General features: G+C 36.3%; 51 protein-coding genes and 2 riboswitches. Of the genes, 20 read left to right on the forward strand and 31 right to left on the reverse strand.

Going from position 1 to position 57,056, the window contains the following annotated elements; translation table 11 throughout:
- On the forward strand, window positions 1-1,487 hold a 1,487-nt coding region (locus tag DWB61_RS16095; protein ID WP_125031954.1), incomplete at its 5' end, for a cadherin domain-containing protein.
- A gap of 74 nt (window positions 1,488-1,561) precedes the next feature.
- On the opposite strand, the gene thiC is transcribed toward DWB61_RS16095, so the two are convergent.
- The 7 genes from thiC to DWB61_RS16130 form a co-directional block, all read right to left on the reverse strand.
- Window positions 1,562-3,226, reverse strand: a complete 1,665-nt coding sequence (gene thiC, locus DWB61_RS16100; RefSeq protein ID WP_125031955.1) for a phosphomethylpyrimidine synthase ThiC — start codon at window positions 3,224-3,226, stop codon at window positions 1,562-1,564.
- Between the two features lie 145 nt (window positions 3,227-3,371).
- Window positions 3,372-4,109, reverse strand: a complete 738-nt coding sequence (locus DWB61_RS16105; RefSeq protein ID WP_125031956.1) for a HesA/MoeB/ThiF family protein — start codon at window positions 4,107-4,109, stop codon at window positions 3,372-3,374.
- A gap of 143 nt (window positions 4,110-4,252) precedes the next feature.
- Complete coding sequence (thiH, locus tag DWB61_RS16110) at window positions 4,253-5,359, reverse strand: 2-iminoacetate synthase ThiH (protein WP_125031957.1); 1,107 nt, start codon at window positions 5,357-5,359, stop codon at window positions 4,253-4,255.
- A 2-nt stretch (window positions 5,360-5,361) separates the two neighbouring features.
- Window positions 5,362-6,132, reverse strand: a complete 771-nt coding sequence (locus tag DWB61_RS16115) for a thiazole synthase (RefSeq protein WP_125031958.1) — start codon at window positions 6,130-6,132, stop codon at window positions 5,362-5,364.
- Window positions 6,120-7,382, reverse strand: a complete 1,263-nt coding sequence (locus DWB61_RS16120) for a thiamine phosphate synthase (protein ID WP_125031959.1) — start codon at window positions 7,380-7,382, stop codon at window positions 6,120-6,122. Before DWB61_RS16120 ends, DWB61_RS16115 begins: the two co-directional genes overlap by 13 nt.
- Window positions 7,383-7,713: 331 nt before the next feature.
- On the reverse strand, window positions 7,714-7,914 hold the full coding sequence (thiS, locus tag DWB61_RS16125) for a sulfur carrier protein ThiS (protein ID WP_125031960.1): 201 nt from the start codon (window positions 7,912-7,914) through the stop codon (window positions 7,714-7,716).
- Between the two features lie 33 nt (window positions 7,915-7,947).
- A riboswitch (TPP riboswitch) is annotated at window positions 7,948-8,038 on the reverse strand.
- Window positions 8,039-8,085: 47 nt separating this feature from the next.
- Window positions 8,086-8,182: riboswitch (TPP riboswitch) on the reverse strand.
- 55 nt (window positions 8,183-8,237) lie between these two features.
- Entirely contained in the window at window positions 8,238-8,480 is a 243-nt protein-coding gene (locus DWB61_RS16130) for a hypothetical protein (RefSeq protein WP_125031961.1), read from the reverse strand.
- Window positions 8,481-8,700: 220 nt separating this feature from the next.
- Between DWB61_RS16130 and DWB61_RS16135 the strand changes: the two genes are divergently transcribed.
- Both DWB61_RS16135 and DWB61_RS16140 read left to right on the forward strand, forming a co-directional pair.
- Complete coding sequence (locus DWB61_RS16135) at window positions 8,701-9,237, forward strand: hypothetical protein (RefSeq protein WP_125031963.1); 537 nt, start codon at window positions 8,701-8,703, stop codon at window positions 9,235-9,237.
- Between the two features lie 40 nt (window positions 9,238-9,277).
- On the forward strand, window positions 9,278-9,763 hold the full coding sequence (locus DWB61_RS16140; RefSeq protein ID WP_158614452.1) for a PepSY-associated TM helix domain-containing protein: 486 nt from the start codon (window positions 9,278-9,280) through the stop codon (window positions 9,761-9,763).
- A gap of 77 nt (window positions 9,764-9,840) precedes the next feature.
- Here DWB61_RS16140 and DWB61_RS16145 read toward each other — a convergent pair whose 3' ends face one another.
- From DWB61_RS16145 to recG, 10 genes are all read right to left on the reverse strand, one after another.
- Window positions 9,841-10,485, reverse strand: coding sequence for a tetratricopeptide repeat protein (locus DWB61_RS16145; protein ID WP_125031966.1), 645 nt, complete (start codon window positions 10,483-10,485; stop codon window positions 9,841-9,843).
- A 247-nt stretch (window positions 10,486-10,732) separates the two neighbouring features.
- Window positions 10,733-11,305 carry an electron transport complex subunit RsxA gene (rsxA, locus tag DWB61_RS16150; protein WP_125031968.1) on the reverse strand — a complete coding sequence of 191 codons (573 nt, stop codon included), beginning with the start codon at window positions 11,303-11,305 and terminating at the stop codon, window positions 10,733-10,735.
- Between the two features lie 12 nt (window positions 11,306-11,317).
- Window positions 11,318-11,893 carry an RnfABCDGE type electron transport complex subunit E gene (locus tag DWB61_RS16155; RefSeq protein ID WP_225423410.1) on the reverse strand — a complete coding sequence of 192 codons (576 nt, stop codon included), beginning with the start codon at window positions 11,891-11,893 and terminating at the stop codon, window positions 11,318-11,320.
- A 5-nt stretch (window positions 11,894-11,898) separates the two neighbouring features.
- Window positions 11,899-12,657 carry an RnfABCDGE type electron transport complex subunit G gene (locus tag DWB61_RS16160; RefSeq protein ID WP_125031971.1) on the reverse strand — a complete coding sequence of 253 codons (759 nt, stop codon included), beginning with the start codon at window positions 12,655-12,657 and terminating at the stop codon, window positions 11,899-11,901.
- Between the two features lie 2 nt (window positions 12,658-12,659).
- Window positions 12,660-13,655 (reverse strand): RnfABCDGE type electron transport complex subunit D, encoded by a 996-nt coding sequence (locus tag DWB61_RS16165; protein ID WP_125031972.1) that lies wholly within the window; start codon window positions 13,653-13,655, stop codon window positions 12,660-12,662.
- A gap of 107 nt (window positions 13,656-13,762) precedes the next feature.
- A complete protein-coding gene (rsxC, locus tag DWB61_RS16170) occupies window positions 13,763-15,091 on the reverse strand; it encodes an electron transport complex subunit RsxC (RefSeq protein ID WP_125031974.1) in 1,329 nt (442 codons plus the stop codon).
- Between the two features lie 129 nt (window positions 15,092-15,220).
- On the reverse strand, window positions 15,221-16,180 hold the full coding sequence (locus tag DWB61_RS16175; protein WP_125031975.1) for a Fe-S cluster domain-containing protein: 960 nt from the start codon (window positions 16,178-16,180) through the stop codon (window positions 15,221-15,223).
- A gap of 5 nt (window positions 16,181-16,185) precedes the next feature.
- Window positions 16,186-16,611 (reverse strand): SoxR reducing system RseC family protein, encoded by a 426-nt coding sequence (locus DWB61_RS16180; RefSeq protein WP_125031976.1) that lies wholly within the window; start codon window positions 16,609-16,611, stop codon window positions 16,186-16,188.
- Window positions 16,612-17,158: 547 nt separating this feature from the next.
- Window positions 17,159-18,544 (reverse strand): hypothetical protein, encoded by a 1,386-nt coding sequence (locus DWB61_RS16185; protein WP_125031977.1) that lies wholly within the window; start codon window positions 18,542-18,544, stop codon window positions 17,159-17,161.
- 123 nt (window positions 18,545-18,667) lie between these two features.
- The gene (recG, locus tag DWB61_RS16190; RefSeq protein WP_125031979.1) at window positions 18,668-20,773 is read right to left on the reverse strand and encodes an ATP-dependent DNA helicase RecG; all 2,106 of its coding nucleotides are present in this window, start codon (window positions 20,771-20,773) and stop codon (window positions 18,668-18,670) included.
- A gap of 217 nt (window positions 20,774-20,990) precedes the next feature.
- Between recG and DWB61_RS16195 the strand changes: the two genes are divergently transcribed.
- From DWB61_RS16195 to DWB61_RS16205, 3 genes are all read left to right on the forward strand, one after another.
- Window positions 20,991-21,755 carry a hypothetical protein gene (locus DWB61_RS16195; protein WP_125031980.1) on the forward strand — a complete coding sequence of 255 codons (765 nt, stop codon included), beginning with the start codon at window positions 20,991-20,993 and terminating at the stop codon, window positions 21,753-21,755.
- Between the two features lie 134 nt (window positions 21,756-21,889).
- Window positions 21,890-22,450: a cob(I)yrinic acid a,c-diamide adenosyltransferase gene (locus DWB61_RS16200; protein WP_125031982.1), complete on the forward strand. Its 561-nt coding sequence runs from the start codon at window positions 21,890-21,892 to the stop codon at window positions 22,448-22,450.
- A 55-nt stretch (window positions 22,451-22,505) separates the two neighbouring features.
- Window positions 22,506-22,727 (forward strand): DUF2795 domain-containing protein, encoded by a 222-nt coding sequence (locus DWB61_RS16205; RefSeq protein WP_125031983.1) that lies wholly within the window; start codon window positions 22,506-22,508, stop codon window positions 22,725-22,727.
- A 59-nt stretch (window positions 22,728-22,786) separates the two neighbouring features.
- On the opposite strand, the gene DWB61_RS16210 is transcribed toward DWB61_RS16205, so the two are convergent.
- The 5 genes from DWB61_RS16210 to guaB all read right to left on the reverse strand — a co-directional run bounded on the left by DWB61_RS16210 (window position 22,787) and on the right by guaB (window position 29,248).
- Window positions 22,787-24,376 carry an OstA-like protein gene (locus DWB61_RS16210; RefSeq protein ID WP_125031985.1) on the reverse strand — a complete coding sequence of 530 codons (1,590 nt, stop codon included), beginning with the start codon at window positions 24,374-24,376 and terminating at the stop codon, window positions 22,787-22,789.
- 56 nt (window positions 24,377-24,432) lie between these two features.
- A complete protein-coding gene (locus DWB61_RS16215; RefSeq protein ID WP_125031986.1) occupies window positions 24,433-25,398 on the reverse strand; it encodes an AAA family ATPase in 966 nt (321 codons plus the stop codon).
- 85 nt (window positions 25,399-25,483) lie between these two features.
- Entirely contained in the window at window positions 25,484-26,836 is a 1,353-nt protein-coding gene (locus DWB61_RS16220; RefSeq protein WP_125031987.1) for a peptidylprolyl isomerase, read from the reverse strand.
- A 10-nt stretch (window positions 26,837-26,846) separates the two neighbouring features.
- Window positions 26,847-27,689, reverse strand: coding sequence for a hypothetical protein (locus DWB61_RS16225; RefSeq protein WP_125031988.1), 843 nt, complete (start codon window positions 27,687-27,689; stop codon window positions 26,847-26,849).
- Window positions 27,690-27,778: 89 nt separating this feature from the next.
- Window positions 27,779-29,248, reverse strand: a complete 1,470-nt coding sequence (gene guaB, locus DWB61_RS16230; protein WP_125031989.1) for an IMP dehydrogenase — start codon at window positions 29,246-29,248, stop codon at window positions 27,779-27,781.
- Between the two features lie 249 nt (window positions 29,249-29,497).
- On the opposite strand from guaB, the gene DWB61_RS16235 reads away from it, so the two are divergent.
- The 8 genes from DWB61_RS16235 to DWB61_RS16270 all read left to right on the forward strand — a co-directional run bounded on the left by DWB61_RS16235 (window position 29,498) and on the right by DWB61_RS16270 (window position 39,223).
- Window positions 29,498-31,396, forward strand: coding sequence for a RecQ family ATP-dependent DNA helicase (locus DWB61_RS16235; RefSeq protein WP_125031990.1), 1,899 nt, complete (start codon window positions 29,498-29,500; stop codon window positions 31,394-31,396).
- 79 nt (window positions 31,397-31,475) lie between these two features.
- Window positions 31,476-32,105 (forward strand): DUF5063 domain-containing protein, encoded by a 630-nt coding sequence (locus DWB61_RS16240; RefSeq protein ID WP_125031991.1) that lies wholly within the window; start codon window positions 31,476-31,478, stop codon window positions 32,103-32,105.
- A 63-nt stretch (window positions 32,106-32,168) separates the two neighbouring features.
- Entirely contained in the window at window positions 32,169-32,756 is a 588-nt protein-coding gene (locus tag DWB61_RS16245) for a 3'-5' exonuclease (RefSeq protein WP_125031992.1), read from the forward strand.
- An 82-nt stretch (window positions 32,757-32,838) separates the two neighbouring features.
- Window positions 32,839-34,026 carry a class I SAM-dependent rRNA methyltransferase gene (locus DWB61_RS16250; protein ID WP_125031993.1) on the forward strand — a complete coding sequence of 396 codons (1,188 nt, stop codon included), beginning with the start codon at window positions 32,839-32,841 and terminating at the stop codon, window positions 34,024-34,026.
- Between the two features lie 205 nt (window positions 34,027-34,231).
- On the forward strand, window positions 34,232-35,509 hold the full coding sequence (locus tag DWB61_RS16255; RefSeq protein WP_225423411.1) for a DEAD/DEAH box helicase: 1,278 nt from the start codon (window positions 34,232-34,234) through the stop codon (window positions 35,507-35,509).
- Between the two features lie 40 nt (window positions 35,510-35,549).
- Window positions 35,550-36,743, forward strand: a complete 1,194-nt coding sequence (locus DWB61_RS16260) for a protoporphyrinogen/coproporphyrinogen oxidase (RefSeq protein WP_125031994.1) — start codon at window positions 35,550-35,552, stop codon at window positions 36,741-36,743.
- Between the two features lie 72 nt (window positions 36,744-36,815).
- Window positions 36,816-38,942: a Tex family protein gene (locus tag DWB61_RS16265; protein WP_125031995.1), complete on the forward strand. Its 2,127-nt coding sequence runs from the start codon at window positions 36,816-36,818 to the stop codon at window positions 38,940-38,942.
- A 44-nt stretch (window positions 38,943-38,986) separates the two neighbouring features.
- Window positions 38,987-39,223 (forward strand): hypothetical protein, encoded by a 237-nt coding sequence (locus tag DWB61_RS16270; RefSeq protein ID WP_125031996.1) that lies wholly within the window; start codon window positions 38,987-38,989, stop codon window positions 39,221-39,223.
- A gap of 87 nt (window positions 39,224-39,310) precedes the next feature.
- On the opposite strand, the gene DWB61_RS16275 is transcribed toward DWB61_RS16270, so the two are convergent.
- A complete protein-coding gene (locus DWB61_RS16275) occupies window positions 39,311-40,033 on the reverse strand; it encodes a head GIN domain-containing protein (protein ID WP_125031997.1) in 723 nt (240 codons plus the stop codon).
- Between the two features lie 220 nt (window positions 40,034-40,253).
- On the opposite strand from DWB61_RS16275, the gene DWB61_RS16280 reads away from it, so the two are divergent.
- The 6 genes from DWB61_RS16280 to DWB61_RS16305 all read left to right on the forward strand — a co-directional run bounded on the left by DWB61_RS16280 (window position 40,254) and on the right by DWB61_RS16305 (window position 44,288).
- Complete coding sequence (locus DWB61_RS16280; RefSeq protein WP_125031998.1) at window positions 40,254-40,742, forward strand: RNA polymerase sigma factor; 489 nt, start codon at window positions 40,254-40,256, stop codon at window positions 40,740-40,742.
- A complete protein-coding gene (locus DWB61_RS16285; RefSeq protein WP_125031999.1) occupies window positions 40,726-41,175 on the forward strand; it encodes an anti-sigma factor family protein in 450 nt (149 codons plus the stop codon). The genes DWB61_RS16280 and DWB61_RS16285 overlap by 17 nt, the downstream gene beginning before the upstream one ends.
- Before the next feature lie 45 nt (window positions 41,176-41,220).
- The gene (locus tag DWB61_RS16290; protein WP_125032000.1) at window positions 41,221-42,495 is read left to right on the forward strand and encodes an NHL repeat-containing protein; all 1,275 of its coding nucleotides are present in this window, start codon (window positions 41,221-41,223) and stop codon (window positions 42,493-42,495) included.
- A gap of 241 nt (window positions 42,496-42,736) precedes the next feature.
- Window positions 42,737-42,991, forward strand: coding sequence for a hypothetical protein (locus DWB61_RS16295; protein ID WP_125032001.1), 255 nt, complete (start codon window positions 42,737-42,739; stop codon window positions 42,989-42,991).
- 92 nt (window positions 42,992-43,083) lie between these two features.
- On the forward strand, window positions 43,084-43,281 hold the full coding sequence (locus DWB61_RS16300) for a PspC domain-containing protein (RefSeq protein ID WP_125032002.1): 198 nt from the start codon (window positions 43,084-43,086) through the stop codon (window positions 43,279-43,281).
- A 290-nt stretch (window positions 43,282-43,571) separates the two neighbouring features.
- Window positions 43,572-44,288 (forward strand): hypothetical protein, encoded by a 717-nt coding sequence (locus DWB61_RS16305; RefSeq protein WP_125032003.1) that lies wholly within the window; start codon window positions 43,572-43,574, stop codon window positions 44,286-44,288.
- Between the two features lie 58 nt (window positions 44,289-44,346).
- Here the strand turns inward: DWB61_RS16305 and DWB61_RS16310 are convergent, their stop codons facing one another.
- The 8 genes from DWB61_RS16310 to DWB61_RS16345 all read right to left on the reverse strand — a co-directional run bounded on the left by DWB61_RS16310 (window position 44,347) and on the right by DWB61_RS16345 (window position 56,700).
- Window positions 44,347-44,937 carry a hypothetical protein gene (locus DWB61_RS16310; RefSeq protein WP_125032004.1) on the reverse strand — a complete coding sequence of 197 codons (591 nt, stop codon included), beginning with the start codon at window positions 44,935-44,937 and terminating at the stop codon, window positions 44,347-44,349.
- A 96-nt stretch (window positions 44,938-45,033) separates the two neighbouring features.
- On the reverse strand, window positions 45,034-45,609 hold the full coding sequence (gene nadD, locus DWB61_RS16315) for a nicotinate (nicotinamide) nucleotide adenylyltransferase (RefSeq protein WP_125032005.1): 576 nt from the start codon (window positions 45,607-45,609) through the stop codon (window positions 45,034-45,036).
- Window positions 45,610-45,681: 72 nt separating this feature from the next.
- Window positions 45,682-46,245, reverse strand: coding sequence for a guanylate kinase (gene gmk, locus DWB61_RS16320; RefSeq protein ID WP_125032006.1), 564 nt, complete (start codon window positions 46,243-46,245; stop codon window positions 45,682-45,684).
- 76 nt (window positions 46,246-46,321) lie between these two features.
- Window positions 46,322-47,200, reverse strand: coding sequence for a YicC/YloC family endoribonuclease (locus tag DWB61_RS16325; RefSeq protein WP_125032007.1), 879 nt, complete (start codon window positions 47,198-47,200; stop codon window positions 46,322-46,324).
- Window positions 47,201-47,310: 110 nt separating this feature from the next.
- Window positions 47,311-48,642, reverse strand: a complete 1,332-nt coding sequence (locus DWB61_RS16330; RefSeq protein ID WP_125032008.1) for an MATE family efflux transporter — start codon at window positions 48,640-48,642, stop codon at window positions 47,311-47,313.
- Between the two features lie 621 nt (window positions 48,643-49,263).
- Window positions 49,264-49,851 carry a DUF502 domain-containing protein gene (locus DWB61_RS16335; RefSeq protein ID WP_125032009.1) on the reverse strand — a complete coding sequence of 196 codons (588 nt, stop codon included), beginning with the start codon at window positions 49,849-49,851 and terminating at the stop codon, window positions 49,264-49,266.
- A 430-nt stretch (window positions 49,852-50,281) separates the two neighbouring features.
- Window positions 50,282-54,868, reverse strand: a complete 4,587-nt coding sequence (locus tag DWB61_RS16340) for a translocation/assembly module TamB (RefSeq protein ID WP_125032010.1) — start codon at window positions 54,866-54,868, stop codon at window positions 50,282-50,284.
- A 14-nt stretch (window positions 54,869-54,882) separates the two neighbouring features.
- Window positions 54,883-56,700, reverse strand: coding sequence for a BamA/OMP85 family outer membrane protein (locus DWB61_RS16345; RefSeq protein WP_125032011.1), 1,818 nt, complete (start codon window positions 56,698-56,700; stop codon window positions 54,883-54,885).
- Window positions 56,701-57,056: the final 356 nt, after the last annotated feature.

A 57,056-nucleotide genomic window follows, 5' to 3' on the forward strand; every position in this document is an offset into this window, starting at 1 on the left:
TAGCTTTTAATTTAAGTAGTTCTAATGGAGCAGAATCTGTAAGTAGTGCAAATTTACAAGTTGATTTATCGTCAGCTAGTGGATTAACAGTTGCAGTTGATTACACCGTTACAGGAACAGCAACAGGTAGCGGAACAGACTATATTTTAGCTAATGAAACATTAACTTTTGTATCGGGTAACGAAAATAAGAATATCACAATTGCCAGTATTGTTAACGATTTATTAGACGAGAATAACGAAACTGTGATTGTGACTCTTTCAAATCCGGTGAATGCGACATTGGGAGAGAATACAGTACATACCTATACAATCAATGATAATGATGCTACTCCAATGATTACATCAGGTCAAATTTTCTCTATCAATGAGGATGCTACTAACAGCACAAGTGTTGGAAATGTTTTAGTTAGTGATGCAGATGCTGGAACGGTTTACAGCAGTTGGACAATTACTGGTGGCAATGGTGATGCCATCTTTGACATCAATACAACAAGTGGTGAGATTAGTGTTAAGGATAATTCGAATTTGGACTTTGAGACCCAAACAAGTTACTCGTTAACAGTCACTGTAAGCGATGGGACAAATATCAGCGTTCCAAAGGTAATCACTGTTAATGTGAATAATATCAACGATAATATACCTTTTGTGATAGCAACTCAGAATTTCATTGTTGACGAAAATGTTGCAAATAATACTAATATCGGTAAAGTTTTAGCGACAGATGCTGATACTGGAACGACTTATATCGAATGGACAATCTTATCAGGAAATTCGGATGGCATTTTTGTACTTAATTCATCTACAGGGGAAATAGCTGTTGCTGATAATAGCAAGATTAATTTTGAGAATCAAAAAAGTTACAGTTTAGGTATTTGTGTTTCGGATGGCTTATTTACGTCAACTGTTGAAGATGTGTTGATTACAATAGGGGATGTAAATGAGAGACCAGTTGCTATTGCCGGAGAAAATCAAATTGTGCCTAATAATACGAAGGTGACACTTGATGCCTGGAATTCTTATGATCCGGATGGAGATTATTTAGACTTTGTATGGTCTTCTCCTGAAGGGATTGAGCTATCACATGTTCACGATCCTATGCCTACATTCATGTCTCCTAATGTTCATGTCTCTACTGATTTTGTTTTCAAGCTTATAGTCAATGATGGAGAGTTAAAATCAGAAGAAACTTCAGTCGTTGTGACTGTTGATAATGTGACCGGAATTGAGGATTGGGATTCTGAAGAAGTCAGTGTATCTCAATACCCAAATCCTTCGAAAGGGGCGTTTCACCTTGAGTTGAATAAGCGACCAGTTGATCCTGCTAATCTTAGTATAATAAGTTTGAGTGGTCAGGCTGTTTATAGCCAGAAACTTTATGAGAAAAAGACTTTCGTCAATTTATCTTTAAAGTCAGGAATGTATATTTTGAAGATTGAATTGGATGATAAAGTTATAATGAAGAAAATAGTCATCGACCAAGATTAATCATTTTTATAAAAAAATGCCCTGCTTATAAATTAAGCAGGGCGTTTTGATTTACTGGCAAGATGAAAAAATGTTTAGTTATAAACCTCGCCTCCTGCTTCCTGAAATTCTTTGCGTTTTTGTTCTTTTTTGGCAGCCATATCGCGAACATCTCTACTAGCTTTCATCGAGCAGAAATGCTCCCCACACATGGAGCAAAAGTGTGATTGTTTGGAGCCTTCATCAGGAAGCGTTTCGTCATGGAATTGCATTGCTGTATCAGGATCCAAGGCAATACAGAACTGATCTTTCCATCTGAATTCAAAACGAGCCTTACTCATGGCATTGTCACGAACTTGAGCTCCAACAACACCTTTAGCTAAATCGGAAACGTGAGCCGCAATTTTGTAGGTAATCACACCAATTTTAACATCATCTTTGTTTGGTAATCCCAAATGCTCTTTAGGCGTAACATAGCACAGCATAGCAGTTCCTAACCAACCAATCATGGCTCCTCCAATTGCAGATGTAATGTGATCGTAACCAGGGGCAATATCAGTGGTGATAGGGCCTAAAGTATAAAAAGGAGCATTATTGCAATACTTCTCTTGCAATTCCATATTCTCTTTGATCTTGTGCATGGGTACATGGCCGGGACCTTCAATCATAACTTGTACACCTTTATCCCAAGCGCGTTGACAAAGCTCACCTAGCGTTTCTAGTTCGGCAAATTGAGCACGGTCGTTGGCATCGGCAATAGAACCCGGGCGTAAAGCATCTCCCAATGAAATAGCGATGTCGTATTTGGCCATAATATCACAGATCTCATCAAAGTGAGTATACAAAAAGCTTTCCTGATGATGGAACATACACCACTTAGCCATAATCGCACCTCCACGTGAAACAATACCTGTTGTACGCTTAATTGTATGACGAATATGACGCCATAATAGACCTGCATGAATGGTAAAATAATCAACACCTTGTTCGGCTTGTTCAATTAGTGTTTCACGGAAAATTTCCCAGCTCAAATCTTCAGATTTACCCTTGATTTTTTCCAATGCTTGATACAAAGGAACTGTACCAACAGGTACCGGCGAATTACGAAGAATCCACTCACGAGTTTGGTGAATGTTTTCGCCAGTACTCAAATCCATAATGGTATCGGCTCCCCAACGGTAAGCCCAAACAGCCTTTTCGACTTCTTTATCGATGCTTGAGTCGACAGGAGAATTCCCAATATTGGCATTAATCTTAGTTAAGAAGTTTCGACCAATAATCATGGGCTCACTTTCTGGGTGATTTATATTGGCTGGAATGATGGCACGACCACTAGCAACTTCTTCGCGAACAAACTCAGGTGTAACCAGTTTTTCACCTTTTTGTAGTTGCTCTGCACTCAAACCTTGATTTTCACGAATAGCCACGTATTCCATTTCAGGCGTGATAATGCCTTTTCGTGCAAAGTACATTTGACTTTGATTGGTTTCACCTCTTCTATCCTCAATCCAGGTTTGTCTGATTTTTGCTAATCCTTTATTCAGATCAATATCAATCTTAGGATCGGTATATGGACCCGAAGTATCATATACTGTAAGGGGAGCATTCTCCTCAACTGTATCATCGGAATTTCGTGTTGGACTCAGCTTGATTTGACGCATGGCCACGTTGACACCCTCCATTTCACCCTTAATGTATATCTTTTCAGAATTTGGAAATGCATCCCTTGATATCAGTTTGTTAATGTCTTTTTTATTCATCTTATATTTTATTTAGTATTTATTTAAAAGTTTTAAAGTCCAAAGGTCCAAAGGTCCAAAAGTCTAACAGTTTAAAGGTCAGTTGTCGGTGCTCCTTTTTTCACTTTAACCTTAAACATCCTTTAGTCTTTATCCTTGATTACATTTAAGCTTGTTTTCCAATCTTTAGTTTCATGCAGCTTAAATCCAAAGCATTGTAGAGCAGCAATTCTCCATCCAGAATTTGACCAATTCCAGTGATTATTTTAATGACTTCTGTAGCCTGAATCATTCCAATAAGTCCTGGTACAACTGGAAGTACACCAATTTTTTTTCCATCAGAAAGGGGAACTTGTTCAGGAGCTTCGGGATACAAATCGGCGTATTGCGTTTTGGTCTTGTAATTAAATACAGAAACTTGTCCTCCGTATTCAAACACTGAGGCATAAATCCATGGCTTATCAGTTTTTTTAGCTGCACTGCAAATGATGTAACGGGTTTCAAAATTGTCACAAGCATCTATAATCAAGTCGTATCGACCAAAAAGATCAATAGCTTTGTCAGCAGTCAATCTGAAATTGAAACATTGGATGTTTATATCTGGATTTTGTTCCTTCAACTTTCTCGCGCTGACTTCAACCTTGTATTGTCCCTTGTCGCACTCATCGTACATGATTTGCCTTTGCAGATTGCTGACTTCAACCACATCACTATCCATCAAGCCTATACAACCTATACCTGTTGAACAGAGGTATTTTAGTATAGGAGATGCGAGACCACCAGCTCCGATAATTAAGACACGAGCATGCTTCAATTTGGTTTGAGCCTCTTCACCAAAACCTGGTATGATAATCTGACGCTGATAGCGGTCCAATTCTTTATGGTTTAGTTTTGTTATATCCATAGGTTTGTTTTATTAAAAAGGTCTAACAGTCTAACAGTAAGTGATAAACAGTCAATAGTCAATAGTCAATAGTCAATAGTCAAGTGGTTTCTTTTTTATCACTTTATCCTTTAACTTTGTTTCATCGTTAACCTTATTCCCTTTTACATGTAGCTGTCCCAATCTTTCCAAACAGCTTCGTATTGATTTTTTTGAAGCATAACTTTTATCTCATTTGGACTTCTTTGATCTGAGACCTCGAATTGTTCAAGAGCTTTGGTGTGGACGGCATAGCCACCTGGTTCTGTTTTAGATCCGGCACTCATAGCTGTGATTCCAAGTTTGAATACATGATCACGGAAAGTGGGCGTTTCTCTAGTTGAGAGAGAGAGTTCCACTTCTTGATTAAGAAGTCGAAAGGCACAAATAACTTGTAGGAGTTCTCGATCTGAAATTTCCATATTGGGTTGAAAACCACCTGCATTTGGCCGTAATCGGGGAAAGGAAATTGAATAACGACTTTTCCAGTAGTGCTTCTCTAAATAGGAGAGATGAAGGGCAATATGCCAGATGTCAGAACGCCAATCTTCTAAACCTAAAAGACAACCTAATCCTATTTTATGAATACCTGCTTTCCCTAGTCTATCAGGTGTTTCAAGGCGATAAGTAAAATCTGATTTCTTTCCAGCAGGGTGATAGCTCTTGTAATTCTCTTGATGATAAGTTTCCTGATAAACGTAAACGGCGTGCAAACCAACTTGCATTAATTGCTGATATTCTTCGGTGCTCATGGGCTGAACTTCAACTGATATTTGAGCAAAATGAGGTCGAAGAATTTCTATTGAACGCATCAGATAAGCAAAACCAGCTTCTTTTTGATGTTCACCTGTGACTAGAAGTAAATGATCAAAGCCCATTTCTTTTATGGCTATAGCTTCTTTCAGAATTTGCTCCTCGCTAAGTGTTACGCGTTCGATTTTGTTTTTATGGCTGAAACCACAATAAACACAGGAGTTCGAACAGGTGTTTGATAAATAAAGTGGCACATAGAGTTGTATGGTTTTACCGAAACGTTTTTGTGTCTGGAGCATACTCTTTTGAGCCATCTGTTCCAAATAAGGAGCTGCAGCAGGTGAAATTAAAGCCTTGAAATCTTCTAGATTACAGGCTTTATGGCTTAGAGCATACAAAACATCTTGTTCTGTTTTAGCATAAATATTGTCCTTTATGCTGTCCCAATCGTATTGCTTTAAAGTGTCAAAAAAGCTCATTATTATAAGTCTAGAAATGAAGTTAAAGGACTACTAGCTTCTGCCATGTTTAATTGTGCGACAAGTTTGGCTTCGAAAGCCATACGTCCGGCTTTTACTGCTAGTTTGAAAGCTTCAGCCATCATGACGGGATCATTAGAAACAGCAATAGCCGTATTGACTAAAACTGCATCGGCCCCCATTTCCATAGCTTCGGCTGCATGACTTGGAGCTCCAATGCCTGCATCAACAATAACAGGGACGTTTGCTTGCTCGATAATAATCTTAATAAATTCACGAGTAATCAGGCCTTTATTACTCCCAATTGGCGAACCCAATGGCATAACGGCGGCCGCGCCAACTTCTTCCAGCTGTTTGGCGAGAATAGGATCGGCTTGCATATAAGGCAGAACGATAAAGCCCTTTTTTGCCAGTTGCTCACAGGCTTTAAGTGTTTCTACCGTATCGGCAAGTAAATATTTGGGATCGGGGTGAATTTCAAGTTTTAACCAATTGGTTTGAAGAGCTTCTCTTGCTAGTTCTGCTGCAAACACGGCTTCTTTAGCAGTTCTTACGCCTGATGTATTAGGTAGTAATCTAAAACGATTAGGATTGATATGCTTTAAGATATCATCTTCTGTATTTTGTAAGTCTACTCTTCGAAGTGCCGTTGTGACCATATCACTGCCAGAGGCAATCAGAGCTTGCTCCATAAGTTGATTGGAGCTGAATTTTCCAGTTCCAAGAAAGAGGCGGGAATTGAATTCCTGTCCAGAAATAGTTAGTTTTTGCATAATGGATTTATTAGTTGTTTAAGGTAGTTTCTTGTTGTGTTGCTAATATTCTTAGCAGATGTTACGGATGAGGAAAGGGCAATGCCGTTTAGGCCAATTTCCATAAGCTTTGTGGTATCTTCTACCTCAATGCCACCAATGGCAACAATGGGAGTATTGATATTTCCATTTTGGCATGCCTGTAAGATTTCTTTGTAGCCTTCCAGTCCTAAAACAGGAGCTAAATTCTTTTTAGTATGTGTAAAGCGAAAGGGCCCTAAGCCGATATAATCCACACCTGCCTTGTGAAGTTGGTGCACATCATCCATATTGTTGGCTGTTCCTCCAATGATGTAGTTTACTCCCAAAAGTTCGCGAGCTTCAATGGGAGACATATCCGCTTTACCCAGGTGTACCCCGTCTGCACCAATTTCCTTTACCAGATGGGCGTGATCGTTAAGGATGAATGTCGCCTGATAATGTTGGCAGATCTCAGCGGCATGTTTGCCCAATTGTATGATATCTTCTGTTGATCGATTTTTTAGTCGAAGTTGAATCCAATTAGCACCAGCTTCACAAACTTGTCGGATTTGCTCCAGTTCATCCAGTTCGGAGAAATCGTTAGTGATGAATTGAAAACTAGAAATGTTTGTATTCTCAAGTATGGGTTTGGTATGGGATAGATTATTTCGAAATCGTTTTGATATAAGATTTGGAGTGAGATCGTCACCCTCCCAAATAGAGCCTAATAGAGCACATCCAGCAAAGCCCAGATCCAAACACTCTTGTGTGTTTCTCGCACTAATCCCACCCAGAGCAATGCAATTTTTAACGAGTGGATTATCCTGAAAGAATGTTTTGATCTCATCGGTATAAAAAGCCGAAGAATAGCCTTTTTTTGAGATTGAATCGAAAATTGGACTCAGGAAGACATAATCATAGTTTTTGTAATTATTTAAGATTTCTCTTGGGGTATGACATGATTTACTTCGGCTTAAGTTTTTATCCTTTATTGGAAATTCTTCAGGCTGATTAATACTTTTGAAATGAATACCACCCAGTTTAAAATCATCGGTCAATATATGATGTTGATGAAGAATCACTCGGAAATGGTATTTTTCGGGCAAACTGATGAGCATATCTTTTAGCTGTGAGACTGAGGCATGTGGTTTCCGGACATGCAGACGCTGAAGCCCGGCTAAAAAGAGAGCTTCCCATAAGTTCACTTCATCCTGAATAATTTCAGGAGCTGTTATAACGATTGGTGTCATAGGATGGAGATATAAGTTTATAGGTACTATGTTGTTTTAGGAGGGTAAATTATTTTTAAGCCTTTTTTTTTCTTGTTCTTTTGTCTTGAAACAAAAGAACCAAAAGTTCAAGAACCGCGATTTCATCAATCTTTAAACTGCCTGAATGATAAGTGCAGCTGGGTGATTTCCTCGACAAGCTCGGAACTTCCCAGTTTTACTAATCATCCACTTGGTTTATAAGATCTCTTAAATCAATGTTCAATCATTACAGCTATAAAAGATAGTGTTGTCTAACAAATTAAACTTCCCCCACTATATTCGACATAGAGCCGTTTTGTTAACGAATTGATTAACCGCCTTGAGTAGCGCGAATCAACAAAACTTGATCATCCTCCTTTAATTGGTAATCATCCCACAGGTTTGAGGGGATTATATTGGCACCTATGGCAACAGCTATACCTTTGGGAGTGGTGTTGAGCTGTTTAAGCAGCAGAGAAATATTAGAAGCATCAGCAGTATCAATGCATTCATCATTTACATAAACCTTCATACGAATTTGTTTTGTAGTAAATGAGAAGAGGCCTGTGCCAATGGTTGATATTCCTACGTCGGTATGATCCGAATCAGGTTATGAGGGTGTGATCTCAGCCCATAGGGCACCCCTTATCAATTACTATGTTCAAAAAAAAATGTGTGTTTTACAGAAGGCTGGTATACAGAAATCAGAATAATATTAACTCCCTTCGTCGGCATTATCCGAATCAGGTTTTTAAGGGTATAATCTCAGCCTGTTATATTTGGCACCCCCGTAAAACTTTGTCAAATGTATGGAAATATTTTAATAATAAAAGACTAGTCAGAGCTAGTTTCAAATTATTTTTTTGATTGGTCAGATGAAGGAGATGATTTCTTTTTAATTTGAGTCAGTTCCATTTTTCTAATTCTAGCACGAATGGCACCTTTGGTTCTATTTAGTTTGATAGCCATATCACCAACGCTTACACCATCAAAAAAAAAGTTAATCATTTCATCATCATCTTTTCTTGTCCAAGCTTTATAAGCTTCTTTATTTTCTTTTTTGATTTGCTTTATCTTATTAAAGTCGTCTTGATTCATTTTTGTTGTTTATTGTGATTATTTCGTTTCAGATTGTAAAGATAAGTAGAAGTATTTAGTTTATGGTTTTTCATGCTTAATGATAAATATAAAAAGAGATAAATGTCTTCTTTGTATTTGTTAATGAATTGTTATAATGCTTGGAAATATGTTTAGTAAATGATAGGTTTGTTAATCAAAACAAACAATTAAACAGATTAATAACCCAAAATCTAAAATGATGAAATATTTAAGTTTATTGGCTCTTTGCCTAAGCATTATGTCATGTAATTTTACACAGTCTGATTCTAAGAAACAGAAAACAGAATCAGCAGTGTTAACAGAAGGGAAATCTCTAACGCTTAATATTGAACAAGTAATGGCTGTTGCTGCTGACAAAGTAGGAGAGGAGATTCATTTTAAAGGTGTTGTAAACCACGTATGTGCACATTCAGGAAAGCGATGCATCTTAAAAAATGCAGAAGGGAATCTATCTATTCGTGTTGAAGCCACTGGCGATCTTGAAGGTTTTAATAAGGAGATTGCTGGCAATGATTTATTGGTAACTGGCATTCTTCGTGAGAAAAGGTTAGCAACTTCTGAGATTGATGAGTGGGAGACTGACGTGAAAGAGAAGCACAAAAATGAAGATGCTGGAAAACAGTGTAGTTCTGAGATGGCTAACATCAAAGAAATGCGCGATTGGATGAAAGCAAACAATAAAGATTACTATGCGATTTATTATGTAGACGGAACAAGTTATGAAGTTGTGGAGTAAAAAAAATATACGCAAGTGGCTTAGATTAACCCACCGGGATTTGGGCTATTTCTTTGTTGGCATTACCCTTATTTATGCCATCTCGGGCATCATATTGAATCATAAAAAGAAAGGTGAAGATCCGGCTTATAAAACGGAATATATAAATCACCAATTGGCTTCAAGTCTTAAACCAGATCAACTAAGGGCTTATTGGAATGAGAATTTGACTGATTATCCGCTGAATAGGATTATACCCGAAGGTCATGCATACAATGTCTATTTAAAAGGTGGCTTGGGAACTTATGATCCTACAAATGGTGAGCTAAAGTTTGAAGTGTATCAAAAGAAACAGTGGGTTTATTTTATGAATAAGCTGCATTATAACAGTAAAAGAGGATGGACTTTGATGGCAGATATTTTTGCTGTAGCCATGCTTATATTTGCATTATCAGGCATGTTTATTGTACCTGGCAAAAAGGGGATTAAGGGCAGAGGTAAATGGCTGATTGCCGTTGGTATTATTCTACCATTTCTCTTCTTTTAATAAAAAAATAAGGCAAAAATAAAGCTCATTGAAAGTTGATTCTTTCGATGAGCTTTTTTAGTAGGTGATATTAAAAATTATTTGCAATATTTTTTGAGGTATGGCTCTACATTTTGACCTAATTCCAGAGCCTTTTCCCAACTTTTACAAGCTTCCTCTTTCTTTTTCATTTGAAATAAAGCAATACCTCTATTGGTATAGATACTACCTTTCATATCGTTCAGTTTTATAGCATAATCGAAGTCTGCTACTGCATCAGAAAATAAATTCTGTTTTAAATAACAGATGCCTCTATTAGCGTAATAGTCGTAAACAATTTCATAATCCTCCCCATTAACTTTACTAAACTTGATGGCTGTATCGTATTCAGCAATGGCTGCTTTTAGTTTATTTTCCTTCTGATATATTTTCCCCAGATGATAAGGGAATTCATCATCATCGGTATAAATCAATTTTGCCTTTTTTAAATATTCGACTTGTGAATCTCTGTTGCCTGTTTCGTAATAAGCCTTATTTATTAGGGTGAAGGCATCTCTTAAAGTAGAGTCCAACTTAATGGATGTTTTTAATTTAATGATGGCTTGAGAATAGTTTTCTACTTTAATCTCTGCATTTGCCTGATTAATCAAAGTCACGGCTTTGTCGCGATCGTAGATGCTAACCTGTGAGTACAAAGAGTTGATCGTAAGTAAAAATAAAAGGCTTAAAATATAGGGTTTCATGTAGACTAATTGGTTTGTAGGTGATTTTGCATATATGTTTATGTCAAATATAAATGTTTTTTATAAACATACAATTGAAGTTCTTTATTTATAAAGAGTAAAGGAAATAAAACAAAAACAGCCAGCTCGATAGTTCGAACTGGCTGTTTTTTTCTTGCGTGCTCGGGGCACGATCATATGGGGATTTAGGTTATTTCTGAAACGATGTACGAATATAGCACATTATTTTAAAAAACCTTAATTTTTGTTAAACAATTCCAGAGAATCCCATAAAGGCCATAGCCAATAATCCTGCTACAATAAGAGCCGCTGGTGTGCCTTTAATGCCTTTGGGCAGGTCAACCAAGTCAAGATGCTCACGAAGTCCTGCAAACAGGACTAGTGCCAAACCAAAACCGATGGCTGATGCTCCAGAGAACACAACGGCTTCCAAAAGGTTGTAATCCTTCTGAATGGTCATGATAGCTACCCCAAGAATCGCACAGTTTGTGGTGATAAGAGGCAGAAATACACCCAAAGCCTGATATAAGGCAGGACTCACCTTTTTAAGGATAATCTCGACCAATTGCACCAATGATGCAATTACCAAAATAAAGGTGATGGTTTGCATGAAACCAATGCCAAAGGCGTCCAATACATATTTCTGAATCAGGTAGGTAACGATGGTAGCCAAAATCATAACAAAGGTTACGGCTCCTGTCATCCCTACAGCTGTTGATACTTTTTTCGATACACCAAGGAAAGGACAAATTCCAAGGAACTGAGCCAAAACAACGTTATTAACGAATATGGCTGATATAATAATTATAATATACTCCATGATTATTTCTCCTTAAGCTTTTCTTAATCGGTTAATAATTGCAATCAGATAGCCCAATGCCAAGAAAGCACCTGGCGCCAATACGAATACCAGCATGCCATAATTTTCTTTGAAAATAGGGAAGTCAAACACTTTACCCGTTCCAAAAAATTCACGAACGGCTCCCAGCATGGTTAGTGCCATAGAGAAACCCAATCCCATACCGGCACCATCTATAATGGAAGGAACCAATTTGTTTTTTGAAGCAAATGCTTCGGCACGTCCTAGTACCACACAGTTAACAACAATCAGTGGAATAAACACACCCAATTGCTCGTGAAGGGCAGGCACATAACCGGCCATTACCAGGTCAACTATGGTGACGAAAGAGGCGATAATTACAATAAATGAGGGAATCTTAACCTTGTCAGGAATCATGGTGCTCACCAATGAGATCACCAAGTTCGACATAATCAGTACGAAGGTTGTAGCCAAGCCCATTCCCAAACCATTGATAGCCGATGAGGTTACACCCAATGTTGGACACATACCAAGAAGTAATACGAAAACTGCATTCTCCTTAAAAAATCCTTTTGTAAAATTTTGCATGTTATTCATGACTTGCCTCCTTCTTTATTTGAGTTTGTAGCCTGCTTTGATGTTGCTGAAGAATGCGTGCCCACATGACTAATCTCCTTGTTGTTGTTTTTTTTCATATACTCATTGTATGCTGTCTGAACAGCATCCAAGAAAGCTCGTGAACTGATGGTTGCCGCTGTAATTGCATCGATATCGCCGCCATCCTTACTCACTGTAAAATTAATTGTACCTGGATTTTTTCCAACGATACTTTTTTTGTCACCCTCTGCGCCTCCTTTTGTGGCTGCAGGTTTAATACCGACTAGTTTACCTAGTTTTTCAACCAGACTTAGTTTTACTTTTGTTGGATCAACAGGTTTGAACCAGTCAGCCATCTTTGTACCCAAGCCCGGAGTTTCCTTGTGTTCCAAAACCGAGTAGTTGTTCACTGTACCATCGGGTTTAAAACCCACCATTACCCAAACATAGCCTGAAAAGCCATTGGTTGTAAAGGTTTTTACAGCGGTTCCAACTAATTTCCCACCCATTGTAGCAGGATAGAATTCCAGTTTGTCGCCACTAGGCATGGCTACTTCGTACATCTCCTCACTAGGGTTGTTGTCGAAGGCAGGAACCACTTCTTCAATCGCTTTTAATTTTTTGTTCAGTTTTGCCTTGGCAATTGGTTCTTTGGTTAGTTCGTAAAGACCACCCAAAGCAGCTGATGCTACTAGTGTTATTATAAACAACACCAGAACCATATTTATAAATGTAGATTCTTTTTTACCAGCCATGATTATTTCCTTTTTTCGCCGAAACGCTTAGGTTTAACAGATACATTAATAAGTGGCACAAATCCATTCATAATGAGAATGGCAAATGATACCCCTTCAGGATAAGCTCCAAATACACGAATCACAACGGTAAGAATACCGATGCCAATACCATAAATTATCATGCCCTTGTTCGACATAGGAGAAGTTACATAGTCGGTTGCCATAAAAATAGCTCCCAACAATAAACCACCCGTTAGAATATGGAAAGCAGGACCAGCATAAGCTTCAGGATTTGAAAGGTTTAAAATACCTGAGAAAATAGCAACTGTTGCAATAATTGAAACAGGAATGTGCCAAGTGATAATTTTCTTGAATAACATATAGATTAGGCCGAGAATAAGAGCGGCTCCAGCAACCTCTCCCAGTGAACCACCCATATTCCCAAGGAACATATCTACGTTTGAGGGTAGTTTAGCTAATAGATCAGTTAAGGAATCACCTTTATTCAAACCTTCTTTGATGATAGCCAAAGGCGTAGCACCTGTTTCAGCATCAAAATATGAGGTTTCAAAACCTAGAGCTTTAGGCCATGATGTCATTTGAACTGGGAAGGAGATCAATAGGAAAACACGTCCCACAAGTGCTGGGTTGAAAATATTGTTTCCTAGTCCTCCAAATGTTAATTTACCAATACCAATTGCAACCAAGGCACCAATAATGATGATCCAGATTGGTAGGTTGGCAGGCATGTTAAATGCTAAAAGAATACCAGTTATTAAAGCTGAACCATCTTTAATAGAAGGTTCTACTTTAAGTAAATATTTTTGAATTGAAAATTCGAAAAGGTAACATGATGCAACGGCAGTAAGGGTCACAATAAAGGCACCCATACCAAAGTAAAAGAAGGATAATAGAAGAGCCGGAAGCATCGCGAAAACCACACCATACATATTTTTCTGTATGGAATCACCGCTGTGTATATGTGGTGATGGTGCGACAAGTACTTTGGTGTTCATATTTTTTAAATTAAAAAGTTTAAAGTATAAAGGTTAAAGTGAAAATGTTAAAGTGATCGAATAAAAGGTCGTGTGTTTTTAACCTTTCATTCCTTTATCCTTCAACCTTATTTCCTTGAACGCATAATCTGACCAACCTTACCTTTACCCAATCGGATATAGTCCAATAGTGGGCGAGTAGCCGGACAGGTGAAACTACATGAGCCACATTCGATACAATCCATAATGGCATCTTTTTCAAGTCGCTCGTATTCTTTTTTGTCAGCCAATACCATTAGCAAATATGGTTCTAATCCCATAGGACAAACTGAAACACATTTACCACAACGGATACAGGCTTTTGTTGCCTTACGAGCGGTTTCTTCTTGAGCCAATAAAAGTAATCCCGAGCTTCCTTTGGTTAAAGGCACATCAAGGCTAACCAATGCTTTACCCATCATCGGACCACCGCCAACAATCTTGGCAGTGTCTTCAGGTAAACCACCAGCCGCTTCAATAATGTCGCTTACAGGTGTTCCCACTCTGAACTTCCAGTTCGATGGATTCTTTAAAGACTTACCAGTGATAGTTGCTATACGTTCGAATAATGGCTTGTTCTTCTGAACTGCTTCGTAAACAGCAAATGCAGTACCTACGTTTTGCACCACTGCACCTACTTCGATTGGAAGTGCTCCCGATGGAACTTCACGGTTCATGGTAGCAGAAATTAATTGTTTCTCACCACCCTGAGGGTATTGTGTTTTTAAAGGACAAACTTCAATACCTGTATATTTTGTTGCAACTTGAGTCATGTGAGCTATGGCATCGGGCTTGTTGTTTTCAATACCGATGATGGCTCTGTTAACTCCTAAAGCTTTCATTAGGATTTCGGTTCCCACCATAACTTCATCAGCTTTCTCAAGCATTACTCTATGGTCTGAAGTTAAATAAGGCTCACACTCAACAGCATTGATGATAAGCACCTCAGCCGTTTTGCCTGGAGGAACTGAAAGTTTCACGTGAGCAGGGAAAGTTGCACCACCCAAACCAACGATACCAGCATCGCTAACACGTTTGATAATTTCTTCTTTGGTATGAGTGATTTCTGTGACAAGATCTTCACTTCTGTCGATATGCTCTAACCACTCATCGCCTTCAACATTAATAATGATAGAAGTCCGGCGGAAACCAGTTCCATCCATCACTTCATCAAGCTTAAATACCGTTCCCGATACCGAAGAATGAATGTTGGCAGATACAAAACCTGACGCTTGAGCAATCACTTGACCGACTTTAACCACATCGCCTTTTTTGACGATAGCCTTGGCAGGTGCACCAATATGTTGAGCAATTGGAATAGTCGCTATTTGAGGAATTGGCAATTCTTGGATTGCGCTTTGGGCAGAAAGTTTATTTTCTTCTGGATGAATTCCCCCTATTGAAAATGTTTTTAACACTGATTGTCCTCCTTGTTTTTTTAGTTTCTAAGTGCCTTGAGTGCCTAAAGTATTTACAAGTTTCTAAAGTCTTTTAGAACTTTAAGTATTTATAAATACTTATATAACTCTATGTACTTACACTTAAAATTATTTGTTATCAGATGTTCCGTTCTCTTTGTCTTCGCTTTTTGCAGCTGTATCAGCTTCAGACTTTGCTACTGGTTTTGCAACTGGCTTTACAGTTGCAGCAGTAGGTTTGGCTACCGAAGCATCGGTAGGCTTTTCTTTTCGAGGTGGAAAGTTTAACTCGTGAATGGCGTTTGTGGGGCAAACTATAACACATTTACGACACAGCTTACATTTATTATAATCGATATAAGCCAAGTTGTTTTCAAGTGTTATGGCATCGAAAGGACATTCTTTCACACATTTACCACAACCAATACAAGCAACCGAACATGCTTTTTTAGCGATACCACCTTTGTCTTTGTTCACACATGAAACAAAAATACGTCGACTTTTAGGGCCTTTCTTTCTTAGTTCGATTATGCTATTGGGACAAGCCTTAACACAAGCCCCACATGATACACACTTGTCTTCGATAATAACTGGTAAGCCAGTTTTTTCATCCATATACATGGCATCGAAATTACAAGCGTCAACACATTCTCCTAAACCTAAGCAGCCATATTGACAACCCGTATCACCAGAGTACAAAGAAGCTGCAATAGTACAAGAAGCAGCACCATCGTAAATATTGGTTTTCGGACGGTTTTCGCAAGTTCCATTACAACAAACAACGGCAACCGTTGGGTCAGCAGCTTTTATTTCGTGTCCTAAAAGGGCACCAACATGAGACATGACCGCGGCTCCGCCAACAGGGCAGTTTAAGTTTGATATATCGTCGGCTTTAACTAATGCTTCGGCAAACGCTCTACATCCCGGGTAACCGCAACCTCCACAGTTTGCTGCAGGCAATGATTCTTCTACCTCGTCGATACGAGGATCTTCGTATACTTTGAATTTTTGTGCTACAAAGTAAAGGATGATTGCAGCAGCAACTCCAATAGCACACAAAGCAATAATCGTGATAACTATAATGTTCATTGTTTTTAGATATTTACAATTTTATGTATAGTGAATGAAAACGTTTTCTGAAGTCGATCTTTAAAAAAATAAAGAAAACAATAATAAGGTATTAAGATACCTAAAGCGATTAAACCACTTATTAGTTCGTTCGTAAATGCTGAAGCGATAAATAGAGTGATTAAGACTAAGACAAAGGGTAGAACATAGGCTAAGACCAGGGCCAACCATCCTAAGGATTCACTGTAGACAACTTTTACTTGCTCGCCAACTTTGAATGATTTGCTATAATCGATGATGTCGATGTTCTTCTCTTTCATATCAGACATGGAGCAGGCAGACTTGGCATGGCATCCCGAACAGGCCGATACATTGAGTATACTAACTGTTATTTTCTCGTCTTTTATCTCAGTAATGGTTCCGACGTGATCTATTTGCTTATTGTTCTGCATGTATTTTCGTCTCGCTGTTTAGCTGTGTGAACTTTAATTCTAGTTGATATCAAATTGAAGTTTAAAACCTAAATGCAAAGAGTTATTTATCTATTTAGCAGTTGATTAGACTTTGTTGTTCAACATGTTTAAAATCCATTATTTTTATCACACATCAGCAAAAATAACACTTTAGGTCAGATAGCATCAGGAGCCTAGTTTATTTATTATCTGTTTAAATAGAGGGACTTCGCCTGTTTTGTAAACTAGAGATAGCAATTTTTCATCTATCTGTGTTGAACACAGTCTGTTTGATGAATTAGAGAAAAAAATCATTATTTTCGGTATTCTTGAAATGCTTTTTAATTTAGAATGATTTTAAGATAAAGACGCTGTTATGGCCCTTCGATTATGTGTTTAATTAATTGTTTTGATTGTTTAATCACATCAGTGAAGAAAATGTGAATGTGTGTATTTTGTTTGAAATAAGTGAGTTAGTTTGTGGTAGGTGCAAGAAAGCGGAACCTGCACACTGCAAGTTCCGCTTTTATGTATTTCTAAGATGGTTTTAGAAATTGAATTTCAGAGCCACATAGGGCATTACTGAATTGTCAATTTTGTATTTTCCATTATCTTTTTCTACCCAAGCCCAACGGTAATCAATACCAGTATAAAGGATAGGGCTAACTTTATAGGCGAAACGCATAAGAGCAAGTGAGTTCTCATCAAACCTGAAAGCATCATCAAGCTTTGTCAGGTTTCCTTTGCTATAACTACCTTCAATTAAGATTCTATCGAAAAGATCTTTGGTTCTTAAATGAAGCTGCATGAAGGCTGGCGAAGTTTCGCTGATATCATCAGGGAGTAATAGGTTACCGCCAACAATAATTTTATCAAGAATACTTGCATTAAGAGACCCGTAAATACCTTCTTGTTTTTCTGCTCTACCTAGTTGAGCAATTTTAGCATCTTTATTTAGCTCATACATAGCATCGAAGAATTGAGGCATGTAATTGTCGCTATACCAAAGACGTTCGATGCGAGCATTCAATTTAAATAAGTTACCAATAACTTTCATATTCGCATTTATACCAACACCCATTCCTGTGCCATTATCATAACTTGCCAGTGTTTCAGGAGCAGCAAAATAAGTTTTCAAACTATCAGATTCAACTTTTCTCAATTGGCTATAGTGTGCATACCATTCAAGATTGAATACCGAAGAATTAACCAATGTGATTCCCATATCGATACTCCAGGCACTCATGCCATCCTCAAGGAAATGGTTAATGTCATTGCTCTCATCGTATCGCTTATTTTTATCTTTATCCTTCACGTAGGTGAAACCCATATCAAGGGTTTTAATTACTGGAATTTTGCTGGCACCAAAAGGTCGAACATAAGGTCGGATAGCGAATAAGTTGAAAGATCCTGTGTTGAAATCGCTGTACATACCTTCTACACCAAACATTTTTTTGATACAGATATCGTAGCTAATTCCTGTTTTACGTTTCTCAAAACTCATTGAATTGCTGTAGTTGTTTACCAAGCTGCCATAACCAACATGTTCTCCTCTCAGCTGACCCACTTTAATGTATACAGGGTCTTTCTTCTTTTTGCCATAGCTTAAGTATGAAATCATTCGCAGTAAACCCGTTCCTCCTTTAAATTCATCGGTGAACATTTTTCCGTCGTCCAAATTGAAATAAACAGGAATGTCGAATCCAACACCTACTTTTCCAAGACGTAGTTCAGGGTTAAGGCGAACTCCTGCATAGTTTTGTCCTCCAATACGTGCAAAACCGAAGGCAGATGAAAATACGCTTACTGAATCCAGTGAGTTTAAGTTATCAAAAGAGCTTTCGAACTCGAAATTGACTTGAGACTTCGCTTTCTGAGGTGCAAAAAATGCACAAAATAGAAAGGCTAAAATAAATGGGGTAATTTTTCTCATTAATTGATAGATTTTGGTTCTAAGAATATTAAACGATGAGGGCTAAAATAATTTAAATATTGAGATTAGTCACTCGTTTTTTGATATTTATCTTTAATTTCAGGTTATTCGTCAGGTGAGTTGTTAGCTGATAACACTCCAGTTGAATTGAGCTTTACTGAGTCGTTTTACTTGTTTGGCTAGTGTAAAGTTAATTTCTTTATCAAGTAAAGGATCTTTGTCGAGTATGCTTTGGGCAATGTCTCTAGCATACTGTAATATCTGTCCATCCTTTGCCAGATTGGCTATTTTAAGATCGTAGGCAATTCCACTTTGCTGAGTTCCTTCAATATCACCAGGTCCTCTAAGTTTTAAGTCTACTTCAGCAATTTCGAAACCATCATTGGTTCTCACCATGGTTTCAATTCGTTTTTTTGATTCATTCGAAAGTTTGTAGCTCGACATGAGGATACAGTAGGATTGATCAGCTCCACGACCTACACGTCCACGAAGTTGATGAAGTTGTGATAGTCCAAAACGCTCGGTACTTTCTATAATCATGACAGAGGCATTGGGAACATTCACTCCAACCTCAATAACTGTAGTGGCTACCATGATTTGAGTTTCTCCCTTAGCAAAGCGTTGCATCTCGGCATCTTTATCGGCAGGTTTCATTTTACCATGAACCATACTGATACCATACTTTTCAGGAGAGAAAAAACTAGCCACAGATTCGTAACCTTCTTCAAGGTTTTTGTAGTCCATTTTCTCTGATTCCTTAATCATTGGATAAACCAAATAGATCTGACGTCCCAAATCGATCTGTTTTTTCATAAACTTGTAAACCTCTTGTCTTTTGTTCTCAAAATAATGAACGGTTTGAATGGGTTTACGACCCGGCGGTAGTTCGTCAATAACTGATACTTCCAAATCACCATAAAGCGTCATAGCGAGAGTTCGTGGAATAGGAGTTGCGGTCATCACTAATATGTGAGGCGGAATAGGATTCTTAGCCCATAATTTAGCACGTTGTGCAACACCAAAACGGTGCTGTTCATCTATAATAACAAAACCCAGGTTTTTGAATTGCACGATATCTTCGAGAAGAGCATGTGTGCCAATAATAATTTGCAACTCTCCACTTAGCAGATGTTCGTGTATTATTTTTCTGTCTTTGGCTTTTGTTGAGCCAGTCAGTAGGGCGTAGTTTACATTAATGCCATCAAGGAATTCAGCAATTGTTTCTAAATGCTGGGTTGCAAGAATCTCAGTAGGTGCCATTAGGCAGGCTTGACAACCATTGTCAAGTGCCATAAGCATACTCATTAATCCAACTAGGGTTTTACCACTTCCCACATCACCTTGTAAAAGACGATTCATTTGTTTGCCAAGCCCAACTTCTTTTCTAATCTCTTTTAAAACTCTTTTTTGAGCATTAGTCAGTTCAAAAGGAAGATTGTTTTGAAAAAATGAATTAAAGTATTCCCCGATCTTGATGAATTGATGCCCTTGGTAGAGAATCCTTCTCTTCATCTTCTTTTTCAGAATATTCAGCTGAATGTAGAAGAGCTCTTCAAATTTTAAACGATACTGAGCTTGTTTTAAAATTTCTGTGTTTTCTGGATAATGAATCTGCAAAAGTGCATCATGAAGATTAATTAAATTCAAATGTTTAACCAGATAGGCTGGAAGTGTTTCGGGAATCTTACCATTGACTGAATTTAAAATGGCTTCCTGAAACTTATGAATAGCTTTTGAATTCACATAGCCAGCTTTCATCTTCTCAGACGTAGGGTAGAAGGCTTGTAATGACGCCTGAATTTTATTTTTGTTGGGAGTACATTCTTCCAATTCAGGATGTACCACATTTATACGGTGATTAAATTCTGCCGGTTTTCCAAAAACGATGTATTCTGTATTGGTTTTAATACTTGATTTCACAAATTTTATTCCCTTAAACCAAACTAGTTCAATTATACCATGCCCATCAGTGAAATTAGCAACCAAGCGTTGCTGACGTTTTTCACCAATAGTTTGCATGTCGGTAATTTTGCCCTTTACTTGTATGTAAGGGAGTTTTGAATGAATCTCAGTGGTTTTATAAAACTTGGTTCGGTCAATATATTTGTAGGGGAAATGGTAAAGCAAATCCTCGTAACTGTGTATAGAGAGTTCTTGCTTTAGGAGTAAGGCTTTTTTAGGACCAACTCCAGGTAAAAATTTTATATCCAGTCCTGCTAACTCTGACATTTAATAATTGATTTCATTTGAGGAATCCAAAGCTGCAAATCTCTTATAAGTAATCCTTGCAAACAAATTTAGGATTGATTATTTAAGTTCAGTTTGATTTACGAATCTTGATTGGCAAAATCAAAAATACAATAAAATAGTAATACTATTGAATGGCTTATTTATTGTTTTTAATACTTTTTTTTATCTTCATCTTAGAATCTTAAATTAAAGCTAGATGCCCCACTTAAAGTATCAGGTACAAAAACGATTTACGCGATTAGTTTCCATGCATTATAGAGGTTTTGGGATTGATTCTCCTTATATCTACCACATAGTTCGAAATGTGATAGAGGCTAAAATGCATTATTATCCATTTAAAAAGCTGGATAGGCAATGTCAGAATATGCTTGTTATTTTAAAGGAAAAGGTTTTAGATGAATCCTTGAATGTAGAACAAGCTTTTTGGTTTAAATCGGAATATGAGCATTTGAAAGATTGTACAAAATTAAATCGTTTTTTATTTCGATTAGTGAATTTTGTAAATCCTCAAAATATTGCCTTTATAGGCGATGATTCAGGATTGAATTTGACATATCTGGCTAAACTTGATACGCGTAGAACCTTGTTTTGTTTGGGAGCACGTTCATATGCGATCGCTTTCTCGCAATCAATTCTAAAAGAACAGGGCGTTTCTAATCTAAGGTTTTGTGAATTAGAAGTAAGCAATCATCATGCTTTTGATTTAATTCAAATATCAAGAACAGTAGCTCCTGATGTATTGCTCGAATTCGAAAAGAATCTGGATAGATACTTGAATATGGAATCTTATCTGATTATTGAGAATATCAATAAGGAAGAGGAAATGAATCTCTTATGGAATCGCTTAAAAAAAATGGAACGCTTTAATGTGAGTTTGGATTTGTTTGATATCGGGGTATTAATTGCTCGAAAAGGACTGAAAAAGCAAGATCATAACCTGAGTTCTAGCTCATATAAATAGCAGTGAATTATTAATATAAAATCTTTGATAAATTGTTATGAAATGTGAGTCTAAATTTTAACTTTGTGTAACTGATAGAAAAAATGATTATTAAACTTCATTTTACCTTCTAAAGTTGATTTAAAAAGACAATCATGACAAAGTTTAAAGTATATACTAAAACGGGAGATTCTGGAACCACTGGCTTAATTGGTGGAACTCGAGTGCCTAAGCATCATTTACGCCTCGAAGCATATGGAACTGTGGATGAATTAAATTCATATATTGGATTGATTAGATCTCATGAAATTGAAACAAAGTCGAGTGAAGTTTTACTTTTGATTCAAAATAAATTATTCTTAATAGGTTCTCGCCTGGCAACTGATGATACTAAGTCTGATCTGAAAGAAAAGTTAATTATTGTTGAAGATGATATCCTTTTGTTAGAAAAGGAGATGGATAGAATGGATGAGAGTTTACCAGAGTTAAATAATTTTGTTTTACCTGGAGGTCATCCTCTTAATGCTTACTGTCATATTGCCCGCACAGTTTGTCGTAGAGCTGAGCGTCGCGCTAATGAGTTAAATGAGGAGGTTGATGTTAATCCATTATTATTGAAATATATAAATAGACTGTCGGATTATTTATTTATTCTTTCCCGAAAAGTTTTGATCGATATGGGTAAGGAAGAAATTAAATGGGAGACAAACTTGTAAATTCAGAAAAAAAAATTATATTCGCAAACTGTTAAAAAAAAGCAAAAATAAAACTATGTATTGGACCCTAGAATTAGCGACAAAGCTAGAAGATGCGCCATGGCCAGCATCTAAAGATGAATTAATTGATTATGCAATTCGTTCGGGAGCGCCATTAGAAGTGATCGAGAATTTGCAAGAAATCGAGGACGAAGGGGATGTGTATGAGAGTATTGAAGATATTTGGCCCGATTATCCTAGTAAAGGAGATTTTCTATTCAATGAAGACGAATATTAAAAAAAAACGTGAGATTCTAAATCTCACGTTTTTTTATGCCCTTATTTTCAATTTAGGAATTAGTTCTCTACATCCTCTTTAATTGATTTTTGGAATTGTTTTTTGAGCTTGTTTTGGAGTTTTTCAATGGCAGACTCCCAAATAAAGATATCATCTTTTGTTTTTGGTCGAAGCTGATCTTTCCATTCAAAATCCTTTAGAAAGCGTTTTTGATTGATAATATCAAATAGAGGGTACATATTACCATCTGGTTTTTTTGTAAACAGGATCTGTTCTATCTTCTTCCCATTAATATTAATACTTATTTTGCTACTTTTAGCGACATTCATTCCTACAATTATACCATGTTCGTCTCGAGGGAAATAAAGGGTTTCACCATTACCAATGATGTCCAGCTTATCAAGATGATTTTTGTTGACATGCCCAAGCATATTTCGACCCTTAATTTGGTTGTAAAGGGTGCTGTCTTCTCTTGAACATAGGAAAGCATTGGTTCTAAAGTGGAGGTATTTAATGGCCTTGTTTTGACTCTCAATACTGATAGAATCTGCAGTGATCTGATTGCCTTGTGCCCAAATAATAGGATCATTAAACATTCTCATAGTAGAATCTTGAAACGAATAGCTCAACGAATCGCATTTTCCTTGTAAATCCTTACGGAAAAATTTAACCTTATTATATGCTAATATTCTATTGAAGTTATTTGTGTCTTTTTCGATTCGAATAGTGTCTGAATGTAAGAATAAACTGTCTTGTTCTCCCACATGAATAAAGAGTGTAGAATCCGTTAAAAAGGCTTTTTCACTATCCTTGTGCATTTCTAAATAATGCCCCCTTAAAATAAGCTTGTTGATGGTATCCTGAAGCTCAACATTCCTGAATACTTTAGCAAGTTCATTATGCTTGTTCAGATAAATACTGTCTCCTTTTATCTGAAAGTTATCACGGTTTACAGTCGTGTTTTTTAGAAGATGAGAAATTCCTGTTTGCGTGTTATACCACCCTGATTCACTATAAAGCGTTTCCTTTTCGCTTTCAATACGAGTCGGCCCAAGAATATTTATAGTCTTATTAACAGTCTGATATTTTAAGGTATCAGAATATAAGGTGTAATCTGGATTTTCAAGAACGACACTATCTTTAAAGAAGAATAGGTCCTGCTCGGTGTAGTAGCGTCCAATAATACTCGTTAAAACATTTGTAGAATCAATAATGGTTCCCCCCTGATCGTAGTAACCCATATTCAGATTCATATCGAAATCAAGTTTATCAGTTGTTAACTTTACGCTTTGGTTCTTTAGGATTATATTTTTACGTAATTCTGCCAGTCGGCTGTTGCCATCATATTTTAAATAGTCGCCATAAATGTGAACGGTATCAGAATTAATGATGTGAACATGACCAAAGGCTTCAATTTCGTTCTTTTTTCCATTTTGATAAGCACTATCGCAATACATTTTTAGATTTTGATGAGTCACATAGACATCACCAATTAATTTTTGGACATCAGGATCGGTATCGTTGTCTATTCTACCAAAATTAGAATGTTTAATTAGAATTTTGGATTTTTTTTGCGCCCATGATGTATTAGGTACTGTAATCAGCATTAGTAATATAAGAGGCAAATATTTTTTTACAATGTTGGCCATTGATAATAACTTAGGAATGAAAAGAGTTTTGAACGAATATTTTTTTTGATTAGAGCTTAATTAAGAAGCTCTTCAATGATTTTCTCAATGCTGATACCTTCTGCTTCAGCTTTGTAGTTTTTCATTATTCGATGGCGAAGAATTGAAACGGCTACCGCTTTTACATCTTCGATATCTGGAGAATACTTGCCCGAAATAATGGCATGGGCTTTGGCACCAATAACCAAATACTGTGAAGCTCTAGGCCCTGCTCCCCAATTGATGTATTTATTTGTGATTGGACTAGCGTGTTCTGTATTTGGTCGTGATTTTGCGGCTAACTTAACTGCATATTCCAATACGTTGTTGTTGATAGGCACTTTCTGAATCAGGCTTTGATAATAACTAATTTCCTGAGCAGACATGATCGTTTCAATCTCAAAGGTCTTTCCTGAAGTCGTGTTTTCAACAATACTGATTTCATCCTCAAAGCTTGGATAATCAAGGTAGATGCTAAACATGAAACGGTCTAGCTGAGCCTCAGGTAGTGGATAAGTGCCTTCCTGTTCGATAGGATTCTGAGTGGCTAAAACAAAAAATGGTTTATCGAGCTGATAATTTTTACCATTAACCGTTACTTCCTTTTCCTGCATAGCTTCTAACAGAGCCGATTGAGTTTTAGGAGGTGTTCGGTTAATCTCATCTGCCAAAATAATATTTGCAAATAGTGGACCTTGAATAAATTTGAACTGTCTGTCGCTGTTTAAAATTTCAGTACCAATAATGTCTGATGGCATTAAATCAGGCGTAAACTGAATTCGCTGGTATTTTAAGTCCAGAGCTTGAGAAATAGTATTAACCAGAAGTGTTTTTGCTAGACCAGGTACACCAACTAAAAGGCAGTGTCCGTTGCTGAAAATAGAAATTAAGACTTGCTTGATGATATCATCCTGACCGTAAATCTTTTTTTTGATCTCGGAAAGTAAAGCGTCATATTTACTTTTTAAGGCATTTGCAGCCTCAACTTCAGTTTTAAAATTCATCATAGAAAATTTAAATTTTCATGAATAACAAAAACAAAGAATCAGACACAGCAAGTGCTGAGTCTGATTTTTGTGTTTTTAAATATTACTTAATCCAGTTCTTGAATCTGAATTTAGCATTCTTGTATGAATCATCAACACTAATATAGGTTGATGATTGTTTTTCACTAATCCATTTGTTCAACAAATCCTGTTGTTTCTGCTGCTTAAGCATGTTCTCAAACTGGCCCCAGTCATCAGATAAATTAGCTTTGTGAGGCTTTGTTTCTGACTTAATTTTAATGATTTTGTAAGTCTCCTGACCACGCTGATCATCAAGGAAAGCCTCCGATATTTCACCAACTTTAAGCTTGGTTACGGCTTTTGCAATTGATGGAGGTAGGCCATCTTTTGTAAATTTAGAACTGGCATTGTATGGGTTTACAATTAAACCACCATTGTTCTTAGTATCCTTATCATCTGAATAATAGAATGCCGCTTCTTCAAATTTAATTTTGTCGTTACGAATCATATCAGCAATACTATCTAGCTTTTCAGTTGCTATAGTTCTATCCTCTTGTTTAATACGAGGTTTAAGCAGAATATGGCGAACATTAATACGATCTCCTTTACGGTCGATAAGCTGAATGATGTGAAAACCGTACTCCGATTCGACAATTTTAGATATTTTTCCAGCTTTCAAGTTGAAAGCTTCATTGGCAAATTCAGGAACAAGGTTGGCTCTTGGTGTATAGCCTAATTCACCTCCACGTTGTGCACTACCCGGATCTTCAGAGTAAAGAACGGCTAGAGTAGCAAAACTCTCACCTTTCATAATTCTATCACGGAAAATCCTTAGTTTTTCACGGATTCTATCTTTTTCAGCATCGGTTATTTTTGGACTTTTACTAATCTGTTGAATTTGTAATTCACCAGGAATTATGGGTAAACTGTCTTGAGAAATCTTGCTATAAAGATCACGAACTTCAGCAGGTGTTGCTGTAATATTCTTTGTGATCTCAGCTTGCATTTTCTGTTTGATTTTGTCGTTACGAGTCATATCACGTAACTCATTTTTCATATCAGGAATACTTTTCTTAAAATACTGCTCTAGCTTTTCTTTAGAACCAATTTTTTGAATATACATTTCAATTTTACGTTGAATATCGTTTTCAACTTCTTGTTCTGTAACTTCGATACTATCGACTTGTGCTTGTGCAATCATCAATTTCTCAATCAAAAGATCTTCAAAAATTTCAGATTTTAAATCTACACTTCCAGCTTCGTAACCTTGAGCTTTTAGGCCTAGGAAACGGTTTTCTACGTCTGATTTTAAGACCACCTGATTGCCGACTACAGCAATGATCTTATCAATCGAATTATCCTGTGCTTGACTCGTCGAGAAAACGATAGCCAATAAGGCTAATGACGTGCAGACTTTAAAAATAATGTTGCGCATATGTGATAGGTTAGTAAATTTTGAATTTGTTTTTTGATTCGGCATCTCTGAAGATACTTTCTTCCATGTTCTTAATAAACTGTATTTTTCTCTTATTGATAATTATTTTTCGAATATCCTGATTTACAAATGATAGAGGAGCAATCTCCTTTTTTAGTTTATAATCTTGAATATTTATTAAATAATGAAATGTACTATCCTCGGCTTCGAAGTACTTATTTCTTCTTAGAAAATTTTCTTCGTCTCCTACCTTGATGGGGGTTTGACTAAGTAAAATTTGAGAATAAATCCATTGCTCGCTAAAATTATCAAATTTTGTGGCATTTTGAAAGCAGTAGTCCTCTAATTTATCCCAATCTTCATCTTTCTTTAATTTATAGATCTGTTTGATCTTCTTAGCTTGTGGTAGAGGTTTAGGAATTTTAATGTAAACAGCCTTGACAATATTACGGTTTAATAGGAAATTACTTGGATAATCGCGGTAGTATTTGTCAATTTCGGCGTGTGAAACAATAGTATCGAGCTTTTGCTCGATTAAATGCTGTTGGTACTTATGAATGATCAGTGAAGAACGGTAATCTTCGACCATTTCTTCCACATCCTGATCTTCGCTGGAAAGGTTGAGTTCAGCTCTTGATACAAGAAGTTGTTTTTTTATCCATTGGTGGATGTAATTTTGAGCAATGATTATGCTGTCCTCTTTTGAGCTGTTATTGGGGATAAGCTCTCTTATTTTATTTAGATACAAGTAAGAATTATCAACTTTTGCTACAGCAGGATTATCAAGTGTGTTTTTTGAGTTACATGATATAAATCCTAGAAGAATTATTAGTAAGATGATATTTCTTGTCATAGTTAGGCTTTAATAAGTTTTTAACTCAAATATTATCGGCAATCAGTCAAATGACCAATTGCCGATTATAATATTAATCTTCAAGAAGATTATCTGCTATAATTAGGAGCTTCACGTGTAATTGCTACATCATGTGGGTGACTTTCTGCCATACCCGAAGCTGTAATTTTTACAAATTTAGCATTGTGAAGAGCTTCAATATTAGCCGATCCACAATAGCCCATTCCAGCACGCAAGCCACCAAGTAATTGATAGATTACCTCATAAAGGGTTCCTTTATAAGGTACACGTCCTACGATTCCTTCTGGAACTAATTTTTTAATATCATCTTCATCACTCTGGAAATAACGATCTTTTGAACCTTTTTCCATAGCTTCGATTGATCCCATTCCACGGTAAGCTTTGAATTTACGACCATTGAAAATGATTGTTTCTCCTGGAGATTCCTCAACACCAGCAAGTAATGAACCTGCCATAATTGAATTTGCACCAGCAGCAAGAGCTTTTACGATATCACCTGAATAACGTAGGCCACCATCAGCAATTACCGGAACACCAGTACCTTCTAGAGCCTTGCTAACTTCGTAGATTGCAGATAGCTGTGGTACACCCACACCAGCAATAACACGAGTTGTACAAATTGACCCTGGACCAATACCGACTTTTACACCATCAGCACCTGCTGCTACAAGCATTAAAGCGGCTTCAGGGGTTGCGATATTACCAACGATGAATTGCATGTCAGGATACTGCTTTTTTGCTTTTTTCAATAAGTCAACGACACCTTTAGAGTGACCGTGAGCTGTATCAATAATAATAGCGTCAGCATTAGCTTTTACCAAAGCATCAACTCTATCAAGCGTATCAGCTGCAATACCTACTGCAGCAGCAACTCTTAAACGACCTTTTTCATCCTTACAGGCAAAAGGCTTGTCTTTCGCCTTGGTAATATCCTTGTAAGTAATCAAACCGATAAGCTTGTTGTCTGAGTCGAGAACTGGCAATTTTTCAATTTTATGTGCTTGAAGAATGGCAGCAGCTTGATCAAGGTCAGTACCTGCATTAGTGGTTACGATGTTCTCAAAAGTCATGACTTCAGAAATGGCTTTGTTCATCTGTAGCTCAAAACGCAAATCTCTGTTGGTTACAATTCCAAGAAGCACTTTGTTTTCATCAACAACAGGAATACCGCCAATTTTGTACTCTTTCATAAGAGCAAGAGCATCTTTTACCGTCTTGTTTGAAGCAATGGTAATAGGATCATAAATCATCCCGTTTTCGGCTCTCTTAACCGTTAAAACCTGTTTTGCTTGAGCAGCGATGCTCATGTTTTTGTGGATAACTCCAATTCCACCCTCACGTGCAATAGAAATAGCTAGAGCTGATTCTGTTACGGTATCCATTGCTGCTGAGACAATTGGGGTGTTCAGCGTAATGGTGCGTGAGAATTGAGTTTTTAGACTTACATCCTTAGGCAAGACTTCAGAATAAGCCGGCACTAAAAGGACGTCGTCAAATGTTAATCCATCGGAAACAATTTTATCAGATACGAATGACATTATGCAATAATTTTAGATTTAAATTGCATGCGAAATTACAAAAAAATAGTGTGATAAGTCTTGTTCAATAATCTAAAAAAGTGTTAATTGATTTTAGATGCTTAGTTTTGTATGGAAATAATGCGAAATTAGGACATGTTTATTGAAGTTTTTATGTGTATATTAAATTTCTGAAACATCTGCACTTTCCTTTGTTTTAGAGAGTTGTTTGTTTTGTCTGTTATAAGATTCACTGAATTTTAGAGTTAAATGAGTATCTATCACGAAGTCTTAAAAAAATATTGGGGTTACGATGAATTTCGACCTTTACAAGAGGATATTATCCATTCTGTAGCTAAAGGTTGTGATACTTTGGGTTTAATGCCAACAGGAGGAGGCAAATCTTTGACTTTTCAGGTCCCTACTCTTGCTATGGATGGACTTTGTATCGTAGTCTCACCTTTGGTAGCATTAATGAAGGATCAGGTCTTTAACCTAAAAGAAAAAGGTATTAAGGCCGAATTGATTTATTCTGGTTTGACGCGAGATGAGATTGAAGTGATTTTGAATAAATGTCTTTATGGTAATAATAAGTTTCTATATATATCGCCAGAGAGAATAAGTACAGCAATTTTTCAGGAAAAGCTTTTAAGCATGAAAGTGTGTTTGATTGCTATAGATGAATCTCATTGTATTTCGCAATGGGGCTATGATTTTCGCCCATCCTATTTAAAAATCATCCACCTTCGAGAACTTTTAACTGAAGTACCAGTTTTAGCACTTACGGCTACGGCAACACCCGAGGTTGTTGACGATATTCAGGATCGATTAGGTTTTGCAAAGAAAAATGTTTTCAGAAAAAGTTTTGAGCGTTCTAATCTGTCATATTTAGTAAGGCATATTGAAGATAAAAACCGTTATTTATTAAAAATTCTTAGAAAGCAGAAAGGCAGTTCTGTTGTTTATGCACGGAGTAGGAAAAAATGTAAGGAAATCGCGGAGTTTCTTAAATTGAATCAGATTAAGGCTGAATTCTATCATGCAGGTCTTGATAATGCTTTAAAAGATATGAGGCAGGAGAGATGGAGGGAAGGTAAAGTTCAAGTGATGGTTGCAACCAATGCTTTTGGAATGGGGATTGATAAATCTGACGTACGAACCGTTGTTCATCTGGATTTACCTGATACTCTAGAAGCCTATTTCCAGGAGGCAGGTCGTGCAGGTCGTGATGGCAAAAGAGCTTATGCTGTGATGCTTTATTCGAATCCAGATAAAGTTCAATTGCTTAAAAGAATAAAAACTTCGTATCCAGAAATTGATACTATAAAGAGAGTTTATCAGGCTGTGGGTAATTTCTTGCAAATTGCTGAAGGTGCTGGCAAGGATGCTGTATTTGATTTTAATTTAGCCCTCTTCTGTCAGAAATTTAAATTTAATGTTCTCCATGCTTATAATAGTCTTAAAATATTGCAAAGAGCTGGCTATCTTGAAATCACAGATGATTTAGAGCATTCAACAAAATTGCATTTTGCGATTAATCGGGATGATTTATATCGATATCAGTTGGAAAACAAACAACAAGACGATTTTATAAAACTGCTTCTTAGAACCTATACTGGCTTGTTTACAGATTATGTGCCTGTTAATTTAGATTCTTTGGCTTACAGAAAGAAAATTGAAGTGAAAATTCTGATTGACAACTTGAAAGATTTGTCTCAGCATGGTATTATAAAATATATTCCAAAGAAGAAAACACCATTCATTATATATACCCAAGAACGATTACCTCTGCAATATCTTAAGTTTACTAAGGAAGTATATCAGAATAGAAAAGAGAAGTTTGAAGAAAAAATTAATTCTGTACTGTCTTATGCAGAATCTACGGCGACTTGTCGATCTAAATCATTGTTGGAATATTTCGGACAATTGAATGCGCCAGTGTGCGGAGAATGCGATGTTTGTAAGGAAAAAGATGATGATATTGAAAATAAAATGTTTCAGCTAATCCAGTTAGAAATAAAACAAACTTTGGCTAAAGACGAAAGTTCAGTTTATGAATTAGTTGAAGCTAGCCAATACCCTGAAAAGAAACTTTTGGAGGTTATTCGTATCATGATGGACAATGATGAGCTTGAAACTTCCCAAGATGATAAGATTCGATTGGCTTGAATCCGTGAGAATTGTATCCAGATCAATCATTATTGTCAAAATCTTATTAATTTTGCATGATTACACTAGAATTTGAGAAATGGAAGAGAATTTTGAACATCAGGTTTACGATAAGAATACCATAGAATTTGTGACTGTTGCCAATGAGTTTTGTATACTCTTGGAATCGAGCGGTAAGATTTCAAAAATGGATTTTATCGATCGTTCGCAAAAACTATTACCTCTATTATATCTAAAGGCAAGTTTATTACCAAAGGTAGAGAATCAGTTTGATGGAGAGATAGAGAAGTTTGTAGGTGAAGGAGACTGGGAATATATTAGAACTGCTGTGATTGAAAAAATGGGAGCTAATGACGAATATCTTGAAGTCTTTGATGATGGTATGCGCGATAGCGATGAGCCTATTGTTGCCTCTATTTCTGAGAATTTTGCTGATATCTATCAAGATCTTAAGGATTTTTTAACCTCGTACCGTATCGCAAGTGTTGATATTATGAATGATGCCCTATGGGATTTGAATAATAATTTCTACCAGTATTGGGGCCAGTCGGTTGTTAATTCGTTGAGAGCGATTCATTATTTATTGGCACACCCGGAAAAAATGGAAGATGATTTGAATGATCAAGCATCATCCTCTATAGATCGATTAGATATGAGCCAGTCAATATTTTCTCAGCGTCAGCAGCAGTGGGGAAATGAAGAAGAATAGCTATTAATTAGCAATAAAATGACCAGCCTGCAGATGATCAGCGGACGATGAAAAATATAAAGAATGATCAGTTTTCAGAAGACTATTACAAAAGAAGAAATCAATAACCTCCCTTTAGAAGCTTTCGAAGGTGAAATTGTGATAATTGATAGTGATGAAGGATTAGAAGAAGCAGTTGAGTATTTGAAGCAATTTCCAGTTCTGGGATTCGATACAGAGACCAAGCCCTCTTTTACTAAGGGGAATGTTAATTCTGTGGCTTTATTACAATTATCAAGTTTTGAGAAAAGTTTTTTGTTTCGATTGAATAGAATAGGCTTACCTTTTCCTATTATCGATTTGTTAAGCGATCCTGAGATTATAAAAGTAGGTGCAGCCATTAAGGATGATATCAAAGGTTTACAAGATATCAGTGATTTTGATGGGAACTCATTTTTAGAACTTCAGCAATATGTGTCTAGTTTTGGAATTGAAAATTTTTCGTTAAAAAAATTAGCAGCTATCGTATTAAAAATTAGAATTTCGAAACGTCAGCAGGTTTCAAATTGGGAGGCTGTTGAATTGAGCGTAGGACAATTGCGATATGCTGCAACTGACGCCTGGGTTTCATTAGAGATTTACAATGCTTTAAGGGCTAGTATTGCTAGATAATACGATTTGATATTTCAGATTTAAGAATTAAAATAACACGGACTTTAGTTTTTACTTGAGTCAATTATAAATAAGAATTTTCATGATTAATTATCCCAAAGTTGTATTAAAGAAAGATAAAGAAAACTCGATTAAACGTTTTCATCCTTGGATTTTTTCAGGGGCTGTTGCTCGTGTTGACGAGGGGTTAGAAGAAGGGGATTTGGTATCGGTTTACAGTAATGATGATGAATTTTTGGCAGTAGGACATATTGCAATAGGTTCTATTGTTGTTCGTATTTTAAGTTTCGAACCTGTTGAGATAAATAAAGACTTTTGGGTTGAAAGATTAGCTTCAGCTTGTCGTGTTCGTCGTGAAATTGCTTTATTAGGCATCGAGAACAATAATGTGTGTCGTTTGGTACATGGTGAAGGCGATAGCTTGCCTGGTTTAATTGTGGATTTTTATGCAGGCACTGCTGTAATCCAAGCTCATTCGGTAGGGATGTATTTGCATCGTGCTGAAATAGCTGAGGCCTTAAAAGAAGTTTTAGGAGATGAGTTGATTGCCGTTTACGATAAATCAGAAGGGACTATTCCTTTCAAATCGGGAATTGAACCTACTAACGGCTACTTATTGGGAGAAATTAAGGATTTTACAGCTATCGAGAATGGCTTAAAATTTAAGGTGGATTGGTTAGAAGGACAAAAAACAGGTTTCTTTATCGATCAACGTGAAAACAGATCTTTATTGGAGCGCTATTCAAAAGGACGATCGGTATTGAATATGTTCTGTTACACAGGTGGCTTTTCATTTTATGCCATGCGTGGAGGTGCCAATTTGGTTCACTCAGTTGATAGCTCAGCAAGAGCTATAGAGGTAACCAATGAAAATGTTGAATTGAACTTCCCAGGTGATAAGAGACATGAGGCATTTGCTACTGATGCTTTTAAATACTTAGATGATTCTGATCAGAAATATGATTTAATCGTTTTAGATCCTCCTGCATTTGCAAAACACAAGAAAGTGTTATCAAATGCGCTTAAAGGTTACAAACGATTAAACTTGAAAGGTTTTCAAGCCATTAAAAAAGGGGGAATCATGTTTACCTTTTCTTGTTCGCAAGCTGTAAGTAAAGAAGATTTCAGAAAAGCAGTTTTTGTTGCTGCAGCTAATGCTGGACGTCGTGTTCGAATTCTTCACCAATTGAATCAGCCAGCCGATCACCCAGTAAATATTTTCCACCCTGAAGGAGATTACCTAAAGGGATTAGTATTGTATGTAGAGTAAACAAGTAAGACATTAAAGTTTGGGTTGTAAATAGCCCAAACTTATAACGTATATGGAAGAGAAGAGTTTGATGGATCTATCTTATGATGCGTTTCAATTCTTTTTTGTATCTTCGGATGGGTCTTTAAAAGTGGTTAAAGCAAACTGACAGGCGGCTATTGAGACACCAATTTGGTATTATATTATGAGATGGGTTCTGTAAGTCATGGAAGCTATAAATTTGAAGAAAACTCAATCTCATGTTTCATATTATTCATATAATAATTCTTCAGAAAACTTGAAATTTTCAGAACTTGACTTTTGTCCCGACATCATGGAAGGCCTTGATGCTATGGGCTTCGAAACACCTTCTCCTGTTCAGGAGTTGGCCATACCACAAATTATAGATAATAAGGATTTAATCGTTTGTGCACAAACAGGTACGGGTAAAACTGCGGCCTATTTATTGCCAATCATGGATAAAATCCAAAAGTATAAAATTGAAGGATTCAGTACTTTAATATTGGTTCCTACTCGTGAATTAGCTTTGCAAATTGATCAACAAATGCAGGGTTTTGCTTATTTCCTTTCCATTTCATCACTTTCAGTTTATGGCGGTGGCGATTCTGGAGTTTGGGATCAGCAAAAGAAGGGGTTAATGACTGGAGCTGATGTGATTATAGCAACACCAGGGCGCTTAATTTCCCACTTGAATTTGGGTTATGTGAATACTAAACAGGTTAAACACTTGATTCTTGATGAAGCAGATAGAATGCTCGACATGGGATTCTATGAGGATTTAATGCAAATAGTAAATCATCTACCTAAGCAGCGCCAAAACTTAATGTTTTCAGCAACTATGCCTGAGCAGATGAGAAAATTGGCTAGTAGTATCATGGTGAATCCTGAGAGTATTAATATTGCGATATCGAAGCCAGCAGAAGGCGTTTTGCAAGCGGCTTATATGCTTTATGATACTCAGAAGATTCCTTTGATTGGAACCTTACTCAAAGATAAAGACGTAAAATCTGTGATTATCTTTTCTTCAACCAAGTTGAACGTTAAAGCGATGACTAAAGAGCTAAAACGTCAGAAATTTGCAGTTGAAGGGATTCATTCCGATTTGGAGCAAAACGAACGTGAAGAGGTCCTTAGAGGCTTTAGAAACAGGAAGTATCAAATTTTAGTTGCTACGGATATTATAGCCCGAGGGATTGATATCGATTCAATCGATTTGGTCATTAATTTTGATGTGCCTAGGGATGCTGAGGATTATGTGCATAGAGTTGGACGTACCGCTCGTGCGGCTTCTGAAGGAGTTGCTTTGACCTTTATTACCGAAAAAGATCAGATGGATTTTAAGAATATTGAAGATTTGATTGAGAAAGAGATCTTTAAAATCCCTGTACCTGCAGAATTGGGTGAAGCTCCCATATATAACCCGAAACCGAAAAGAAAAGGGCCTAAGACGTTTTTTAAGAAACGTCCTTTCAAGAAAAAATAGGAATCATGAACTAAAATCTAATTACTCATATCTCATTACTATGAAGACTCTCTCTGAAAACTACGACATTGCTATTGTTGGAGCCGGTATAAGTGGACTCGCAATGGCTTTTAGAATTGCTCAATCGGGCAAAAAGGTATTGTTGCTAGAAGCTAATGAGAGGGCAGGAGGCTGTTTGAATACCCTTTATAGTGATGATGATTTTTGGGTGGAGATGGGTGCTCATACATTTTATTCGAGTTATACCAATGTGATTGGTTTAATTCAGTCAATAGGATTAGAAGCTGATATTGTAGCTCGAGAAAAATTGAGTATGAAGCTTTTTACCAATAAGCATGAGAAGATATTTGCTCCTTTGTCAAAATGGGAATTATTGACCAATGTGCCAAAATTAATCGTATCCAAACGCGATGGCAAAACGGTAAAGGAGTATTTCTCAAATGTGCTAGGTAAGAAAAATTATAATAAGGTTTTTACTCGCATGTTTTCTGCAGTCATTGTCCAGAATGCCGATGATTTCTCTGCAGAATATTTTCTGAAACGCAGAAAAACAAAGAGTGAAAGCCATCCCAAAAGCTTTATCCTAAAAAAAGGAATGTCGTCGATAGCCAACGCTATTTTAGCACATGAAAATATTGATATTGCTTACAATAAAAGAGTAAGTTCGATTGAAAAGGCTGTTGGATTCTCAATCCAAACTGAAGATGGAAGTTCGTATCAGGCTAAAGATTTAGCATTTGCATCTTCTCCTAAAGAGGTTTCGAATCTTCTAAATGTTATGAATTCTGAACTGGCTGATTTGTTGAGTGAATTTCCAATTCAGAATCTAGAATCAATGACTCTTATATTAGAAAAAGATAAGCCAGGTATTGAACCTGTAACTTTCGTTATTCCTCTGCAAGGAGCTTGCTATTCAATGGTAACTCGTGATGTGCTGCCTGATGAGAAATATAGAGGATTTGCTTGTCATTTTCAACAGGATGATGCTTCCAATGGGGAGCAAGCTACTACAATGGCTAGGCTTTTGGCGGTAGATGAAATACCACAACCTGTGAAAGCCAATCACACTTTACCACTGATAAAAGTAGGACACAAGGAACGGTTGGCTGCCATAATTTCTCAAGCACAAAAAACAGGAATTTATATCACAGGAAACTTCTTTAATGGACTCTCATTGGAAGATTGTGTTGAGCGTTCTAATGAAGAGGCTAAAAGGTACCTTGGGAATCACTAATTGAACCTACACATAAGAATTTTCTTTCTTAAACCAAGTTGAAGAAAGTCTCGATTAAATAAAAGTCGCAAAATGAATTATATCAATAATATAGCCAAGAGCTTGGGAATCCAAGCCTCCCAAGTTAAAAACACCGTAGAATTACTTGATGAAGGAGCAACAATGCCTTTTATCGCTCGTTATAGAAAGGAACGAACAGGTAGTTTGGATGAGGTTCAAATTGGGGATATTAAAGATGAACTTGCTCGCTTAAAAGAGTTGGATAAACGTCGGGAAAGTATTACTGATGCCATTGAAAAACAGGACAAGCTTACCGATGAATTACGAGCTAAACTGAATGCATGTACCCAACTTAATCAGTTGGAAGATTTATACTTACCCTACAAACTTAAGCGTAAAACGAGAGCCGTAAAAGCTCGAGAAAAAGGATTAGAACCTTTAGCAAAGATTTTAATGTCTCAAAACGAAATGGATACTGAATCAAAAGCTTCTCAATTCTTGAATGATGAAGTAGCTAATGAGGAAGAAGCTTTACAAGGAGCCAGAGATATTATTGCAGAATGGATTAATGAAAATGAAGTTGCTCGAAGTTCAGTTCGTAATATTTTTCAGCGTCAAGCTTCCATTCGTTGTAAGCTGGTAAAAGGGAAAGAAGAAGAAGGCATTAAGTTTAAGGATTATTTCGATTCTGAGGAGCCACTTCGGAAATCAGCATCTCACCGATTACTTGCTATGCGTCGTGGTGAGGCAGAAGGGATTCTTCGAGTTGCTATTGCACCTGATGAAGATGAGGTTTTAGAGAAGTTAAATCGGATTTTTGTGAAAGGTCAAACTTCGTCTTCAAAGCAAGTCGAATTAGCTGGGAAAGATGCCTATAAGCGTCTCTTAAACCCTTCAATTGAAACTGAGTTTGCCAAAAGCTCAAAAGAAGCAGCCGATATTGAAGCAATTCGTGTATTTGCCGAGAACCTAAGACAATTGTTATTATCCTCTCCTTTAGGACAGAAGCGTGTTTTGGCCATTGACCCTGGATTTAGAACGGGTTGTAAGGTTGTTTGCTTAGATGCTCAGGGGAATTTATTACATAATGAAACCATCTACCCACATGCTCCCCAGAATCAGGGAAGTATGGCAGCTCGTAAGCTGACTAATATGGTTGAAACTTATAATATTCAAGCTATTGCTGTTGGGAATGGAACGGCGGGTCGTGAAACAGAACGATTTGTAACCAATTTACATTACGACAGAAAAGTTCAGGTGTTTGTAGTGAGTGAGGCTGGAGCTTCAATTTACTCAGCTTCAAAGGTCGCACGTGAGGAATTCCCTGAATATGATGTGACCGTTCGTGGGGCAGTTTCCATTGGTCGAAGATTGATGGATCCTCTGGCAGAGTTGGTTAAAATTGAACCCAAATCGATAGGTGTGGGGCAATATCAACACGATGTCGATCAGAATTTATTACAACAAAGCCTCGATCAGGTTGTTGAATCTTGCGTAAACAAGGTTGGTGTCAACTTAAATACAGCAAGTAAGCATTTGTTGACTTATGTATCTGGATTGGGGCCTCAGTTGGCTCAAAATATAGTAGATTATCGAACTGAAGAAGGTGCCTTTACGACACGTAAACAATTAATGAAAGTTAAGCGCATGGGCGCTAAAGCTTTTGAGCAGTGTGCCGGTTTCCTTCGTATTCAGAATGCTAAAAATCCGTTGGATAATTCAGCTGTCCATCCTGAAGCTTATGGTATTGTTAAAGAAATGGCGAAAGATCAGAAATGCTCAGTTGAGGATTTGATTAACGATAAAGAAATTCGTTCAAAGATAAGTTTGAATGATTATGTGACATCTGAAATAGGTTTGCCTACTTTGAAGGATATTATGGAGGAGCTTGAAAAGCCAGGACGTGATCCACGTCAAGTGATTAAAGTTTTTCAATTTAAAGATGGGATATATAAAATTGAACAGTTGGAATTGGGTATGGAGTTACCAGGTATTGTAACCAATATCACTAACTTTGGAGCATTCGTAGATGTAGGAGTTAAGCAAGATGGTTTGGTTCATATTTCACAATTGGCCAATCGCTTTGTTTCGAATCCAGCAGATGTGGTTCAATTGCATCAGCACGTTAATGTAAAAGTTACTGAGGTTGATGTGGCTCGAAAAAGAATTCAACTGTCGATGAAAGATGTTGAGCAGTAAAGTTTAGATTTGAAAAGAAGTGAACACTTGTAAATAAATATATTATGGATTTTAACGATCAGGATGTTATTATTGAATGTCCAAAATGCCAAGGTGAAATTGTGGTTAAGATTTTAGAAATTACAAATCATCATACAGTTGCCTGCCCGGAATGTGGTGCGAAAAATGATTTATCGGCTAATGATCCTTCTGCAAAATTAGGTATTCCTAAAACCTATTTGCCTTTTGAAGGTTTAGGTGATTATATTGAAGAAGTAGAGAGTAAAAGAAAGAAGAAGTAAGGGGTGGGATATCGTGTTACTGATCACCTGAAGAGCTATAAACAAAGAGCCTGTTCCATTGGAACAGGCTCTTTTAGCGATTGAGAATTAGCGTCGATTAACATCTCCACCGCTTGAGGTATTTACGTCAACCTTAGTTGGGTTGCCATAGTAAGTAACATCTCCTCCTGAACTAGCAGAAGCGTCAATTTCTTCAGTAGCATTTACTGTGATATCAGCACCACTAGATGCTTTTGCCTTACATATTTTAGCAGTTAATTCATGAGCATCTAAATCGCTACCACTGCTTGCCTTTGCATAAAAGTATTTTGCGGTTCCCCATAAATCAGCATCTGCGCCAGAGCTAACAGAACACGAAAGTTTGTCAGCATGAATGTCTAATTTAGCGTCAGCTCCAGAGCTCACTTCGATATCTAATTCCTTAACTTTAATTGTTGATTTGGTTTCGAAATCGCAACCACTTGAGATGTGAATTTCATTGACATCAACTAAGGTAATATATACCGACATAGCCTTAGCTCTGCGAATACGCTCTTCAACCTTTACAACTAATTTGCCTCCACGAACTTCGGTAATGATATTATCCTGAAGGTTGTCGTCAGTTTCAACTGTTATGGCTTCTTTATCGCCTTGTACCACGAAAACATCAAGACCAGTGCCTGCTGAAATCGCTGTGAAATGACCAATCTCTCTATCTTGTTTTACTAAATTCCCATTACCCTTTTCGCCTGAAAATTGTGCGTTGATACAGGATGTTGTTCCTAAAACGAGTACCATTAGGAATAAACTAATTCTGTTAATTTGTTTCATATCATTTAAATGTTAGTTGTGTGAAAATGTTAATCTGTGTATATGACGCTAAGTATTTATAAAAAGTTACAGGTTTGTTGATATTTAAACTTAATTTTAAAAACTATGTTAACTTTAGGTGTGTTTATAGGGATGATAACTGAAAAATAAAATTCAGGAAAAGTTAAATAAAATTGTCACAAATAGCATTTAATTACGACTAAGTATTAAAAGCAGCTTATTGGAGACCTTCGAAAAAATATACACAGATAATTATGAGGCTATGTTTCGTGTCGCACGGAAAATGGTTTACGATGGTGATGTTGTATCTGATATTGTACAGGAGGTATTTCTTTACTTTTTTGATAAGGTAAATCGAGGCGAAAAAGTTCAATACCCCAAAAGTTGGCTTTATAGAGCAACATACAATAAGTGTATTGACTATTGGAGAGAGAAGAAGCGATTTGAAAATATCGATTTGATTGAGGCAAGTAAAATTGAAGATGAGGACAATGATAATTCAGCTGCGAAAGCTGCTATTAATTTAGCCTTGGATAGACTGAGGCCTGATGAACGTTTTCTGGTTATCTTATATAGCGAAGGATTATCCTATAAGGAAATAGCAGAAGTCACCAAAATTAAATTCACTTCAGTGGGTAAAACGCTATCTAGAATATTAAAAAAAATAGAGATCGAATTAAAATGTCAATGTGATGAGCTGTATAACTAATGAATTAATTCAGAAGTATATTGATGAGGAAACAAATTTAGAAGAGCGTGTTTCTGTAAAGGATCATTTGGCTCATTGTGAGCAATGTGCTCTTAAATTAGAAGCTCAACAAGATATGGTTCGTGATATTAAAAAAACATTGAATTTATTAACCCAAAATAACATTGAAATTCCTCCAATGATTCTACCTCTTCAGGTAAACAAGAGACGTCTTGTTTTGAAAAAGAGATTGATTTATTCTTTGTCAGCAGCTTGTGTTCTTTTGTTTTTTGTTATGATTTTCCCGATTAGCAGGGATCTGAAACAAAATGGAATAAGCTTGTTGCAGACTTTTGATGAGGATTACGATGCCAATTTACCTATTAGCCAACAAAAGATGATTATCAATGTGGTTGACCCTACAGGTAAAGTAACTGAATTTTATGTAGAGTGAAATTTAAGAGAAAACTAAGCATTTGTTCAATTTAAAAATAACAAAATGAGAAAATTTGTATTTACGATACTGCTTTCTGGAATTCTAATGTCTGTGTCATCACAGAATCTTTTAGATATTTATAGAAAAGGAACTGTTAAATTAATTCCAGATACGGAATACGCTCAGAATAACAATTGGAATCAGGTTTTTGAAACCTATTACGATACCATTTATAATAGACCAATGGGCGATAGAAAATCGCTTAAGCTATTACCAGACGGTTCAGTTGTTGTCAACCATCAATATCGAAATTACTACAGTAAATTCTCTCCAGATGGAAAATTTATTAAAGAGTTTGGAATTAAAAACAGTAAGGGTAAACAATTCAAGCGTATTGATCCAATTGCGGGTGTGATTAATGATAATTTGTACACAAAATTGGATAATATGGGTAATATGGTATGTTGTGATTTTAATGGGAAATACATTAAAACCCTTAAGCTTGATTATATGGCTAAGCAAATGATTCCTATCAGTGATACAAAAATTGCGGTAGCAGGTTGGGTGATTTGGAAAGATCAGTTTAGAGATTTTGTTTCGATAGTAGATTACGAAACTAATGAAGAGAATGTAATATGGGAACACTTTACCGATAGATCCTTTGCTAAAGGACATACGACTATGTTTCAATATAGCTATACTTTTAAGGAAAGAGGTATGTTTTCTATTAACACAATGCCATTGACAAATGATAAAGGTTTAACATCTCATCCAAATATTGCTGTTTCTGGTAAAGAATTAGTTATTGCTATTCCTGATACAGGTGAGGTTATGGTTTATGATTTTAATGGTAAGTTAAAATCCAAAGATAAGATAGACTGGGCTCGTAATTACGTATCAGTAAAAGAGCAAAAAGAGATACAACAGAGGGCTATAGATAGATATAAGAGTATTAAGAATCCAATTTTTGCCAGCTGGGTTTCTTCTGAAGAAAATAAAGAGGCTCTGAAAAAGGTAATTAGCGAAATGGAAGAAGATTTTAAGAATATTTCTAAGCCTTTAGCAGTACCCGTATTTTCAAATATTATAAAGGACTCCGATGGTAACCTATTGTTTTTTGAATTCCCGAAAGAGGTGAATGCTAATAAATTTAATGTTTGGATTTATAAAGAAGATGGTCAATTCATTAGTCAAAGCAGTTTTGTTTGTGATGACTATGATTTGCAAATTACACCTTCGAAAATAGTGTTTCGTGATGGTTACATTTATGCGCTACAAACATTGAAGAAAGCTTCAGGTGTTCCTCTTCGATTGGTCCGGTTTAAGTTGACAAATTAGAAATAAGAACGACCAGCTTTCGCTGGTCGTTCTTATTTTTAATCATTATAGCGTAATATATATTTTATTATATTAAGGTTTGCAATTAATACGGCAAATTACTTAATACGTGTAGTGCAATAGCATAAAGAATGGGAGTAAGTTTTTTATCGTTTCATTTTTTTTTGTTTTTCTATTGACTTTGTTGTCTTTAGAAGTTTTCTATGTTTATCTTTGTAAAAGCTTTTATAAAACTACAATTATGCTACCTAAATTTTTATTAGCGGATAATTCGCAAGAATTACCAGACACTTTGTTTATCATTCATACAAAGGACCCTCGTTGTATCATAGAATGTGATGTTGAGGATTTTAATTCTAGCCAAACTATTTACTGGCTTGATGAAGAACCAAAAGAGAAGGAACTTATTGAGGATGTAATGGACGAGGCAGAGACTTTCTATAATGATGAGTTAGAAAGTCAAGAAGACTTGTACGACGAAGAGTTTGAAGATTAATTCAAGCGTTTTTTTACCGCCGATAATCTTACACAAATCATTTTGAATGGTAACAATGTGTGAGATTTTCGGTGAATTAACGTGTCTATTTTATGAGAAAAAAATTAAAACGATCATCGAATAAAATGATTGCTGGCGTTTGTGCTGGAATCGCAGAATATCTAGGTTTAGATGTTACTCTTGTTCGTGTAGCTTATGTTTTGCTTTCTATTTTTAGTGCAGGTTTCCCAGGCCTGATTGTATATGTGATATTAATGTTCGTAATGCCCGATTACTACGAAGTCATGTAGACCATTATTTAATTTATGCAACGTTAGTGAATCCCTACTGGATCATTCATATCTTCCTTATTATTAGTGTTTTGTTGTCCTGTTGAAGAGGTGTGATATTTAGCTTTCTAAAAAAATATTGTTTTTTTTAAGCTTCTATTATTTTGGATTGATTTTTATTCTACTTTTGCATCGATTTTGAGAAAAGGAAATGTTTTCTAAGCCTTGTCAATCAAGCGTTTTAGATGATATTTATCATGTTTCCTTTAACTTAAATCAAAACAAGCTTTAAACAACAAACACCAGAACGAATGAGAATTTTTAGAAGTTTGCTATTATTATCAATGGCAGTCTTATTGACTTTAAATGCACAAGCTAGTGATAAGTCAAAAAAAACAGATGTATCATTAAGCGTTGATGTAGTAAGCCGACATGTTTGGCGTGCACGATTTTCGGGAAATGCACCCTGTATTGAACCAACACTGAATTTCCAAATTGGTAAATTCTCTTATGGGGTTTGGGGATCATATGCTCTTGATGAGTCGTATCAAGAGGTTGATTTTTATGTGAGCTACAACACCTCTCTTTTTGAGTTTAGCCTTTACGATTTTTATTGTCCTAATGTTGATTTTGAAAATTCTGATTTCTTTGATTTCGATAGCGATAAAAGTGTTCACTTTTTTGATGCTGTTGCTAAATATAAGGGGTGCGAAAAGTTTCCTATTTCAATCATGACCTCTGTTTTGTTTTACGGAGAGTACGATCGTGATGCCGATAACGATCAGCGCTATTCGACCTATGTTGAATTGGGATATTCTAATTTTATTGGAGGTAAGAAAGTCGCTTGGGCTCTGGGAATGACTCCAGCTAAAGGTTTTTATGCTGATGAAATGAATGTTGTAAATATGGGAATGACCGTATACGATAAGATTAAATTTAGCGAGCAATATTCTTTACCAGTGAGAGCAGGAGTGAGTTTAAATCCGGTACAAGAAAAATTACTTTTTAGTCTTGCTTTTACTCTGTAGGTAACCGTATAAGATATTTAAAGCCTTGTTGATTCACTTCAATAGGGCTTTTGTTTTTTTAATACTTGATTGTGTAATTCTTAAATTCAGCATTGAAAGCAAGATTAATTTGTTTGATTTTTTGAATTTTATGGAAACAGAGAAGTCCATATATGCTTAATGTTAGGAAGAGAACCAAGTCAAAGTGTACCCAGATTTCAAATTTCTCTAAGTAGCAAACACCTCCCAATAGACCTAGTGAAATCAATAAAACGTTCATCACGATTATCGTCTTAGATCTTAATTCATTTTCAAATTCGGCATTAACAGAATCAGGAAGGGATGATTTATAATCTGTTACTTGATTACAAATTTTTTTCAGATAGGATTTGTGTTTTTTTAGTGTGATATATTTTCCATAGCCATATACTTTCAACTGAAAAGCAAGAGAACATGCGTAGAATAGTCCAGAGTTCATCCATCTATTACTGAATGAGGAAATATTCATAGAGCTTAAAAGAGCAAATGCAATTCCTAATAATAAGAATAAAATTGAGATGTAGTAGATAAATTCAATTCCAAATTTTTGCTGCTCAACCTGAGTGAAGTAAATGGGTTTGCTTTTCTCAATTAGATTGATTCTATTCTCTATAATCTTTTCTAAAGTCATAGCTTTATTGCTCTTAATTTATAAAATGTTAACTAATTTATAAATTAAATAGATATTGACCAAGCCAAAATTATGTTTTTTACAACAAGAGTGATATTATTTTTCGTAGAAATGCATATCCTTGATATACTGGTATGCTTGAGTTGGAAGAAAGAATGGAATTTCTTTTTTCTCTTTTATTGCCTGACGAATGAAACTAGATGAAACTTCCATTAATGGGGCAGGAACAATATGAATCGTGCCTGGTAAATTGACATCTTCATCCTTAAAACCTGGGCGAGGATAGACATAGAGCTCATGGTTCTGCAGTAAAAGCTCGTAATTTTTCCATTTGGTAAAATTATTCAAATTATCTGAGCCAACAATTAAAGAAAATTGATGATTATTATGCTTTTCTTTTAAGTAGCTAAGCGTATCGATAGTAAAAGACGGTTGTGGTAAGCCAAATTCAATATTTGAAGCTTTAAACTGAGGATAAGCTTCAATAGATAATTTAACAAGCTCAAATCGGTGATAATCCGCCAAAAGACTAGCTTTATTTTTAAGAGGATTATGTGGACTAACAATAAACCAAATTTCTTCCAAATCGGTAAATTCAGCCATAAAATTAGCAATGGCTAAGTGTCCAATATGAATTGGGTTAAATGATCCAAAGAAAAGTCCAATTTTCATAGTCTATCTAATGTGTGTTGTTCGTAGTGAAAAAACCGTGATGTATGAACGCTCACAAATCACGGTCTAATATTATTTTAGAAAATTAGTCAAAGTTTCTTCAGCTTCTTTCAATGCATCTTCTAGTTTATCATTAATAATAACAGTATCGAAACGCTTAGCATAACTGAGCTCATATATAAATTTATCAACTCGATTTCTAATAACCTCTTCACTTTCAGTAGAACGTCCTCTCAATCTATTTTCGAGTTCTTCAACCGAAGGTGGTTGAATAAAAACGGCAAGAGCTTTGTCTTCGTAATATTTTTTGATATTAAGTCCACCAACCACGTCAACATCGAAAATTACATTGTTGCCATTTTCAGTAATGCGATCAACTTCGCTTTTAAGTGTGCCGTAAAAACAGCCCTTGTAAACTTCTTCCCACTCTAAAAAATCATCCTTGCTAATTCTATTTTGAAAATCTTCAGTGCTTAAAAAATGATAATCTTTACCATCAACCTCGTTAGGTCTCATTGGACGATTCGTTGCCGAAATAGAGAACTCTAACTTGAAATCTTTTGTCAGTAGGTGCTTAACGATAGTCGTTTTTCCAGCTCCACTTGGAGCAGAAAATATAAGGAGTTTGCCAGACATTTTTTTGATATGAAAATCCCGAAATGAATCGGGATATGAATATTTGATATTTCTTAATTGGATACGCTAATCTTAATTAAAGCACGTTCAATAATTGCTCTTTAATCTTCTCTAATTCGTCTTTCATTTGAATGACAATTTTCTGAAGATTAGTATCATTAGCTTTAGAACCAAGAGTGTTGATTTCACGACCAATTTCTTGTGCAATAAAACCTAATTTCTTACCTATAGCTTCGTTTATATGAGCCGTTTCGATGAAATATTTACAGTGATTAGCAAGACGTACTTTCTCTTCAGTAACATCAAACTTCTCAAGATAATAGATCATTTCTTGTTCAAAACGATTTTTATCGATATGTTGTTTCTCAACGAATTCGTTTAGATTATCGTTAATTCTTGTTTTGATTGTGTTGATTCTGTCTTCTTCGAATTGAGGAACTTGTGCTAGCAAGTTTTCAATATTGTAGATTCTCGAAAAGATATCTTCTTCAAGAGCAGTTCCTTCCTGAGTTCTAAACTTGATAAGTTCAGCAATAGCTTCTTGAGCACCTTTATGAATTAACTCCCATTCATTTTCATCAAAAGCTTGGTATTCAACTTTTAATGTATCAGGTAGTTTGATAATGGTACTCAATAAAGGCTCATTATCAATAGAGATGTTTAATTTCTCTGATAATTCCTGAAGTTGACGATAGTATGCCTCAACAATGGGTTGATTGATTTTTGTCTCTTTTTCAGCACCAACACTCTCAATAAAAATTGAAAGTTCAACCTTACCTCTCTCTAGCTGTTTTTTGATATCATTACGAAGAACCAAATCTTTTTCCTTATACAGGTTTGGAATTCGTGTGAAGATATCTAGCTGTTTGCTGTTAAGGGATTTTATTTCGATGGAAACCTTTTTGTTTTCCAATTCAATAGTGGCTTTTCCGAAGCCCGTCATTGATATTAACATAGTAGCGAAAGTTGATTTTGGCAAAGGTAAGCCTTTGAATTCGATTTGCAAATTGACGGTAAGCTAAGTTATTAAAACCGAGTCTTTGTCAATGATTATTATTGATATTATTACATTGTAACTGCTTTTGTCTTCCATTTTCCTGTTTGATAATAAATATACGAAAAGCTCATCCCAATAACCCATCCCATAGGAATTGACCACCAAATGCCATCAGAACCAATTTTACCGGATAAGAAATAGGCTGCAGGAATTCTAATGATCCATAGCGAAAACAAGGTAATAAACATAGGGATGAGTGTATCCCCAGCCCCACGTAAAACACCATGAATGGTAAACATGGAAGAAAAAACCAGATAAAAAGAACTTACAATGATCAGGTAGTTTTGTCCGATTTCAATAACTTTTGGATCACTTGTAAACAGTCTCATTAAATCACTTCCGAAGATCACAATCAGAGCTGTCATAGCCAAACAGAAGATATTAGACATGATAAAGGTAGCCTTGAAGCCTTTCTTAACACGATCAATTTTATTTGCACCCAAATTTTGACCGACAAAGGCTGAAACAGCTTGAGAGAAATTCATGGCTGGTATCATGGCTAGAGAATCAATACGACCTGCAGCTGTGTAGGCTGCAATCACATCGGTACCAAAACCATTTACAATACCAAGCAGTGCCATCATACCCATAGCAACAAAAGTGTGTTGTAAGCCAGAAGGTAATCCGATTCTTAAACTCTTGTAAAATAAATCTTTATCGAATTTAAGTTTAGATAAAGCGAATTTCATTATTTTATGACTGCTATTCAGGTAGAGAAGAGCAGCTATAAAGGCGATTCCTTGAGCTAAAACAGTGGCCCAGGCAGCACCAGCAATTCCCCACTTAAACACCATCACGAAAAGTAAATCGAAAACAATATTTAAAATGGATGCTAATATTAGAAAGTAGAGTGGTGTTCTGGAATCTCCCAGACCACGAAGTACAGAACTAGTACCATTAAAACCAAAGAAGAGTATCATTCCTGCCATGTAAATATTCAGGTAGGTGGTCGCTTGGGGTAAAAGTTCCTCTGGTAGCTGAAGCAATCTGAATAAATCTTCGCTAAAAATGATGCCTAGTATTGATATTAGAAAGCCAGCAACAAACAAAAAGATGTACATGGTATCAATCGATCGTTTTACGCGATCGATATCCTTAGCACCATAGAACTGTGATATGACAATTGTAAAGCCAGAACCAATTCCTATCAATAAGGCAATTAGAGTAAATATGATTGGAAATGAGGCTCCTACAGAAGCTAAGGCTTCTTTGCCGAGAACTTTACCTACAATGATACTATCAACAATGTTGTAAAGTTGTTGAAATACATTGCCCAAAAGCATGGGGAGCGTAAAATTAAATATATGACGAGCTACGTTTCCAGTAGTGAAATCTTTCATTGGAAAATTATTGGATTACAAAGCTCCCTATTTAATTCGGAATCTCAAAATTTGCCTCTATATATTTAGAGCTGATTGATATTAAGTTGTTTTATTTTAGGTATGTTGAAGTCTATTTTAAAGCGCCAGAGAAGCTATAGGTTAAGTTCATCCTTTGATAGAGGATTTGTCTTTTATTTTTCAATACCTCAATGGTTGATATTACAATCTGAGGTATGGTACGACTTAGCCTTTCTTATTGTATAAGGAAAGGCTTTTTTATATATCGTTAATTATAAGGGGGAAGTATGTCTATTGAATTAATGCAGAATCGTTACACAACGAAAAAATACGATCCTTCTAAAATTGTTTCAGATTGTCATATCGCCCAATTAAAAGAGATATTACAATTGAGTCTATCTTAAAAGTCGATAAGGATAAGCCATTATTTGCTGTAGCTATTGGTTATAGAGAAGCTAATGATGAAAATAGACTCTCAAGAAGTCCAAAATTAAAATATAAAGTAATAATATAGTCTATTTCATCTTCTTAATGTTTTTGAAGAATACGTTTTTTTTATGGCTGTAGAATATTCAATATTATTTATTAATTATTTTAGGCTAAAGTGTAGAAATAATTAGCTCAGCTTTCTTGTTCCTGATTACTTAAGCCTGATACGCCTCCTGAGATAATAAATTTCATGGCTTCAGTGGGGCTGATATCTATCGTTTTTATTTGAGTTCTTGGTACGATAAACAGTTCCCCTGAGAAATTATAAGAATGAGGAAAATATACAGCTACTTTTTCCTTTTCGTTAAGTTTTGTCAAATCTTCTTCAGTTAAAAAACCTATTTTTTCAAGATTAGAAATAGGATTTACTAAAACAAGTACCGGCCGGTTAAATTTTTTCCCTTTTCCTACAAATGCGGAAAATAAGTCGTTGAATGCAGAATAGATTACTTTTAGCAATGGAACCTTATCCAATAACCTTTTAAACAGGAGTTGAAAGGGTCTGGCAATAATACTTTGTCCTAATATTCCAGTTAGAACTAACAATAATGCCATTACAAAAATTCCTAATCCAGGGATATCTATATCGAACAGCTTATGAAATGTTTTATTTACAAGATTATCAATAAAGCTGAAAATTAAATAGATGATATAGCTAGTGATCCCAATTGGAGCAATATATAGAATGCCTTGAAAGAAATAATTAACTAGTTTTTTCATGAGATCTTAATTTGGAAAAAGGTTAAGTGAACTTTACTTATTAAATTATATACAAAGCAATATTAGGCATAAATGCCAAATTACCCACCTTGTAGGGTGATTAGTTTCATTGGGGATAGGGTGATCTTCATGTGGAATTGATTTAGATTATGGGATGTATTCGCGTTCATAATACAATAATATCAGCTTTTTTCAACGAGACCAATTATTTCAATATTTGTTATAGCAAGAGCAAGGGGCTTACTCTAAAATTCAAGATCAAAAGGCTCTAGAGTCTTGGGATTGTTTTCACAAACAGAGTAACTCTTTACAAAATACTAAATATTTTTAATTCTTTAAACCTTGAATTATAATTGTACATTTTCTCAAAACATTTGTGTGATGGTGGTTATAATCTACTTGAATTCAGGCGCTTGGGTTGTTTTATGCTCTACTTCCAAGTCCACTTTATAATAAAATCAAAGCCTGAATTCGTACTCTGATTGGTTGCCTGTAAAAATAGTGAACGATAAAACTGGTATTCTATAGATATTTTTTCGGGCTCAATTGTTTTGTCCTTTTTATTTAAAGCAAAAGTGCGTTCGTAGCTCAGGAACAAATTATTGGTAATATATTTCCCAATGGATACACTGCTCTGGTTTCCTCCTCCTTTTCCTGAAATTTCTATAACATCAAGTCCAAGAGACGATTGTAAGGCATCTTTCATGACGGTTGAAATTTGTCCGATGGCTAAATCCTTGGCAATATCTACATTACTATTACTTGCAGATGCCGTTTCCCTAGTATCCAGCTGACTGGGACTTTTGTTAAAGAGGAGGTAGGAAATCGCATCTTTCTCCTCAATAGGACTGTCTTCAAGGAAAAACTCCACCTTGGGTTGAGATACTCGGCCCGATATATTTAGATTAAGTTTCTGCAACTGATTTTCGGGATCACGGAACTTATAGGCTATCTTAAAGTTCACGACTGGATTGATTTGTTGTCCTCCCGTCAGTGTAATTTTGCCTTCCTCCACTTCAAGCCTACGGCCGTAAATTTTATAGTAGCCTCGCTTAATATTCAAATCACCGAAGAAATCAATTTGTTCCCCCTCCTTTATGGCTTTGATCTTACCAGCCAGTTCGAAATTCATATTTTTCCCTTTCAACCAGGAATTGCGAGGGATTTCAATCAGGAATTGCCCGGTGAGATTCTTATAAATATCAGGAGTGACTTTAAGATTTGTATCCTTTTTCACTCTCTGTTGGTTTTGCAGTTCTATGGACTTTTCCTGAGCTTTTACAAGCAAAGGTTGATCCATATCCACAACGCTACTATTGTATTCTTTTAAAAGAATATCAGTATTTAGGAAAGAACTCAATATGGTCAGATTCCCATCAAACACAGAGTGCTTTGCATCGCCTTTTATTGATAAATCGGTATTTAATATCGCCTTTACCATTTCAGAATTAAGAGCCGTGAAATTTTCCCCTTTCAGTTTGATATCCATGTTTTTAATTGCATCATCACCAAGGCTGTCTATCTCTATTGCCCCCCTTACATTCAGTTTTCCTTCACCAGATAAAACACGAAGCGTATCAAGCAAAAAGAGATTATCCTTCAGCTGGCTGCGCATTTCAATCTGACTATAATCTATCCCCAATTTATTATAGATCACAACTCCTTTATTTAGTTTAAACTCTCCACTTAACTTAGGTTTCCTAATGGTATTGCCAATATCCATATCCATGCTTACCAAAGCTTTTGCCTCCAAGTCCCTTAGGGGTAGATAGGGCGCAAATTGGCCGAGGTCTAGTTCATTAATTTTAATTTTGGCATCCAGAGGTTTGTTTGCCCTGAAAACAAATAAGCTATCAGTAAAAGCAAAACGCACTGGAAGCTGAAGCTTTGCCGAAATGATTGGTTCAGTTTTTCGACTCAAAGTACTTGATAATGTAAATACTTCTTCAGCATATTTAAAAGAATTGGAAAAATGACTATAGTTCAATTGATCCATTACTGGTTGTGTAATTACAAGGCTGCCACCCGCGATAGGATTCTCTGCCGTACCAGCGATATCAAGTCCAAAATTTAATTTCCCTGAGTATTGATAGGGCATTAATTTTAATTTTGAGAATTGGGAAAGATTCATGTTCGTAATAGCCAGATGCAGGTCCTGATTACCCCGGAAAGCAACAACGCCATCGACTTTTACGGCACTTTTATCCGAAGCGATCTCAAATTTTTGAAATTCGATGGAATCTTTTCCAAAATGAATAAAACTGTCGGAACCTCCTCCAAGCCAATGGTTGTTATAAATATTGAAGTCGATTTTAGGAAGATAGAGTGATGGGTTTTGCCCCATATGCCATTCGGATAAAATATTACCGTTTAGGCTGTCGGAAGCATGAAAAGCAAAGGAACTAACAACTTTCTCTTGATCTAAACTGCTCTGAAGTTTCATCATTTCAACTTCCAGGTTTTGGAAATGGGTATTTTTTATCTCAAGGTCTACATTACCCGAATATCCTTTATTGTAAAATGACAGATTGGCTTGTGTTTCAATACGATTTGCAGCGATGGAGTCATACTTCAACTCTTCCAATAGCAAACGGGTGTAAACGTGAATGCAGTCGGAAGGACCGGAAATATTAGTCTCAAGTTGTCCTGCAAAACTCAAATTCTCTTGTTTCAATGCGGAACTGAGCATTTGAATATCCTTGGTTTTTATATCAAGAGCAAGTTGGTTCGATTTCTTCCAGTGCCCTTTTCCACTGACCTCTCCCAAAACAAATGGGGTTTCTATCTTAAATCCCTCTAATAGGTACATCCCTTGTTTAACACTTAACTGCGCATCAAAATCATTCAAGGGCATACCCAAGAACGTTGATGAATCAACCTGCATCCGGATTTCAGTCATTAAGGAATCAGGGTTGATTCCTGTTCCATTGGCCTCAAATATTAGATTTATGTCGGATTGCAGAGTATCGTTTCGGGTAATTGTAGCAAGGTTGATGTTATCCACCTTACTCAAAATAGAGTAGGAGGGATTGGTAAATATTTGACTTATATCCATCGTAGTCTTCAAGCTTCCAAAGATCGTATTGGCTAACAGTTTTCCTTTTAAATTTTGCCCTTTCTTCTCTATTTCAGATGTGAAGTTTTCTAAGTAATAATTCCCAAAATTGGCATGTCCTATTTTCGAACCTGCATGCAGATATAAGTTCTGTAGGTTGATGGGGAATGAAGAGTTATCCAGCCAACTTGAATCACTCTTTGACTGAAAATGGCTGAGAGATAATAGGGCATTAATACTTGCCTCAGTATTAGATATGCCAAATTTTTGGGTTCTGATTTCTTCTATCCTGGCATTCGATTGAAAAGCCAACTGACTAAAAGGTCCGGACAGTTCACCATCCAATTCTCCCTTGAAATGTGTTATTGGCAAACCGAGAGTTTCCATGGTTTTTTCTATCTTTTCTGCCCGAATACTAAACCCCAACTGGTTTTGTCCAGAAAGGTGACCAGATCCTTGAAGGCTTGCCTTAAGATACGGAGTCTCAATATGAATGCCCTTAATCGTGTATTCCTCCTTTTTTATGCCAAATTTGGCATCTGCCAGTGAGATTGGCTGACCAAAAAGATGGGATTTTTCAGATTGAAGTTGAATGTCTGCTTTTATTTCACCGGGCAGTACGCCTTGCCCCTTGCCTTGTAAGTTCAGATTAATATTAGAGCTTAGCTTTTCATTCCCGATTAATGCTCCTATGTTGATTCTCAGCAGCTGAATTATAATATCATATTTGGGTTCTGAAAAAACGTCTTCCAGTTGGAATTTGGAAACCAGATCTCCGAAGATGGTTCTGCCCTCCAGACCTCCTTTAATTGCATCCTTTTCTTTATTTAAAGACAATAGTAAGCTATCTAGTTTGTAATCTCCATATTTCAAATCAGAAAACTGAGCTTTGCCGTACAAGCTGCCTTTTCGAAAATCGAATCCCTTGCCTTTAAATTGAATACTTCCCTTTGTGTTGGATTGCAATTTGGCCCTTTGGGTCCAGTACTCACCATTCAAACTATCCATTTTGATAAGGCCTTGGTAGGTCGGAATACTGTTTAAATCGGCTATTTGCCCCTGAATCTTAATACTCTGTTTATTCTGCGTGATATTACAATTGATATTGCTACTATTAGATTGATTCCTTAGCAGGAGCTCTATCCAGACTTCTCCATGAAGATCGGGCAGCCATTCATTCAGTTCATCAAAGTTGAGGGGGGATGCTTTAAAGCTGAGCTCTGAATAATAAGGCTTGTTGAGCGGTATGAATCCCCATGATTGTATAGCTGTAACCCCTAGCTGAAGTTCAAAATCTTGCCAGCTATAAACAGAATCAACAAGAGTTGCCTGAAACTTTAGCTGATCGATCTGAAGAGATGGCTGCTGTGAGGAAAGCTTGAAACGATCCAAATTAAGTTTCACACTGTTTGTAGCTATTTTGAAAGAAAGAGAAGCATCTAATTTGAGCGAGCGAGGAATCCTGCTACTTGTGTCACGAGTTTGAATGTTGGCTTCAAAATCTGTAACATGTACTTTTTCAAGATCAATTTTCCAGTTGAAAGATGTCTTCGTTGTATCCTTTTTGGCTGTTTCTCCCTGAGGAAACAATTTTTGAAAATTCCATAAGCTGTCACTACCTTCCTCCAGCTCAAGTCGAAGTCCTTTAAGATTGATCAGATCAAGCTTGATTTTTTTAGATAATATAGCCCAAGGGTTTAATTTGATCTCTAGTATACTCAGGCTGACCAAATCCTTTTCATCCTGTTCAATTCTTATCCCATTTACCTTAAAGTGTGATAGTGGGTTACCCTCTATGCTTTTTATAATCAGTTTCCCGTTCAGCTGTTGATTACCATTTTGGGATATCTTGGTGGCTATCCATTGGTTAAAGTTTCCGGTGGAAATGGTAAATAGCAATACAGCAAGAAGAATCAGAATTCCTCCCACTACAAAACCTGCTATTTTAAATATGCGTTTCATTTCTTTTTTTAATATTAAAAGGCATGTCCGATGGTGATGAAAAACTGGAGATTAAACTTTTCGCCCAATATTGGTGTTGCAAAGTCCAGTCGAACAGGTCCCACAGGAGTTTTTACACGTAAACCCAATCCTGCGTCATAGTTAAAGCTTCTTGGGTCAAACTCCCAGGGGTCTGACCAGACATTTCCCATGTCCATAAATGTAACTCCCGAAAAAATTCCAAAAAGAGGAAATCTCAACTCTAGACTATTCTCCAGCATACTGTTTCCACCCACTTTGTTGCCTCCTTCATTTATAGGAGAAATCTGGTGGCGCCCCCAGCCTCGCAACGACAAGGCTCCTCCTAAGAGAAACCGGTCTTCAATGGGTGTTTGACTATCACCTTGTGTAGGCTCAATTGTACCGACTTTCATTTTGCCTGCAAGTACGACTTCCTTTCCAAGCGGATAAAAACCGGCTAGCTCTAGAATGAATTTGTAGTAATGAAACTGGCTTTTGAAGCCAAGTCCCATATAGGTAGCCATAGTACCAAATTTCCAACCTGTCGATGGAGAAAACAACTTATTGGTTGCCCTACTGTTGTAGCCTAGGGTAACACCCGACTTAGTGTTATTTAGCTCCGCGATCTGATCCGTATTTATTGAAAGACTGGCCTCTTTCAGATTTACCTTATCCTGTCCGTAGGTATAGGAGATATAGGCAGATTTCTTTTTTGAAAAAACTTTCTGGAGGGTAAGGGATGTTCCCCACCTATCTACCTCATAACTCTCCTCTAGTTCTCTTGAGAAGAAAGGGTTCAGTATGAAATCCATATTTTTGCTCCACAGCTGAGGTTGTATGAATTTTGTTTCAATATTTAAAGGGATAAAATGAGAATGTTGCCCTTTAAAAGTAAGGCTTCGTCCACCCCCAAGAAAATTAAGGCGTTTCAGTAGGAGAGAGACTCTTAGCCTATCTTCGGTACCGTAACCTAATCCTGTTCTCAAAGACCAGCGTGGTAACTCCTTTACTTGGATATGAATGGGAATTCTGTTATTCTCCACACTATCCATACTAGCTCTTATGGTTACATATTGGAAAAGTCCCAGATCAAATAGTTTCTCCTGTGTTCGCTCCAGTTGTGTTTGTGTGAAAATTTCATTCTGCTTAAGCTTAATTTTTTTATTGATATAGGAACGGGAAATCAATGAATCTCCCTCTAACTTCATGGCCCCTACATATGATTTGTGTCCCGGTAAAATGCTATAGGTCACGTTAGCAGAAAGCTTGTCGGGGGACAAGGTAATGTCGGTGATAACCCGAATATAAGGGTAGCCTTTGCTGCTGAAATTATCGTAAATCATTTTTTCGGTGGCGATAACATCTTCATCTCTGAAGCGATGTTTTGTTTTTAGTTGGACCAACTTTTTTAGGGAATCTAAATAGGGTTGACCATTCCCGTTCTTAGGTATGTTCAAAAGAACCTTCCCAGTAAGAACTGCACTCCCTTCTTTTATTTTTATTGCTATATCGAGCTTTTTGCCATTACTAGTTGGTTTCAGATGATAGCTAATCACTGATTTCAAAAATCCACTCTTCAGGTAATATTTTTTCAGTTTTAGGATATCCTCTTCAAAAGTGAAGCTGGAAAAGCGCATTCTTTTATTCCAAAAGCTAATTTTTTTGCTAAAAGAGGGGGGCTTGGTATTCATTTGTTTAAGAAGAGATTCCCGTGATAGTGAATCATTTCCTGAGAAAGTGATTTTTCGGATAATAAGGTCATTCTGGGCAAAGCCATTCGTTGTCCCCAAAAGAAAAAATAGAAAGAATATGATGAAGTGGCGGAAAGGCATATTTGGAGTTGGTCGTTTTTGTTCTCTTCTAAAGATATGGAATTTAGTCTGAAGACTTACACTAGTTTGCCCAATGAAATTATTGAATTAAATAGTATTGTGATCACTCCAGAATTTAAAAGTCCATAATTGGGAAAAGATATTCAGAAAACAATAGGATAGTCAGTCTCTTAACAGTCTGATTATTTATCTGCATAAAACAAAGAGGGGGGCGATTCTTTGTGCTTACTGGAGTTGCTACATTTACTTGGACAGTGAGTTAAGGTATAATTATCTTAATAATTTATATCTTAGAAAATGGAAAAAGAGAGACGAAAATTTAGTAGAGAGTTTAAATTAAATGCTGTTGAGTTAAG

Source organism: Ancylomarina euxina, from assembly GCF_003863355.1.
In the GTDB taxonomy this organism is placed as follows: domain Bacteria; phylum Bacteroidota; class Bacteroidia; order Bacteroidales; family Marinifilaceae; genus Ancylomarina; species Ancylomarina euxinus.

Coding starts and splice junctions, on each gene's coding strand:
- thiC (WP_125031955.1), bottom strand. CDS start 3,226: ATGAATAAAAAAGACATTAACAAACTGATATCAAGGGATGCATTTCCA.
- DWB61_RS16105 (WP_125031956.1), bottom strand. CDS start 4,109: ATGGATATAACAAAACTAAACCATAAAGAATTGGACCGCTATCAGCGT.
- thiH (WP_125031957.1), bottom strand. CDS start 5,359: ATGAGCTTTTTTGACACTTTAAAGCAATACGATTGGGACAGCATAAAG.
- DWB61_RS16115 (WP_125031958.1), bottom strand. CDS start 6,132: ATGCAAAAACTAACTATTTCTGGACAGGAATTCAATTCCCGCCTCTTT.
- DWB61_RS16120 (WP_125031959.1), bottom strand. CDS start 7,382: ATGACACCAATCGTTATAACAGCTCCTGAAATTATTCAGGATGAAGTG.
- thiS (WP_125031960.1), bottom strand. CDS start 7,914: ATGAAGGTTTATGTAAATGATGAATGCATTGATACTGCTGATGCTTCT.
- DWB61_RS16130 (WP_125031961.1), bottom strand. CDS start 8,480: ATGAATCAAGACGACTTTAATAAGATAAAGCAAATCAAAAAAGAAAAT.
- DWB61_RS16135 (WP_125031963.1), top strand. CDS start 8,701: ATGAAATATTTAAGTTTATTGGCTCTTTGCCTAAGCATTATGTCATGT.
- DWB61_RS16145 (WP_125031966.1), bottom strand. CDS start 10,485: ATGAAACCCTATATTTTAAGCCTTTTATTTTTACTTACGATCAACTCT.
- rsxA (WP_125031968.1), bottom strand. CDS start 11,305: ATGGAGTATATTATAATTATTATATCAGCCATATTCGTTAATAACGTT.
- DWB61_RS16155 (WP_225423410.1), bottom strand. CDS start 11,893: ATGCAAAATTTTACAAAAGGATTTTTTAAGGAGAATGCAGTTTTCGTA.
- DWB61_RS16160 (WP_125031971.1), bottom strand. CDS start 12,657: ATGGCTGGTAAAAAAGAATCTACATTTATAAATATGGTTCTGGTGTTG.
- DWB61_RS16165 (WP_125031972.1), bottom strand. CDS start 13,655: ATGAACACCAAAGTACTTGTCGCACCATCACCACATATACACAGCGGT.
- DWB61_RS16175 (WP_125031975.1), bottom strand. CDS start 16,180: ATGAACATTATAGTTATCACGATTATTGCTTTGTGTGCTATTGGAGTT.
- DWB61_RS16180 (WP_125031976.1), bottom strand. CDS start 16,611: ATGCAGAACAATAAGCAAATAGATCACGTCGGAACCATTACTGAGATA.
- DWB61_RS16185 (WP_125031977.1), bottom strand. CDS start 18,544: ATGAGAAAAATTACCCCATTTATTTTAGCCTTTCTATTTTGTGCATTT.
- recG (WP_125031979.1), bottom strand. CDS start 20,773: ATGTCAGAGTTAGCAGGACTGGATATAAAATTTTTACCTGGAGTTGGT.
- DWB61_RS16195 (WP_125031980.1), top strand. CDS start 20,991: ATGCCCCACTTAAAGTATCAGGTACAAAAACGATTTACGCGATTAGTT.
- DWB61_RS16200 (WP_125031982.1), top strand. CDS start 21,890: ATGACAAAGTTTAAAGTATATACTAAAACGGGAGATTCTGGAACCACT.
- DWB61_RS16205 (WP_125031983.1), top strand. CDS start 22,506: ATGTATTGGACCCTAGAATTAGCGACAAAGCTAGAAGATGCGCCATGG.
- DWB61_RS16210 (WP_125031985.1), bottom strand. CDS start 24,376: ATGGCCAACATTGTAAAAAAATATTTGCCTCTTATATTACTAATGCTG.
- DWB61_RS16215 (WP_125031986.1), bottom strand. CDS start 25,398: ATGAATTTTAAAACTGAAGTTGAGGCTGCAAATGCCTTAAAAAGTAAA.
- DWB61_RS16220 (WP_125031987.1), bottom strand. CDS start 26,836: ATGCGCAACATTATTTTTAAAGTCTGCACGTCATTAGCCTTATTGGCT.
- DWB61_RS16225 (WP_125031988.1), bottom strand. CDS start 27,689: ATGACAAGAAATATCATCTTACTAATAATTCTTCTAGGATTTATATCA.
- guaB (WP_125031989.1), bottom strand. CDS start 29,248: ATGTCATTCGTATCTGATAAAATTGTTTCCGATGGATTAACATTTGAC.
- DWB61_RS16235 (WP_125031990.1), top strand. CDS start 29,498: ATGAGTATCTATCACGAAGTCTTAAAAAAATATTGGGGTTACGATGAA.
- DWB61_RS16240 (WP_125031991.1), top strand. CDS start 31,476: ATGGAAGAGAATTTTGAACATCAGGTTTACGATAAGAATACCATAGAA.
- DWB61_RS16245 (WP_125031992.1), top strand. CDS start 32,169: ATGATCAGTTTTCAGAAGACTATTACAAAAGAAGAAATCAATAACCTC.
- DWB61_RS16250 (WP_125031993.1), top strand. CDS start 32,839: ATGATTAATTATCCCAAAGTTGTATTAAAGAAAGATAAAGAAAACTCG.
- DWB61_RS16255 (WP_225423411.1), top strand. CDS start 34,232: ATGGAAGCTATAAATTTGAAGAAAACTCAATCTCATGTTTCATATTAT.
- DWB61_RS16260 (WP_125031994.1), top strand. CDS start 35,550: ATGAAGACTCTCTCTGAAAACTACGACATTGCTATTGTTGGAGCCGGT.
- DWB61_RS16265 (WP_125031995.1), top strand. CDS start 36,816: ATGAATTATATCAATAATATAGCCAAGAGCTTGGGAATCCAAGCCTCC.
- DWB61_RS16270 (WP_125031996.1), top strand. CDS start 38,987: ATGGATTTTAACGATCAGGATGTTATTATTGAATGTCCAAAATGCCAA.
- DWB61_RS16275 (WP_125031997.1), bottom strand. CDS start 40,033: ATGAAACAAATTAACAGAATTAGTTTATTCCTAATGGTACTCGTTTTA.
- DWB61_RS16285 (WP_125031999.1), top strand. CDS start 40,726: ATGAGCTGTATAACTAATGAATTAATTCAGAAGTATATTGATGAGGAA.
- DWB61_RS16290 (WP_125032000.1), top strand. CDS start 41,221: ATGAGAAAATTTGTATTTACGATACTGCTTTCTGGAATTCTAATGTCT.
- DWB61_RS16295 (WP_125032001.1), top strand. CDS start 42,737: ATGCTACCTAAATTTTTATTAGCGGATAATTCGCAAGAATTACCAGAC.
- DWB61_RS16300 (WP_125032002.1), top strand. CDS start 43,084: ATGAGAAAAAAATTAAAACGATCATCGAATAAAATGATTGCTGGCGTT.
- DWB61_RS16305 (WP_125032003.1), top strand. CDS start 43,572: ATGAGAATTTTTAGAAGTTTGCTATTATTATCAATGGCAGTCTTATTG.
- DWB61_RS16310 (WP_125032004.1), bottom strand. CDS start 44,937: ATGACTTTAGAAAAGATTATAGAGAATAGAATCAATCTAATTGAGAAA.
- nadD (WP_125032005.1), bottom strand. CDS start 45,609: ATGAAAATTGGACTTTTCTTTGGATCATTTAACCCAATTCATATTGGA.
- gmk (WP_125032006.1), bottom strand. CDS start 46,245: ATGTCTGGCAAACTCCTTATATTTTCTGCTCCAAGTGGAGCTGGAAAA.
- DWB61_RS16325 (WP_125032007.1), bottom strand. CDS start 47,200: ATGTTAATATCAATGACGGGCTTCGGAAAAGCCACTATTGAATTGGAA.
- DWB61_RS16330 (WP_125032008.1), bottom strand. CDS start 48,642: ATGAAAGATTTCACTACTGGAAACGTAGCTCGTCATATATTTAATTTT.
- DWB61_RS16335 (WP_125032009.1), bottom strand. CDS start 49,851: ATGAAAAAACTAGTTAATTATTTCTTTCAAGGCATTCTATATATTGCT.
- DWB61_RS16340 (WP_125032010.1), bottom strand. CDS start 54,868: ATGAAACGCATATTTAAAATAGCAGGTTTTGTAGTGGGAGGAATTCTG.
- DWB61_RS16345 (WP_125032011.1), bottom strand. CDS start 56,700: ATGCCTTTCCGCCACTTCATCATATTCTTTCTATTTTTTCTTTTGGGG.